Origin of the sequence: Microvirga arvi (assembly GCF_016892765.1) — a bacterium.
Taxonomy (GTDB): Bacteria; Pseudomonadota; Alphaproteobacteria; order Rhizobiales; family Beijerinckiaceae; genus Microvirga; species Microvirga arvi.
In genome coordinates this window covers 1-40,733 of the sequence record NZ_JAFEMD010000046.1, presented here as the reverse complement: position 1 = coordinate 40,733, position 40,733 = coordinate 1, and the positions used below count along the sequence as shown (strand labels likewise).

At 62.5% G+C, this 40,733-nt stretch carries 35 protein-coding genes and 3 pseudogenes; 17 read left to right on the top strand and 21 right to left on the bottom strand.

Annotated elements, in window-relative coordinates; translation table 11 throughout:
- Positions 1-706: pseudogene (locus ILT44_RS22490) on the top strand (molecular chaperone HtpG); the annotation flags it as partial.
- An 88-nt stretch (positions 707-794) separates the two neighbouring features.
- Here ILT44_RS22490 and ILT44_RS22485 read toward each other — a convergent pair.
- From ILT44_RS22485 to ILT44_RS31745, 4 genes and pseudogenes are all read right to left on the bottom strand, one after another.
- Complete coding sequence (locus ILT44_RS22485; RefSeq protein ID WP_204241846.1) at positions 795-1,832, bottom strand: LLM class flavin-dependent oxidoreductase; 1,038 nt, start codon at positions 1,830-1,832, stop codon at positions 795-797.
- Between the two features lie 33 nt (positions 1,833-1,865).
- A complete protein-coding gene (repC, locus tag ILT44_RS31940) occupies positions 1,866-2,882 on the bottom strand; it encodes a replication initiation protein RepC (RefSeq protein ID WP_372441225.1) in 1,017 nt (338 codons plus the stop codon).
- A gap of 33 nt (positions 2,883-2,915) precedes the next feature.
- A pseudogene (locus ILT44_RS22470) lies at positions 2,916-3,883 on the bottom strand (IS5 family transposase).
- A 182-nt stretch (positions 3,884-4,065) separates the two neighbouring features.
- Positions 4,066-4,767, bottom strand: a complete 702-nt coding sequence (locus ILT44_RS31745; protein WP_204241844.1) for a hypothetical protein — start codon at positions 4,765-4,767, stop codon at positions 4,066-4,068.
- 353 nt (positions 4,768-5,120) lie between these two features.
- Here ILT44_RS31745 and ILT44_RS22460 point away from each other — a divergent pair, with 353 nt between their 5' ends.
- From ILT44_RS22460 to ILT44_RS22450, 3 genes are all read left to right on the top strand, one after another.
- On the top strand, positions 5,121-5,543 hold the full coding sequence (locus ILT44_RS22460) for an outer membrane protein (RefSeq protein WP_372441224.1): 423 nt from the start codon (positions 5,121-5,123) through the stop codon (positions 5,541-5,543).
- Between the two features lie 167 nt (positions 5,544-5,710).
- Positions 5,711-5,974, top strand: a complete 264-nt coding sequence (locus tag ILT44_RS22455) for a DUF6894 family protein (RefSeq protein ID WP_204241842.1) — start codon at positions 5,711-5,713, stop codon at positions 5,972-5,974.
- A gap of 48 nt (positions 5,975-6,022) precedes the next feature.
- Entirely contained in the window at positions 6,023-7,195 is a 1,173-nt protein-coding gene (locus ILT44_RS22450; protein WP_372441223.1) for an alpha/beta hydrolase, read from the top strand.
- Positions 7,196-7,596: 401 nt separating this feature from the next.
- Here the strand turns inward: ILT44_RS22450 and ILT44_RS22445 are convergent, their stop codons facing one another.
- From ILT44_RS22445 to ILT44_RS22400, 10 genes are all read right to left on the bottom strand, one after another.
- Complete coding sequence (locus ILT44_RS22445; RefSeq protein WP_204241840.1) at positions 7,597-8,046, bottom strand: hypothetical protein; 450 nt, start codon at positions 8,044-8,046, stop codon at positions 7,597-7,599.
- A 106-nt stretch (positions 8,047-8,152) separates the two neighbouring features.
- Complete coding sequence (locus ILT44_RS22440; protein ID WP_204241839.1) at positions 8,153-8,653, bottom strand: hypothetical protein; 501 nt, start codon at positions 8,651-8,653, stop codon at positions 8,153-8,155.
- Positions 8,654-8,829: 176 nt separating this feature from the next.
- Complete coding sequence (locus tag ILT44_RS22435) at positions 8,830-10,713, bottom strand: adenylate/guanylate cyclase domain-containing protein (RefSeq protein WP_204241838.1); 1,884 nt, start codon at positions 10,711-10,713, stop codon at positions 8,830-8,832.
- Positions 10,714-10,934: 221 nt separating this feature from the next.
- Entirely contained in the window at positions 10,935-11,081 is a 147-nt protein-coding gene (locus tag ILT44_RS22430; RefSeq protein WP_204241837.1) for a hypothetical protein, read from the bottom strand.
- A 133-nt stretch (positions 11,082-11,214) separates the two neighbouring features.
- A complete protein-coding gene (locus ILT44_RS22425; RefSeq protein ID WP_204241836.1) occupies positions 11,215-11,715 on the bottom strand; it encodes a TetR/AcrR family transcriptional regulator C-terminal domain-containing protein in 501 nt (166 codons plus the stop codon).
- Positions 11,697-11,909 (bottom strand): TetR/AcrR family transcriptional regulator, encoded by a 213-nt coding sequence (locus tag ILT44_RS31740; RefSeq protein ID WP_204241835.1) that lies wholly within the window; start codon positions 11,907-11,909, stop codon positions 11,697-11,699. Before ILT44_RS31740 ends, ILT44_RS22425 begins: the two co-directional genes overlap by 19 nt.
- A 139-nt stretch (positions 11,910-12,048) precedes the next feature.
- Positions 12,049-15,156, bottom strand: a complete 3,108-nt coding sequence (locus tag ILT44_RS22415) for an efflux RND transporter permease subunit (protein WP_204241834.1) — start codon at positions 15,154-15,156, stop codon at positions 12,049-12,051.
- Positions 15,153-16,232, bottom strand: a complete 1,080-nt coding sequence (locus tag ILT44_RS22410) for an efflux RND transporter periplasmic adaptor subunit (protein ID WP_204241833.1) — start codon at positions 16,230-16,232, stop codon at positions 15,153-15,155. Before ILT44_RS22410 ends, ILT44_RS22415 begins: the two co-directional genes overlap by 4 nt.
- The gene (locus tag ILT44_RS22405; protein WP_239468450.1) at positions 16,229-17,281 is read right to left on the bottom strand and encodes an efflux RND transporter periplasmic adaptor subunit; all 1,053 of its coding nucleotides are present in this window, start codon (positions 17,279-17,281) and stop codon (positions 16,229-16,231) included. Before ILT44_RS22405 ends, ILT44_RS22410 begins: the two co-directional genes overlap by 4 nt.
- A gap of 258 nt (positions 17,282-17,539) precedes the next feature.
- A complete protein-coding gene (locus ILT44_RS22400; protein ID WP_204241831.1) occupies positions 17,540-19,066 on the bottom strand; it encodes a PAS domain-containing HWE histidine kinase family protein in 1,527 nt (508 codons plus the stop codon).
- A gap of 103 nt (positions 19,067-19,169) precedes the next feature.
- On the opposite strand from ILT44_RS22400, the gene ILT44_RS22395 reads away from it, so the two are divergent.
- A complete protein-coding gene (locus ILT44_RS22395) occupies positions 19,170-20,096 on the top strand; it encodes a LysR substrate-binding domain-containing protein (RefSeq protein ID WP_204241830.1) in 927 nt (308 codons plus the stop codon).
- 174 nt (positions 20,097-20,270) lie between these two features.
- On the opposite strand, the gene ILT44_RS22390 is transcribed toward ILT44_RS22395, so the two are convergent.
- The 5 genes from ILT44_RS22390 to ILT44_RS22370 all read right to left on the bottom strand — a co-directional run bounded on the left by ILT44_RS22390 (position 20,271) and on the right by ILT44_RS22370 (position 24,392).
- On the bottom strand, positions 20,271-21,056 hold the full coding sequence (locus ILT44_RS22390; RefSeq protein ID WP_204241829.1) for a 3-hydroxybutyrate dehydrogenase: 786 nt from the start codon (positions 21,054-21,056) through the stop codon (positions 20,271-20,273).
- Between the two features lie 382 nt (positions 21,057-21,438).
- A complete protein-coding gene (locus ILT44_RS22385; protein ID WP_204241828.1) occupies positions 21,439-21,849 on the bottom strand; it encodes a DNA-binding transcriptional response regulator in 411 nt (136 codons plus the stop codon).
- 249 nt (positions 21,850-22,098) lie between these two features.
- Complete coding sequence (locus ILT44_RS22380; protein WP_204241827.1) at positions 22,099-22,884, bottom strand: acetoacetate decarboxylase; 786 nt, start codon at positions 22,882-22,884, stop codon at positions 22,099-22,101.
- A gap of 141 nt (positions 22,885-23,025) precedes the next feature.
- A complete protein-coding gene (locus tag ILT44_RS22375) occupies positions 23,026-24,198 on the bottom strand; it encodes a patatin-like phospholipase family protein (protein ID WP_204241826.1) in 1,173 nt (390 codons plus the stop codon).
- 17 nt (positions 24,199-24,215) lie between these two features.
- Entirely contained in the window at positions 24,216-24,392 is a 177-nt protein-coding gene (locus ILT44_RS22370) for a hypothetical protein (protein ID WP_204241825.1), read from the bottom strand.
- Between the two features lie 343 nt (positions 24,393-24,735).
- On the opposite strand from ILT44_RS22370, the gene ILT44_RS22365 reads away from it, so the two are divergent.
- Together ILT44_RS22365 and ILT44_RS22360 are read left to right on the top strand one after the other, a co-directional pair.
- Complete coding sequence (locus tag ILT44_RS22365; protein WP_204241824.1) at positions 24,736-25,212, top strand: heme-degrading domain-containing protein; 477 nt, start codon at positions 24,736-24,738, stop codon at positions 25,210-25,212.
- Between the two features lie 103 nt (positions 25,213-25,315).
- On the top strand, positions 25,316-25,672 hold the full coding sequence (locus ILT44_RS22360; protein WP_204241823.1) for a PAS domain S-box protein: 357 nt from the start codon (positions 25,316-25,318) through the stop codon (positions 25,670-25,672).
- Between the two features lie 464 nt (positions 25,673-26,136).
- Here the strand turns inward: ILT44_RS22360 and ILT44_RS22355 are convergent, their stop codons facing one another.
- Positions 26,137-27,039: a LysR family transcriptional regulator gene (locus tag ILT44_RS22355; RefSeq protein WP_239468447.1), complete on the bottom strand. Its 903-nt coding sequence runs from the start codon at positions 27,037-27,039 to the stop codon at positions 26,137-26,139.
- Between the two features lie 98 nt (positions 27,040-27,137).
- On the opposite strand from ILT44_RS22355, the gene ILT44_RS22350 reads away from it, so the two are divergent.
- The 10 genes and pseudogenes from ILT44_RS22350 to ILT44_RS22305 form a co-directional block, all read left to right on the top strand.
- Positions 27,138-28,334 carry a 4-oxalomesaconate tautomerase gene (locus tag ILT44_RS22350; protein ID WP_239468449.1) on the top strand — a complete coding sequence of 399 codons (1,197 nt, stop codon included), beginning with the start codon at positions 27,138-27,140 and terminating at the stop codon, positions 28,332-28,334.
- Complete coding sequence (locus ILT44_RS22345; RefSeq protein ID WP_204241821.1) at positions 28,261-29,253, top strand: Bug family tripartite tricarboxylate transporter substrate binding protein; 993 nt, start codon at positions 28,261-28,263, stop codon at positions 29,251-29,253. The genes ILT44_RS22350 and ILT44_RS22345 overlap by 74 nt, the downstream gene beginning before the upstream one ends.
- Positions 29,254-29,539: 286 nt before the next feature.
- Positions 29,540-30,208, top strand: coding sequence for a tripartite tricarboxylate transporter TctB family protein (locus ILT44_RS22340; RefSeq protein WP_204241820.1), 669 nt, complete (start codon positions 29,540-29,542; stop codon positions 30,206-30,208).
- Entirely contained in the window at positions 30,208-31,713 is a 1,506-nt protein-coding gene (locus tag ILT44_RS22335; protein ID WP_204241819.1) for a tripartite tricarboxylate transporter permease, read from the top strand. Before ILT44_RS22340 ends, ILT44_RS22335 begins: the two co-directional genes overlap by 1 nt.
- Positions 31,714-31,764: 51 nt before the next feature.
- The gene (locus ILT44_RS22330) at positions 31,765-33,051 is read left to right on the top strand and encodes an ATP citrate lyase citrate-binding domain-containing protein (protein ID WP_204241818.1); all 1,287 of its coding nucleotides are present in this window, start codon (positions 31,765-31,767) and stop codon (positions 33,049-33,051) included.
- A 59-nt stretch (positions 33,052-33,110) separates the two neighbouring features.
- Complete coding sequence (locus ILT44_RS22325) at positions 33,111-35,813, top strand: hypothetical protein (protein ID WP_204241817.1); 2,703 nt, start codon at positions 33,111-33,113, stop codon at positions 35,811-35,813.
- 33 nt (positions 35,814-35,846) lie between these two features.
- Positions 35,847-36,500 carry a TerC family protein gene (locus tag ILT44_RS22320; protein ID WP_204241816.1) on the top strand — a complete coding sequence of 218 codons (654 nt, stop codon included), beginning with the start codon at positions 35,847-35,849 and terminating at the stop codon, positions 36,498-36,500.
- Positions 36,501-36,510: 10 nt separating this feature from the next.
- A complete protein-coding gene (locus tag ILT44_RS22315) occupies positions 36,511-36,897 on the top strand; it encodes an acyl-CoA thioesterase (RefSeq protein ID WP_204241815.1) in 387 nt (128 codons plus the stop codon).
- Positions 36,898-37,024: 127 nt separating this feature from the next.
- Positions 37,025-37,888 (top strand): trans-aconitate 2-methyltransferase, encoded by an 864-nt coding sequence (gene tam, locus ILT44_RS22310; protein ID WP_239468448.1) that lies wholly within the window; start codon positions 37,025-37,027, stop codon positions 37,886-37,888.
- Between the two features lie 400 nt (positions 37,889-38,288).
- Positions 38,289-38,750, top strand: a pseudogene (locus tag ILT44_RS22305) (transposase); the annotation flags it as partial.
- A gap of 666 nt (positions 38,751-39,416) precedes the next feature.
- Here the strand turns inward: ILT44_RS22305 and ILT44_RS22300 are convergent.
- The gene (locus ILT44_RS22300) at positions 39,417-40,451 is read right to left on the bottom strand and encodes an IS630 family transposase (RefSeq protein ID WP_204241813.1); all 1,035 of its coding nucleotides are present in this window, start codon (positions 40,449-40,451) and stop codon (positions 39,417-39,419) included.
- Positions 40,452-40,733: the final 282 nt, after the last annotated feature.

Sequence of the window (40,733 nt, the reverse complement as noted above, 5' to 3'; positions counted from 1 at the left end):
ATTGCTGGGACTGGCCCGGTTCAAGACCACCGCCTCCGGTGGCGGGTGGCGCTCGCTCAAGGATTACGTCGGCTCCCAGAAGGAGAACCAGACCGCGATCTACTATGTGACGGGAACGGATCTCGCCCGGCTCGAGGCCTCGCCGCAGCTCGAAGGGTTTCGGGCGCGTGGCATCGAGGTGTTGCTGCTGCCCGATCCGGTCGACAGTTTCTGGGTCACGGTTGGTGTCGATTACGAAGGTAAGTCGCTCAAGTCGGTCACCCAGGGCGCGGCCGACCTGGCGCAGATCCCGCTGACCGAGGCCCAGGAGAACGCGGGCGCGCCGGCACCAGAAGCGGTGACGCGGTTCATCCAATCCGTGAAGGCGACCCTCGGGGAGGCCGTCGCTGATGTGCGCGCCTCCGAGCGGCTCACGGAAAGCGCCGTCTGCCTCGTGGCATCAGAAACAGGCATGGACCGCCAGCTCGAGCGGCTTCTCGCCGGCGCGGGTCAGCTGCCGTCTGCGGCCAAACCCGTCCTCGAAATCAACGCGCGCCACGACGTCGTGGTGGCTCTGGCCAACCTTGGCGAGAGTGAGCAGACACTTCGTGAAGACGCGGCTCATCTCCTGTTGGACGAGGCTCGGATCCTGGACGGTGAACTCCCGGCTGACGCGAAGGCATTCTCACAGCGGCTCGCTAGGGTAATGCGGCGGTGCGTTCCGTAAGAGGCAACGGCAAATGATCTTCGCAGGAGTTTGGTCGCCAACGACTACCTCCTGCCATTCCTCAGAAATTCGTTCATACCGCCTACCATTATGATCGGAGCGCCTTTCGCACTTCCGGCGCGACCCTCGTTCCGAAGATTTCAATCGCCTTCATCAGCTTGATGTGGTCCATCACGCCAATGGCCATCTGGATCAAGAAGCGGTCGAACCGGAAGATCTCATGCGCCGCTAGGATCTTGTCTGTCACCTCCGCAGGGCTTCCGACAAAGAGTGCGCCACGTGGTCCCCGTGCCACGTCGAACTGCGCACGGTTGGTCGGCGGCCAGCCGCGTTCCCGCCCAATCCGGTTCATCACCTCCGCCTGTGGTGCATAGAAGGTGTCCGCAGCATCTTGCGTAGTCGTGGCGACAAAGCCGTGCACGTTGATCGATGTCTTTAGGGCTGCCGAATCGTGGCCTGCGCGCTGGGCCGCCTGCCGGTAGAGGTCGAACAGGGGTGCAAAGCGCGCTGGCTCTCCCCCGATGATGGCGAGCGCCAATGGCAGATTGAGCACCCCGGCACGAGCAAGGGACTGCGGGGTCCCGCCGACCGCGATCCAGATCGGCAGTTTCTCCTGATAGGGCCGCGGATAGACACCACGGTCTGTGATCGGGGGAGTATGTTTCCCGCCCGGCCAGCTGACCTGCTCGCTTTCGTTGAGTTGCATCAGGAGTTGCAGCTTCTCGGCAAAGAGCGTGTCGTAATCATCAAGGTCGTAGCCGAAGAGCGGAAAAGACTCGATGAAGGAGCCGCGGCCGGCCATGATCTCGGCTCTGCCCTGGCTGAGATTGTCGAGGGTGGCGAACTGCTGAAACACACGGATTGGGTCATCGGAGCTGAGCACCGTCACGGCGCTTGTCAGCCGAATGCGTTTTGTCTGGGTCGCTGCGGCTGCCAGCGCCACAGCAGGCGCTGAAACGGCATAGTCGGGCCGGTGATGCTCGCCGAGACCAAACACATCCAGTCCCGCCTGGTCGGCCATGACAATCTCTTCCACCAGGTTGCTGAGGCGCTCCGCCGGGCCAACCCGGCGTCCCGTCACCGGATCGGCGCCCACGTCGCCGAAGGTGTAGAGTCCAAATTCCATAAGAATGGTCCTCCCATAGGGCCTTTGCCCCAGTCATAGTCCCGACGTCACAACCATCAGCTGCCCTTCAAATGGCAACCCCGCAGCGCCCTTCCAATGACCCGTGCGCCAGACACGGGTTACGGTTGGCTGCTGCCGGCTTCCTCGGGACGGTACCTCATGCACCCAAATCTTTTGGCGCGGGCCACAACATACTTCACTTCCCGGCCAGCCGACTTTGTCCCCTTGAGCAAACTTGTGTCTCCGCAAGGCAAGCAGCTCAGTCTGAAGGTCGATTTCGCCGCTCTTAACGAGGCGAATGATAGTCCGGAAGTACCCACAAGGGTTTCGGATGCTGTGTTTACCGCTTGAGACATCGTCGCCACAGAGTTGCAGGACGTAGATCACAGCTGTTGCAGCATGGATGGCTCCGATGGCCTCAACGGCCTCAGTCCAGGCGCTTGGGTGAGCCCCCAAGGCGGCGCGAAGGAAGCGCCCGGCCGAAACAACATCGAGTACATCTCGGATTGGGTGAGCATAATCGGAGATCACGGGGCACGCTTCGACGATCAATGCGGGTAGCGGCAGCTGAGTGGGTAAAGCATCTTGAGCAGCAGGCTCAGGATTACCCCGGCGGCCATTGTGACAAGTCTCACTTAAGGATTCATTCTCTGCCTCAATGTGTCGGCATGTCGTGCCGTCACAGCTTGCCTGATAGAACGCTTCTTCAGCGAGCTGACTCATCTCGTTCCACGCCTCAATGAGCCCGGCCGGGAGGGTCGCCCCGGAGCGTTTCGGGGTACGAGCTTTCAGTGTACTGAGGCGGCTCTCAAGCGCTGCGAGATTAACAGCGGGGTAGTACTGTGCCAGTGCACTCAAAGCCGCTTCAGCGGCACGGCGGCAAACCGTGATCTCGTCAAAGGAACGCTTTAGGAGTTCCTTTCGCTGCTGTTGCTCGGCGGTGGCGGCGGCCCACTCGCCTCGACGTGCATAGAGCGGCGTTAGATCGAAGCCGAACGCATCGATAACAGTCCCCTTCTCATCCCGAACGGCCGTGTTGCACGGATCGATCGAGGCATGGATTTAACCTATCCTTGCCCGATCTCAGGCAACTCGAACAGACTCCAGGCGCCCAAGCTCAAGCATGCGGTTCAGGGCAGAAATGGCGATAGCGACTTCGGTCGCGCGACGCCCATCTGTTCGCGAGCGCAGCGCATCTCCGATCACTCGCTTAAGCCGGCTGATGGCGGTCTCCACCAGAGCCCGACGCGTGTACCCGGATCTCTTCTGCCAGCCCAAGCGTCCATGCTCCGCGATGTTTTGGAGGTGCCGATCGCGCTGGGTCGGAGTGGTCTCCGCATCCTCGCTCAGCAATGCCGTTGATCGGGGTGGAACGATGACTTCGGCAGCAGGATGGCGCTCGATGACAGTGCTATAGATGCCGGACTGGTCATAGGCTCCGTCGCCAGTGAGTGAGGCGAGCGAGCCTGTGATCTGGTCGAGCAAGGGCTCCACCTGCGTACCATCTTCGACATCATAGGGCGTCAGCGCTGATGCGAGGATTTGTCCAGTCTCGGCGTCGATGCCGATGTGCAGCTTTCGCCAGGACCGGCGCCTCCGGGTGCCGTGCCTCTCGATCAGCCACTCGCCGGGTCCGCACAAACGCAGGCCTGTGCTGTCGACCAGCAGGTGAACAGGTCCTCTCGAGCTCGAACAAGGCCTTGGCACCTCCAGAGTTTCGGTCCGCCGGCTGAGGGTTGAGTGATCCGGCACCGCCAGATCCAGACCCAGAAGTTGAAGGATCGAGCCGATCAAGCCCTCGGTCTGACGCAGAGCCAATCGGAACACCGCCCGCAACGTCAACGCCGTTCTGATCGCCAAAGCCGAATAGTGAGCTTGACCGCCCCGGGTGTGCGCGGCTCGGCCCGCCAAGCTGCGATTGCTTCCTCGGTGAACCAGACGGTCAGACTTCCCCGCTGACGCAGGCTGGCGTCGTACTGAGCCCAGTTCGTCACCCGGTACCGCTGCTTGGGAATGCGGTGACGGCGGGCGGCATTGGCCTTGAAGGGCATGACGGGATCTTTGCTCGCAAGCCAAATAGGCCTCTACGCTATCCAGACCCGGTTACCAACTCGCTCATCCATGCAACAACGCGGGCAGGAGGCGGAAGCCAGCAAGCAGGGAGCTGACCTGAACGTGCCAGCATAAAACTATCACAGGTCACCGCAGTGCCGGCCCAAGTGTACAAGCCACCTCAGAACGGTGCTCCCTGGATCCTGCGGAGATAACTTACATTGGGGTAGCCGGCAGCCGTACAGGCTTGAGAACCTTGCAGGCAGGGCGGCCACTGTGACGAGGCAACATAAGGTTCGCTCTCTCCATAGTAGCCGTAGGATTCGCTCTCACCATAGTAGCCGGAGCCATAGGGATAATCATAATAGGAAGGGTAGCTCAGGGCTCCGAGCGCCAAGCCGCTAATCAACCCAGCCGCCACGGCTCCGCCATAGTACGGATAGCGCAAGCCTCGGCCATAGTAGCCACGATAGTAAGGCCGGTAGGCGCCGGCAACGCGGCCGTAATAGGGAGCCCGCCAGCCATATCCACCAAAGCCCGGACGGTAGACTGCTCGAGGGCGATACACGCCACCCCAGCCGGGGCGGGCAATCGCGGCCGTGCGATAGCCTCCGAGGCCAGCGATACCGCCGCGGTAGAACCCACCAGGCCGGGCGGCGATCGCCCCACCGCGAAAGCTACCGCCGCCCCGCGGGATGTACATCCTGGAGCCGCCACCAAAGCCGCCGCCCCGGAAGCCGCCCCCTCCTCCGCCGAAGCCGCCCATGCGGGCCCCGCCACCAAAGCCGCCTCCGCCACGACCGCCCCGCTGGGCCTCGGCGATATCCGGGATTAGAAGAGCGCCTGCCATAAGAGCGCCGAGAGCCAACAGAAACTTGTTCATCGCCATCCTCCGTCTCACTACCCGGCGCACAACACAGCACAGGGCAGGCTGTCATGGGCTACCCCATCGTGAACCCTTTGAGGGAAATGGCTTGATCGTTTGAGACAAGTGCTTGGCATTTGGTGACGGAAGTCCAAGGCCATCTCGAAACTCCCATCTTCGCCCCTATTGGCCCCGATGGTCGCGGCGTCCAAGTCTTCACGTGAATGGGCTTCTATGCCGGTGCGAACGCTGGCTGTGGCTGGCGCAGCGATGACGAAGAGGCAGTTGTCCTGGCGCCCGGCCCCGGTGTGGTTCCCGGTACGCTGATCTTCCCGGAATGCGGCGACAGCGGCTTCACCGGTGGTGCCTAGATCGGCTACAACTACCAGATTGGCTCCTTCGTGCTCGGCCTCGAGACGGACATCCAGTACGCCGACATCGGGGGCGACACCAGCATCCCCGGCCTCGACAGCGACGACAATGATGACAACTGGTTCGGCACCGTGCGCGCCCGCGTAGGTTACGCCTTCGATCGCGCTCTGGTCTACGCCACTGGTGGTCTGGCTTACGGCAAGATCAGCAATGGCTTCAGCAATTCGGATGACACCAGTGTCGGCTGGACCCTCGGTGCTGGTGTCGAGTACGCCTTCACCGACAACCTGACCGCCAAGGTCGAAGGTCTGTACGTCAACCTCGAGCAGGATGACGACGACCTTTCCGTCACTGCGGGCAGTGATGAGACCGAGTTCAGCGTGATCCGCGCCGGCCTTAACTACAAGTTCAGCACCTACTGAATAATTCACTTGCAGCAAGAGCAGCGCCCGTCGCTTCGCCGGGTGTTGCTCTCAGCGTGGATATTCCGGGCCGAACGCTCGTTGTTCGGTGTCATGCCTCAGTCTCGGAACGAAGCGGAATTGCTTCTGTAGGCACAATCCAATCAGCTTGTCGGCGGGACCCATCCATGCGCTGCTACTTCCATCTTGTAAATGACCGGGAACTCTTGGCCGATCCATACGGCATCGAGGTCACAGACCTCGTGATGGCGCATGCCGAGGCTCGAAGGGCGATCGAAGAGCTGCTGCAGGACGATCCAGCGCTGGAGAATGACATAGTCGGCTGGAGCTTGGTCGTCGCGGACGGTGCTGGAAAGTCCCTCCTATCACTTCCCCTCGCCGAAACCGTGCAGTCGAACGTGCCAGACAGATTGCGCTCATTCCTAAGCTAAGAAACGCCCACGCAAGCTGATCATTTGAAACAGCAGATAATGAAACCGATGTTCAAAGCGTCAGGAGCGCCCCCTACGCCGCGTGTCCCGCAGCAAACCCTGCGCCTTGTCGCCATTATTCCCCTTTGCATGGGTGTGATGGGATGCGCGGGCTTGCCCAAAGGGGTCCTGGCGCCGATTCCGGCAACCATTCCAGGTGCCTCGCAAGTCAACCTTCTTGTCGCGACCACACGGGCCCCAGCGTCGGATCCAGCGGTCCTGTTCTCCGGAGAGCGCGGACAGGAGCTACACACGACTGAGATCACAGTCTCAATCCCTCCGGCGGAGAACCGGCAGGTCGGACAGGTGCAATGGCCGAAGCGCCTGCCTCCAGATCCATCGACAGAGTTCGCGACGACAAAGGTCAGGACCCTGTCCGACCTCGGCCGGATCCGTGGATGGTTTAATCAGCATCTTCCACGCAGCCGCCGCGTCCTAATCTTCGTGCATGGGTTCAATAACCGTTATGAAGAAGCGGTGTACCGCTTCGCTCAGGTCGTGCACGACTCCCACGCTGATGTCGCGCCAATCCTGTTCACCTGGCCTTCGCGGGCCAATGTCCTTGATTACGCCTATGACAGGGAAAGCACGAACTACTCTCGGACGCAGCTCGAAGAGGTTCTGCGGCGTGCCGCTCAGGATCCGTCGGTCGGCGACGTCACGATCATGGCCCACTCGATGGGAAGCTGGCTCGTGACCGAGGCCCTGCGTCAGATGGCGATCCGCGACGGTCGTGTCGCGCCGAAGATCAGGAACGTCATTCTAGCGGCGCCGGATCTCGACATCGATGTCTTTCGCCGGCAGTCGCAGGAACTGGGTCTGTCTCGCCCAAAGCTCACGCTTTTCGTATCCCAAGACGATCAGGCCCTTGGCGTATCGCGTCTTATCGGCGGCGATGTCGACCGGCTCGGCCAGATCAATCCGGCGACCGAGCCCTATCGGTCTGAACTGGAGAAGGCCGGGGTGACGGTTCTCGACCTGACCGCGCTCAAGGGCGGCGATCCCCTCAACCATGGCAAGTTCGCGGAAAGCCCTGAGGTAGTCCAATTGCTCGGCGAGCGGCTCGTGGCCGGGCAGACGATATCGCAGAGCAAAACCAGTGTTAGCGGTCAATTGGAGGCCGTGGCGGCGGGAGTGGCGCAGACCGTAGGAGGGGCCGCTAGCCTGTTCAGTCTACGCTGACCGTTTTGTCGCGCTCAGACTTGCAGCGATAGGTTCGGGAAGCGTCATGGTGCCTGATCACGAGCATACCGTCGCTCCCGCGATCCAGAAGGTCTTCGATGTATCAGCGGAAAAAGCCCCGCCGTGGTCCGCGCCACAACGAAATTGAGTTTCTGAGGGAGCCTGCCCGCGGCCCCAGGCCGGTCATTAGGGGTCCTTTGGGCCTTTGTCTCAAGAGAGGCTGGTGCGCGCGAACTCCGAGTGATGGCGTAGGTTCATCCGACCTGAACGGACCTGATCTTTATGCCATCACACGGGAGGGACTGGACGCTCTCAGGCGGGCAACGGAGCGGGTCTAGCCATCGTGCGGATTTGGAGGTCCGCGTCAGCGACAAGTCGCTTCCACTTTTATACTCAATGCTCTAGGGGCGTGTACGCAGTTCCGTGACGGCCGCCGACAGACCCGTTCGGTACTTCTCAAGCAGCAGCGTCATCACGTTGCCTGCTCCTGTTCTCCCGATTCTCACAACCAGGAAATTACTCAGTCTATCCTCCCGTATCTGGCAACGCGTGAAGGCCACCTTTGCAAGGATCTCTGGATCCTGCCGCGAATGGATCCTTTCCCTTACGAACGCGGCGGCGCAAGCCTGCCATTGGTCGTTCAGAGCCCTTGCTTCCGCATAGATGACGAGAGGATCGAACTCGTCGGCAAGGACAGAAGGCGCTGCAACCAGTGAGGCGATCATGGGGCCGACGAGAAACGCAACGCGCCAGACTGTCTTGGGAGAGCGGACGTATGGACTATCGTCCTCGCGATGCCGCCTTATGAATAATTGCATTCCTATAGCCCTACCCGTGCTCATCCCGGCCATTCGGGGATTGAGCAATAATGGATAATAAATTGCCGCGTCGTTGGCATACTCCGTGCTCCCATGCCGCTGACTAGATAGGCGGTGAAAGCAACCCGCAACCTTGAGGCTACTCGCCGCGCTTCACGCGAATCCATTCGTGCTTGAGGATTCCTTGCAGGACTTGGGTGATATCGCGGCTGATGACCTCAATGCGGTCCTCTATGCCGTCCTCCAGCAAAGGAGAGCGAAGCTGATCGATCCCTTTCCTCATCAAGGTATTGAGCTGCTGATGGTCCTGTTCGAGCGGGTTGAGCATGAGCTCGATCTTGGAAACAGTCCGCAACAAGTTCTCCACGCGCCTGGAGAGCTCGGGATCCCGTGCAATGATGAGGCCCGTCGGCTCCTCGAGGGTCTGGCGGAACGCGGCCGCGATCAGAAGCTGCGAGGTGAGACTCGCCACGAGATCGCGCATGGTATCGATCCATTTCTGGCGATTAACCGACAGCACGTTCGCCCTAAACTCGAACCTGGCAATCCGCGTGTTGACGAACGGCCCAGCGATCGACGCGATCATTGCCGTCGAGGCCGCGATGAGGGTGATCCATTGCGGGTTAAGGTCCACGGCCATCTGCCTCTCCAGTGGTAATGGCCTCGACCGGATCCAAGGTGACGGGGCTGGAGGTCATGGGCATTAATCCATCCTGTGCAAAGGTATGGAGAGAGGAATAGACGCGGGTAAATCTCCGGTCCAATATATTGTTTTTTACGTTTTGATTGGAAAAATTTATCAATAGCTGACTTCAGCTATCGCGGCCCAGACATTAAAGCCCGGCCGCAGGGCGAGCCGATCCAGGGCCCAGTCGTCTGCGGGTCCGATCTGGCCAAAGGGATGCTCACGTAAGCCGGTAGATCCCCATTGTTCCATCTCTCCCGCACCTCTCGTCGAGCCCAGAACACGGCCTGTCCGGGCTCACACAAGCCGGTATAGACCCCCTCAGTGATCAACGTGATCACGTCGCTGTCGTCTCGGACGTCCTTCCCGACCTGCTCCAGGCGCTGCGCGATGTTAACCGCATCTCCGACGAGTGTGTAGTTCATCCGGCTGGGAGCCCCGATGTTACCCACGAGAGCAGGGCCTGTGCTGATGCCAATCCTCACCCGGACAGGGGCGAGGCCGCTTCTCAACCGGGCCCTGTTGTCGGCGTGAATCCTGGAGGCTATGGTCCGTGCGGCCCGGCAGGCCCGTTCCACGTGATCGGGCTGCTCCTCCGACGCGCCCCAGAACGCCATGAGGCTGTCGCCGATGTACTTGTCGATCTTACCTCCCTCGGCCTCGACACAGGCCCCTACCAGAGCGAAGTGCGAGTTCAGGAACTGTGCCGTTTCGGAAGGGGACAGCCGGGATGCCATTCGTGTGAAGCCACTCAGATCCGTGAACATGACGGTGACGTCACGCTCATAGGCTTTGGCGAGATCGTCCTGCCCGTGCGCGATAAGGCGGTGAACAAGGCGTTTGGGAAGGTACAGTTCAAACCAGCGCAGCGCCGCAACCATGGCGTTCAGCGCCTGGCCAGCCGTGTCGAGTTCCCGGATCCGGCTGCGTGAGAGAACGGGGGCTTTGTCGAATTCGAGTGTCCGGACGGCTTCCGTCACGCGAACGAAGTCACGGATCGGGCGCGCGACCCGCCGGCCGACCGCAATCGCGCTGAGCACGGAGACGAGCAGGAGCCCAAATCCGGTCAGCACCATAGTCTGCAGTCGCTCCGTCTCCTGCCCGGCGTCTGAACCGGGCAAGGCCGCACCAATGATCCAGGGCTTCTCACCGAACCCTGCGACCCGTCGGTACATGTAAATGAAGTAGTCGTCCGAGAAGGGAACGATATGCCCCTGGTCCGTCGACCTCAGAGGCAGGTTCAGCGGTTGTCGCTCAGCCGACCACATCGCTTGCAGAACCTTGTCGTCGACCTCGGAGAGGAGCGGCAATGGGTGCTCGCGTGCCCCTGTTGGGGATCGATCGGCCAGGGCCGGGTGAGCCAGCACCGCGTCCTGGCCGTGGAGGATGAACGCTCTCTGCACAGGTGAGGAAATCTCGGCGACGTATCGGGACAGCTCGGTGACCTCGATCGCCGGGACGAGGATCCCAATGAGGTCTCCGTCGCGATGCACGGGGACAATGAACGGGATGATTGTCTGCTGAAACGGATGGCTCCAGACGGGTTCCCCCCATCCGGCAGCCTCGCCGGCCCGTACATCCTCGAAGAGCTTGATGATCTCGGGCTGGCCGGACCAGTCCTCGGTGATGAGACTGCCATCCCGTCGCTCCACCCGCACGACCTCCAGGTCGGAGCGAATGAAGCCGATGCCGGTCACCTGCGGTGTTGCTGCAACGGCAGATCTGAGGGCCGTCTCGAGCGCTCTGGCATCCTTGATGTCGAGCTGCCCCCGATCCATCGAGGTCTTCAGATACTCGGCTTGGGCCATGACGAGGCCAAGATGTTGCCGGACGCGCTGCTCGATGGAGGACAGGATCAGGTCGGCCTTATCGGCCAGAAGCTCGCCCGTGTTTCGCCCCGCCCCTCCGAGGCTTACCACGAGAACGGAGCCGACGGCGAGGAGCATCAAGCTCCCGAAACCGACCGCCAGAAGCGTGCTGAGAGAGAAATAGCGTGGGGAGATGCGCCGTCTCATGCGGATCTCGGTGTTCTGACAGGGGGATTGTTGCTCCAACGGAGCTGACCGGGCAAGGGCTTCGAGCGTCATGGTCACGCTACCGAGCTTGGATTGACTTGGCTGGTTGCACGGGTTTCATCAAGGCTGAGATGTCGCGAGACGTATTCCGCCAGGTTGCCAGTACGGCACCACCGGCATACCCAAAAATCCCGTACTTCATCAGGGTATCGAGCTGCTGGTCACGGCAGGTTCTCCACGTGCCTGGAAAGCTCGGGATCCCAGGCGATCATGAGGCCGGACGGCTCCGCCAGGATCTGGCGGAGCGCGGCTGCCGTCATTGCCGACAAGGCCGAAACGAGGGTGATCCATTGCGGGTTAATGTCCATCGTTCTGATCCGGGGTATGAGTTTTCAATCGTTCTGTCAGCTGAGATTTCAGCGTTTGGCTAACGGAACAATGCGACATAGAGCATGCCGCAAGAGATCGACATTGTGAGGATGAGCGGGAACCAACGGGACATCAGGCTTCCCCATCAGAGGGGCTCATGAGATCTGCTCTCCCGCCGTGCGGGACCGCATCTCGCCACCGGATGCCGCACTTGCGGAGACTATCCTCGACCACGGCCGTATACTCGGCTTCCGTCAGGAACGGCTGGTGCGGCACCAGAACACGCTCCATCACATGGGCCAGGCACCGCCTCGCGAACTCCTCCGCCGCGGCATGGCTGTTGCCAATCCGCATCTCCTTGGACGCCGCGTGGACGCCGAGAGAGGCTGCGATCCCTTCCACGGTTGGGCCGAGGCTGTTCCGGAGGAACTCCTCACCAAGCCTAGGAAACCGGCCGAGGGCTCCGATGATCAGGCGCAGAGTGGCGATGGTGACCGGATTGTTCAGGGTTTCGAGAACAGAGATCCCGATCTGGCGCAGGGCGGAGCCCGGGTCGGGTTCGTCCGGATCGATGTTCGGCAGCACCCGCGCGATCCTCTCCGCTTCCGCGGCGATCAGCGATCTGAACAGCACATCCTTGCTGTCGAAGTGGTGATAGATCGATCCTTTGAGACGCCGGACTGATTGACGATCTGGTCGATGCTGGTTCCGGCATAGCCGTTCAGGAGAAAGACCTGACGCGCGCCGTCCAGGATCTGACGCTTCGTGAGCGTGCTCCTGAGATCCTGAGGGCGCTTGTCGCTGTGAGGCGGATTGTCGTTGGGCACGGGGGTTCGATCCTCTTTTGCATGCAGTGGAGGGTGGCGCCAACGGCTTGCAGCCGCCGGGGCTAGCAGGCGTTCGCATGGACCGGGTGCGGGGGACAGGGCCGCGGTCCGAAACGCCTGCCAATCAGGTCAGCGCGGTCTATGCTGGCTCATGAGTTGTCTCTGGTTCATGCACCGCCTCTGTGGCTGGCAGCTCCGCCTTGGGTCCGGAAGGCGCCTTGATGCGGAACCAGGCCACGTACAGCGCCGGCAGGAACAGGAGGGTCAGCACTGTGCCCACGACAATGCCGCCCATCATGGCGAAGGCCATCGGTCCCCAAAACACTTCGAATGCGATCGGGATCAGCGCCAGGCTCGCCGCCGCCGCCGTCAGCATGATCGGTCGCGTCCGGTGCATAGTGGCCTCGACCACGGCCTCCCACGGAGCCCTGCCCTCCCGCCGCAGGTCCTCGATCTGCACGACCAGGATCACCGAGTTGCGGATCAGGATGCCGACCAGCGCCAGCACGCCCAGAATGGCCACGAAGCCCATGGGAGCCCCGCTGGGCAGCATCGCCGCCACCACGCCGATCAGCCCGAGCGGAGCCACCGCCACCACCAGGAACAGCCGCGAGAAGCTCTGCAACTGAATCATCAGGATCGTCGCCATGATGAACAGCATGAGCGGAACCACCGCCGTGATCGGCCCCTGGGACTTGGCGCTCTCCTCCACCGGGCCGGCCACCGCCACCCCGTAGCCAGCCGGGAGCGCTCGGGCGAACTCCTGCACCTTGGGTTCGAGCTGCTGGGCGATCGTCGCCGGCTGGGTGGCATCGACGATGCTGCCCCGGATCGTGATCGTCGGCACCCGGCTGCGGCGCCAGATCACTGGCTGCTCGAGCTCATAGTGGAAGGTCGCGACCGCCGCCAGCGGCACGGACTGGCCATCCTTGCCCGGCAATTGCAGGTTTTGGAGCGTCTCGATGGATCCTCGCTCGGCGGCGCGCGCCCGGCCCACCACGTCGACCAGATAGATCGAATCGCGGATCTGGGTGATGCTCGTGCCGCCGACGACGCCGTTGAGGGCGCCGGCGATGTCCTGTGAGGTCACGCCGAGCTGGCGGGCTTTGTCCTGGAGCACGTCGACCTTCACCACCCGGGCAGGCTCGTTCCAGTTGAAGCCGATGTTGGTGACCCGGGGGTGCTCGCCGATGACAGCCGCGAGTTGCTGCGCCAAGTCTCGCACTTTCTGGACGTCCGGCCCGCTGAGCCGGTACTGCACCGGCCGTCCGGCCGGAGGACCCAGCGCCAGCAGGTCGACGTACACATCCAGGCCGGCAAACTCCTGCCGGGCCAGGGCCTTGATTTTGGCCCGGAGGCGCTCGCGGGCCTCGATGCTCTTGGTCACGATGACCATCTGGCCGTAGTTGGGGTTCGACGGCTGCGGGTCGAAGGAGAGAATGAACCGCACGGCGCCCTGCCCGACATAGGACGACCAGTGATCGATGTCAGGATCGCCTGCGAGCTTGGCTTCGAAGCGGTCCATCTGCGCCTTCGTGTCGGTAATCGCGGCGTTCTGCGGCAGCGTGAAATCGACGAGGAGCTCGGTGCGGTCCGAGGACGGAAAGAACTGCTGCTCGACGAACTTCATGCCATAGAGCGAGAGGGCGAACATCGCCACCGTCACGCCGATGGTCAGCCAGCGCCAGCGCATGGCGCCGACGAGGATGCGTGAGAACGCCGTCATAAGGCGGCTCGGCTTGTCGTGGTGCTTCTTCATCGTTTTCGGCAGCAGCGTCACACCGAGAAGGGGCGCGAACACTACCGCGACGATCCACGACAGCAACAGCGAGGCTGCAATCACCACGAACAGCGTGAAGGTGTACTCGCCCGCGTTGCTGCTGTTGAGCCCGACCGGGATGAAGCTCGCAACGGTGACGAGCGTGCCGGTGAGCATCGGAAACGCGGTGGCGGTGTAGACGGCGGTGGCCGCCTTCTTCAGCGTATCGCCGGCCTCCAGCCGCGCCACCATCATCTCGACGGCGATCATCGCATCGTCAACCAGAAGACCGAGCGCGATGATGAGAGCGCCAAGCGAAATGCGCTGCAGCGAAATGCCGGTATATTGCATGACCACGAAGGTCATGGCCAGGACGAGCGGGATCGCCAGCGCGACCACCAATCCGGCCCGCATACCCAGGCTCAGGAAGCTGACCACCAGCACGATTGCGACGGCCTCGAACAGAGCCTTGGTGAAGCCGCCGACCGCCTCCTCGACCACGACGGGCTGATCGGCCACGAGGTGCACCCCGACGCCAACGGGCAGTTCGCCGATGACCTTGTCCATCTGCTCGTGCAGCACCTCGCCGAACGCGAGCAGGTTCGCGCCGGTCTTCATGCCGATGGCAAGGCCAATGGCAGGCTGGCCCTTGAACCGGAACAGCGCCTGCGGCGGGTCGACGTAGCCGCGGCTGATGGTGGCGACGTCGCTGAGGCGGAAGAAGCGGTCGTTGATGCGCAGGTTAAGGCCGCGCAGGCTCTCCTCCGACGTGAACTGTCCCGTCACCCGGACGCTGATGCGCTCAGGACCGGCCTGGATGACGCCGGAGGGGGTGATCGCATTCTGGGCCTGGAGCGTCTGGATGACGTCCTGCTGGCTGATGCCGAGGGCGGCCATCTCGCGCGTCGAGAACTCCAGGAAGATCACCTCGTCCTGGGCGCCGATCAGGTTGACTTTGCCGATGTTCGGCACCGTCAGAACCTTGGCCCGCACGTCCTCGACATAGTCGCGCAACTGCCGCTGCGTCAGCCCGTCCGCGGTGAACGCGTAGACGTTGCCGTACACGTCGCCGAAGTCGTCGTTGAAGACAGGACCCAGGACGCCTTGGGGCAGCTCCCGTTTGACGTCGTTGATCATGTTCCGGACTCTCACCCAGACACCCGGCACGTCGCGGGCCTTGGTCGTGTCCTTCAGGTTGACATAGATGACGGTCTGGCCCGGCGTGGTCTGGCTGCGGGTGTAATCGAGCGAGTTGAGCTCCTCGAGCTTCTTCTCGATCCGGTCGGTAACCTGAAGAGAGGTATCCTCGACCGTGGCGCCGGGCCACTGGGCGGCGATCACCATCGTCTTGATGGTGAACGAAGGATCTTCCTCACGCCCCAAGTTGGTGTAGGCGAAGATGCCGGCAATGGCGGAAATGATCATGAAGTACCAGACGAGGGAGCGGTGCTCGAGCGCCCAGTCGGACAGGTTGAACCGGCTGTTCATGGGGAGGCCTCATCGGCGATCTTGACTGTTTGGTTGGGGGTCAGACTGTTCACGCCGGCGGTGACCACGCGCGTACCGCGGGTGAGCCCGTTCAGAACCCGGACGGAGGATCCGTCCCGGGCGACAATCGTCACATCCCGGGTCGACACCATCTTGGTGGTCGGATCGACGACCCAGACCATCGTCCTGCCGTCCCGCTCCAACAGGGCCGAGACGGGCAACTCGATCCCCGGCACCGCCTGCGTCGTGACCGTAGCGGTAATCGTCGTTCCGAGACGGAAGCTCTCGGGTGGGTTGTCGAGCGTGATCCTCACCCGCCGGGTACGGGTGGCGGGATCCGCCTGCGGAGCGATCTCCCGCACCGACCCGGCAGCCTGAACCGAGGGATCCAGCTGCAGAGCGACATCGAAGCGGGCCTCCGGCCTGAGATCCCGCCCGATGCTCTCGGGCAGGTCGACCACCGCCTCGCGGATGTCCGGGCGAGCCACCGAGACGACCATCTGTCCCGGCTGGACCACTTGCCCGAGTTCCGCCGCGGTAGCGGTGACCACACCGGCGAAGTCGGCGCGAAGCTCGGTGTATCCGAGTTGCTCCTCGGCCTTGTCGAGGTTCGCCCTGGCGCTTGTGACGCTGGCCTCTGCGGACTCGCGGGCTTGCTTGGCGGCATCATACTGCGCCTGGGTGGTGATGTTCTGCTGGAGCAGCGTGCGCTGGCGGGTCTCGGTCGCGGCGGCATTCTCGAGGTGGGCGGTCGCGCTGGCCAAGTCGGCCTGTGCCGATCGCACCGCCAATTGGTAGGCGAGCGGGTCGAGCGTGGCCAGGCTCTGCCCCTTCCTGACGATGTCGCTCACATTGACGTCACGGCTGACAATGCGCCCGAGCACCCGAAAGCCGAGGTCGGACTTGTACCGGGGCTCGACAGTTCCGGCAAAACCCACAGTCCGTGCCGTCTGTGGGGCGACAACAACGGCGAGAACGGGTCGGGTTGCCGGCGTCTCGGCATGGTGCTCTTCCTGGCAGGCGGCGAGCAGGCTGACCATACTCAGGGCAGCCAGGGATGTCAGGGTAGAATTCATAGGGCCGCTCCTTCGGGGAATGCAACGACCTGGTTGGGCCGCAGGAACTGCGCCCCCGCGGTGACGACGATCTCACCGGGCTGGAGCCCCTCACGCACGGCGACCTTTCCGGTCTCATAGCCTTCAACGATGATCGGCCTGAGCGACACCGTCTTGGTCCGGGAATCGACGGTCCACACGGCCGGTTGGCCATTTGCGCTGGACAGAGCGCCCCATGGCACCACCACGAGCTTGCGGGGCTGGAACTGGCCCTCGCCGACGACGGCGGCCCCGAGGGTCATCGCTGCCGGCGGATGCTCGATGGCAACCTTGGCCCTGACCGTCCCGGTGGCCCTGTCCACGGTCGGGGAGATCTCACGCACGGTACCCGTGGCCATCACGGCTGGATCGGACACCAGCGTCAGCGCGATGGCGGGATTGGCGAGCTCGCGGGTGAAGATCGACTCGTAGACGTTGAACACCGCATCGCGTGGTCCGTCCTGGGCAATCGAGAAGACGGTCTGCGCCGCCTGCACGACCTGCCCGGTCTCGGCCTTGCGGGCCGTAACGACGCCGGAAGCGCCGGCCCGCAGTACCGTGTCGGAGAGTTGGTCGCGGGCGGTGCCGAACTGGGCCCGTGCGGTGTCGAGGGCGGCCTGCGCCGTACGAAACGCTTCCTGAGCCTGATCGTGCTCCCGCTTTGTTGTGTAGCCCTGGGCGAGCAGCGCCTTCTGGCGTTCGTAGGTGGAGGTCGCCTCGCGGAGAACGGCCCCGGCGGATCGGACGGCGGCCTCGGCGGCGGTTACCGTGGCCTGTTGCTGCTGCGGGTCGCGTCGGGCCAGCACCTGGTCGGCCTTCACGTGGTCGCCGACATTGACCAGGCGCTCGGTGATGCGGCCCCCGACCCGAAAGGACAGATCGCTCTCGACCTGCGCACGGACTTCGCCGGTCAGCCGCACCGTTGGTGAATAGTCGGTCAGCCTGGCCGTCTCGACATGAACCACAATCGGAGAATTCTCCGGTCGGCTGGTCTGTTGCTGGCAGCCGGCAAGGCCTGTCACGGCAAACATTGCCAAGCAACAGACTGGTTTATGCCATTGACGACTGCATGCCATGGCGTGCTCTTTCCCTGATGTCCTCGGGAACCATTGCCCATGAAGGATGGGATAGGCTTGTTACATGGTCTGGTCCAATATATTGTTTTTGGTATTTCGATTGGAAAAATATATTAATGGACTTGAGTTAGCTCGGCTATTCGCGCGCCCACTGGATCGGTCGTCCCAAGGCGACAACGCCAGGGGGTGTGCCTCATCCTGTGCGGGCAGTTATCACCGCGCCACAGCCACTAAGACCGCCTCAACCCGCACGCGCAATCCTTCCGGTGCGAAGGCCACCTCAACCTCACCGCCGAGCTGACGGCTGAGCACTCGCTCCAGCAGCGTTGTTCCGAAGCCCTTGCGGTCTGGCACAGCCACGGGAGGCCCGCCTTGCTCCAACCATTCGAACCGGATCTTGCTCTCCTCGACGTCCGGGGCAGGCAAGCTCCATGTGACATGAACGTGTCCCAGCGGACTGGAGAGTGCTCCATACTTCGCCGCGTTTGTCGTCAGCTCATGCACTGCCATACCGACAGCCAGAGCCAGGTGGGGAGGCACGTCCAGGTCCGGTCCGTTCAGGATGACGCGTGTGCCGGTCTGATCGTCATAAGGCTCAAGCTCACTGTGCAGGATATCCCGTAGCTGCACGCCCGTCATCTCGTTTTCGAACAGGAGCGTGTGGGTCTTTGCGAGGGACATGATCCTCTCCGTCAAGGAATCCCGAAACGTCTGAACCGCGGGCGCGTTGCGGGCCGTGGAGTTCACCAAGGCCTGCATCGTGCTCAGAGTGTTCTTCACCCGGTGATGGAGCTCGCGCATGAGAAGGGCCTGCTGCTCCTCCAGACGCTTCTTCTCGCTCATGTCGGAGAACATGCCCAATGCGCCCGAGACTTGCCCCAACTCATCACGCAGGGCACTCGTAGCGGCCAGGACGGGAATGGCGGCACCGTCTTTACGCCGAAAACGGATCTCGAACTGCTCGAACTCGCCTGCAAGATTGCGACCGACCCGCTCGCGGTGGATCGGCTCGTCCTCAGGGAAGGTGAACTCCAGCGCCGGGCGCCCGATCATCGCGTCCGGGGTACAGCCCAGCATGGCCGCCATGCGGGCATTCACGAACTGCGTCCGAGCATCCGCGCCGATCAGCCAGATCCCCTCGTTGGCGGTCTCAACAATGGTGCGGAAACGCGCCTCGCTGACACGCAGGGCCTCTTCGGTGAGCTTGCGGTCATGGATGTCGGTGGTTGTCCCAGACCAAGCCGTAATGGTTCCCTCAGGATTCCGAACCGGAATGGCCCGGGTCAGGAACCAGCGGTACTCACCGTCATTGCGACAGATGCGGGTCTCAATTTCGAAGTCGCGTCCGCTCTGCCGCGCGGCGCTCCACGCCTCCATGCAGCGCGCCTGATCATCGGGATGGAGCACCAACTCGGGCCAGCAGCGGGCATTCTGTTCGGGCGTGATGCCGCAGAAGCGGTACCACTGATCGTTGACGAAGGTCATCGTGCCGTCGGGAGCCGCGGTCCAGACGATGGATGGGATCATGTCGGCAAGGGTACGGAAACGAGCCTCGCTTTTCTCAAGGAAGTCACCCTGCCCCGGGAGCAGATCGACTGGGTCGCTGCGAGAGAGCAGGATCCCCTTGTCACCATCGATATGAGCGAGCTTTGAGGTGTCGATGTCGCTCTTTCCGGTCAAGCTTTCTTTTGCCGGTAGTTTGCCGGGCTTGTTGTCGACGGTGAGTGGGCGGGAGATCATGGGGATCAATCTATCCTGTGCGAAGGCAGGGATAGGGATTAGTTGCCCGTATGGCCCAGATCTAATATATTGTTTTTGCCTCTACGATTAGAGAAACATATCAATGGATCTGCGTCAGCTCCGGTACTTCGTCGCGACCGCCGAGGAACTGCATTTTGGCCGGGCTGCGGAGCGGGTTCACATCGCGCAGCCGGCCCTGAGCATCCAGATCAAGGCCTTGGAGGACACGCTGGGTGTCCAGCTCCTCAGCCGGACCAACCGGGTGGTGACCCTGACAGAGGCAGGCCGCCTGTTCCTCAAGGAGGCCCGCCGCACCCTTGAACAGGCGCAGCATGCCGCCGTCGTGGCCCGCCGGGCCGGGCGCGGCGAGATTGGTCGCATCGAAATCGGCTACTCCGCAGACACCTCTTACTCCGGGGTACTGTCAGGAGTCCTGCGGCAGTACAAGCGACGGGTTCCCGACGTCGAACTCGGGCTCCACGAACTCCATCCGAGCACGCAGATCGCACAGCTCCTGGAAGGTCGTATCCATATTGGGTTCATAGCCAGCTTTGTTGACAGCCCTACCGGGAAGCTGCCGCCAGAACTGGATGCGATCCGCTTGGCAGAATGGCCGCTGAGGGTGGCTCTTCCAGCTGACCATCCCCTTGCGAAGCGGAGCCGGATTCCGCGAGAGGCGCTCGCGGATGAACCGTTCATTGTCTACGTCGGATCGGACATTGAACAGGACCGCTCGTTGATCCAGATGGTGGTCGGGTTCATGCCGCATGTCGCCTATGAAGTGCGCAGCGGGTTTTCTCTCGTGAGCCTTGTCGGCGCCGGATTGGGAGTGGCCATCGTTCCCTCGTCGGTCAGCTCGGTCAGCATCGGCGAGCACGTCGTCTACAGGTCCATCTCTGGCAACACAATACAGGTCGGGACCGACGTTGTGTTCCGCCGGGACGCTGACGATCCAGCCGTGATCAACTTCCTGGAGATCGTCCGGCCGGATCGGCATGATGCCAAAGGAAAGCGACACGGGGGCACGTGATCCATCCGGAAAACCAAAGATACGTCAAGGTTCGCCGGCGGAGCGTTCCCATTCAGGCCTGGATCATGGCTCCTCAGTGTTGCGGGTTGTGGCCTCAGGCAGGAAATTCTGTTCAATCTGCCTGCAGCCCTGCGAGGCAGCGGGACACCCCATTCGGTTTCCTAGCTCGACGCGTCACTCCGCCGTCCAGCCGCCATCCATGGACAGATTAGTGCCCGTTATCTGGCTCGCTGCGTCAGAGCACAGGAAGGCGGCGAGCGCCGCCACCTGATCGACCGTCACGAACTGCTTCGTCGGCTGTGCCTTGAGCAGGACATCATTGATGACCTGCTCCTTGGTCAGCCCACGTGCCTTCATGGTGTCGGGGATCTGCTTCTCGACAAGCGGCGTCCAGACATAGCCGGGGCTGATGCAGTTGACGGTGATGCCGTCGGTTGCCACTTCCAGCGCCACTGTCTTCGTCAGCCCGACGATGCCGTGCTTGGCCGCCACGTAGGCCGACTTGAACGGCGAGGCTACAAGGGAATGGGCCGAGGCCGTGTTGATGATGCGGCCCCATTTGCGCGCCTTCATGTCCGGCACCGCGGCGCGGATCGCATGGAAGGCGGACGAGAGATTGATGGCGATGATCTGGTCCCATTTCTCGACCGGGAAATCCTCCACCGGCGAGACGAACTGGATGCCGGCATTGTTGACGAGAATGTCCACGGCCCCAAACACCTCCTGCGCCTGGTGCATCATGCCAGCAACCTGGTCGGGCTTAGACATATCGGCGGGCGAGTAGACTACCTTGATCCCAAACTCGGCCTCGAGGCCCGCCCGTTCCTTCTCGATGTCGTGTGGCTCGCCGAAGCCGTTGATCAATACATTTGCGCCCTCCTTGGCGAGCGCCCGGGCAATGGCCAACCCGATCCCGCTGGTCGAGCCGGTGACAACGGCGGATTTGGAGCAATACGTCATTGAAGCCTCCTTGTTGCTGTATTCAATCGTTCAGTCTTAAGCACTCGTCTTGGGTAGGAGTCTCCCTACGATCCTCAACCCATCGAGTGTGGCACCTTGTACGAACCGGCGCTCGACCAATGCTCGTATGCGTTCACTCCGCATGTCTCGCAGGCCCTGATTACGGAGCGACATTTCAGCTTCGGCATCATGCCAAGCCCTTTCAGGGCGTTGTCAGTGGAAGAGCAACACCCACCCAACCAATGCGAGCGGGGCAACAGCCCCCAGGACAAAAGACACTGCGTTGCCTGTCATGCCATGCCTCCTGAATGCGTTGGCCACCTTTGTGAGCCATCACGTCAATGCAATCTCGGTCTTGGACCGGCGCTAGCGACACGGCTTCTCAGGCCGCCCGGCTTGCCTCGGCCGCGTCCGGTGTGAAAGTCGCCGCCTCCGCCGCCGCAAGGGCCTGATGAATGGCGTTGAATACCGCAACCACGGTCGGCTGTTTCAAGACAAGATCGCCGCGTGGCGACATTCGCTGCTCCGCGCCAGCCAGGATCACGGCCCTGTTCTCATGCACCTCATGGTACTGGTCAGCGAGAATCCAGCCGTCGACCAGGCCGGGCAGCACGGCACGTGTGTAGAGCCAGCCGATGGGGTGGCTCCAGTCGCGCAAGGCCAGAAAGGCCCTCTCGCCCGTATCCGCCGTAATGACTTCATGGGCTTGGACGCGCAGCCACTGCGCGAGTGTCTCCCGCATGACCGGGTTGTCGTCGGCAATGAGGATCCGTTGTTGTTTGATTGTGCTCATAGTGCTCTCCTGAGTACGCCGAGGGCTTTTTGGCCCATCAGCGCACCCTCTTCGCCTTCCGTCTCGGTTCCGGGGTGCATGCTTGCCATTCCGCATCGCATGCGAGCCAAGGGTGATGATGGCTGCACTGGGGATCGGCCTGCCCTGGTCCACGATGCCGCTTATCGCCTCCGGCCATGGTTCTGCTTCTTTTCGTCTTGGACTGATCAAGAAGTGGGCGCAGCCTGTGGCAGGCACACTGGGGATGCTTCATTCCGCAGGTTCGTAGCGTCTCTGCCTCCAGTGAGACGGCTCGGATGGCGCCAGATAGTCATGCGCGACCTTGCCAAGCCCGAGCGTCAGGTCGGCCACGATGTGGGTTGCCGAGACCACCTCCAGGATCGGCAGTTCCGCGACCGGCGCCAAGGCATGCGACCACAGGTTCAGGGATGCCGGACCGGTCCAGGCCTCTTTCAAGTCGATGTCCTCCAGGTCATACTCGACGAGCTCGCAGATGCGTGTGGTGCCGTCGACATGCGGGATGATCTTGAGCAGGAAGTTGGGCTCGCGAAGCGAGGCCATGACGCTTCCGAGATCGGCAGCCTGGTGCTTGTAGCCCATCGTAGCGGTCGCGACGTGAACCGGTCCGTAGTCGAGCGTGCCGACCAGGGCATCGACCTCAGTGCGCAGGGTGGGATTCGCAAGCTTTTTGGGAAAACCCCACAGCTCACGCCCCCCGGCAATGGGCGAATGGTCGTTGAGAAACATGCAATGGGTGTAGCTACCTTTGCGGCCGCGGAACGAGACGGGAATGACCTGTCCGCTCTCGGTGTAATCGCCGAAGCCGTTCGAGTCCGGCATGCGGATGAACTCGAACTTCACCAGCGGCTCGTCGATCTGGAGCGGTTCCGGGACGAGTTGCCGGAGCTTCTTTGGGTCGGTCCGGTAGGTGATGATCAGATACTCCCGATTGCGAAAGCGATAGGGTCCGATCGGGTAGGCCGGACTGGTCATGGGCATGGCGAATGCCCTGGTCCGAACAATGTCTTCGTGCATAGTTAAACTCTTTTGTTGTCGATTGAGCGGGTCACGAGCGCGGCAAGCCGACTCGCAGACCACATAGGGTGGTGCGGAGCTCAGTTGCTCCTGAGACTTTCAGCGCAGGATGTTCCCTGCGCCTGATAGTTTCGTTGTGCGCTACTCCCGCCCGTCCTTAACGAGATCGAATGTGCGGACCCCCTCCTGACTCTCGGGGCGTTGTAACACCTCGGGATGGCGTAGCGTGCGCACCGCATCGTGATAACCAGCGCGCCAGTGCTCCTCCATCGATAACCGGGAAAACTCGTAGTCCTTTGAGTGGCCTTCGTAGTGTTTCGACCGGTAAATCAGCTGGATGATGTTGTACGCTTTGCGGTCCGCCTCCGGGCTGAGTAGCTTCACCTCCTCGCTCGTTCGCAGATCGTCCGGCAGATTAGACAGGAGGCTTGCGAGTGCATTGCGCAGATGCTGCACGCGCTCGAACTGGTCCGTGCTGGCCCGCGTCCGGCTGGAATACTGGATTTCCTTGTGCCGCGTCGCGACCTCGGCCAAGTTGCGAGGCAGTTCGCCGTGGGCGCTCCACAGATCGACCTGGAATGCAAGCGTATCCTGCCGGCGGCCCGCATCGACCACCCAGTCGAGCGGTGTATTCGAGATGAGCCCACCGTCCCAATAGTATTCGCCATCGATCTCCACCGCTGGGAAGCCGGGCGGCAGCGATCCACTCGCCATCACATGCTCAGGCCGGATCGTGTGCGTCGTGTTATCGAAGTAGACGAAATTGCCGGTGCGCACGTTCACAGCGCCGACGCTGAAGCGCATCACGCCCGCATTGATCCGGTCGAAGTCGACAACCCGTTCCAACGTGCTTTTCAGGTGTTTGGTCTCGTAGAAGCTCGTCGCCTCGAGGGCACCGTCCGGGTGCAGCCAGGGAGCTGGCAGCCGGGGAGTGAAAAAGCTCGCGGCCCCACTGAAGAGAGCGCACGTCGCGCTCACCTGGTTGAAGAGGGCGCGCGCGAGGTCACCTTTGGAGGTGATGGTATGGAGGGTACTGGACCAGTCGAGCAGCGGGTTGGCAGAGATCTCCTGCCAGAATGTGCGCAGCTTGGCCACACGCTCGGTCGGCTCGTTTCCTGCGATGATTGCAGAGTTGATGGCACCAATCGAGACGCCGGCAACCCAGTCGGGATTGATATCGGCCTCCGCAAGAGCTTCGTAGACGCCGGCCTGATAGGCCCCGAGCGCACCGCCACCCTGCAACACCAATGCGATACATTCGAACGGGAGGTGTCGTTTGGCGGCAGTTAGATGCGATTGAATTTGAATGTTCATGGCAGTGTTCCTTCGCCTCAATGGCTTGTGGCCGCCGCCACCGCGCGGACCCGCGGCGCAGTCCGCAACCGGTTGACAATGTGAGTGATCGTGCGGACCAACCGGACCTCAAGCTCTCCGTTTGGTGTGGCCTCGCTGCGATCGCCCATCGGCAGAAAGCTGGCCAGCATCAGGTGGTTAGGTTGCAGCAGCATTCTGGTCTCCGCATCCATGTGGACTGCCGCCAGTGGATACATTGCGGAATTGTCGTGGGTCCAATATATTGTTTTAGCTTTCACGATTGGGTAAACATATCAATAAGCATGCATTGGCCCCGGACTTCATCAATTCGACCATGGCAGCGACTCTCCGCGGTCCCGACTCTGGTCTCCTCCGCGTTCCTGGCGAACAATGATGCCTACGCGTACTTTTTAAGGCTGGACCAACTTGTCATGCCCAGATCTACGTTGACCAATGTCAACGATTTCCGCGCCATCCTGATCAGGTGATCGAATTCGGGTGCGGGTACGATCCGCATCAGCCGCTTGGAGACCTATGATGAACAACAGCGTTAGTCTTGATGCGCTCCTGGCAGAGGAACAGGAGTTGCAGTTTCCGTCTTTCAGCGCCGACGTTGCATGGACACTGGGCAGCCACATCTATCAGCGTGCGAAGGCCGGCTCCCTTCCGATCGCGATCGAGATTTCCAGGAATGGTCAGCAATTGTTCTTCGCAGCATTGCCTGGGGCAACACCAGACAATGCGGAGTGGATTCGCCGGAAGCGAGCGGTCGTACAACGCTTCCACCACAGCTCCCTCTTCATGTCCGTCGAAGCAGAGGTAAAGGGGCGTCCGTTCTTGCAGCGTTACGGGCTTTCCGAGCAGGACTATGCGGCAGCCGGAGGTGGCTTCCCAATATTCGTCAAGGACACAGGATGTGTTGGCGCGGTCGTCGTGAGCGGTCTTCCTCAACTTGAGGACCATCGCCTGGTCACGGAGTCGATACGAACCATCATCGCACAGTCGACAATGTAGTGTCCCAGAGGATGAAGGATTGTTCGATGAAGCCCGACAAGTTGGACTGACGCATGTGCCCTGTCTCGCGGCATAGCCAGCTTCGAAGCACGAGGGCTTATGTATGGATCGGAACCGATTGGTTGCAGATGCGATCCTAGCCGCCGCCGCTGACGCTGTGGTTGCGACGGACCGCGATGGGATCATCCGGGTGTGGAACCCGGGTGCCGAGCGGATCTTCGGCCATCGCGCCGACGGGGCACTCGATCAGTCGCTCGATCTCATCGTTCCCGAGCGTCTGCGTGCCCGCCCCTGGAAAGGATTCTGCCAGGTCATGGCGACAGGCGAAAGCTATTACGGCGAGGGCGACCTCCTGTCGGTACCGGGTCTGCGGCGGGATGGACAGCGGATCTCGCTAGAATTCACCACCGTGTCGCTCAGGGACAAGTGCAGAGTATTGCCGTCGTCATGGGCGACGTGACCAGCTGGTTTGAGGAAGTCAGGGGCCTCAAGCAGAAGCTGGCAGAGGCCGTCGCGCGCGCCAGCGGCTGGTGAAGGATTAAACTACTGGGGCTACGAGCATGAGCTGGCCGGATTAAAATCACGGAAGGTCAGGAACGGGTCAGGAAGTACGGTTCGCCGGCCCTCCAGAGCGTCCGGTGTTCCTAGCTCAAGCGGACCTTTGGTCTACTTCGGCCTCGTGCCATAAGCGGCCCTTCCGGATCGTAGAAAGATGATGGACTCCCTACGATCCAGAGTTGGCCCTACACGTTTGGGAGGACCCGCACAGCGAGGAACCATCGTAGACATGAGTCACGTCACGCCGACACGTGCCTGATCAGTGGCCAACCCTGTTGGAATGTTCTGCTTGGCGGAAATATGCGCGATCCTCACAGACCATCCGACTGCAATGGGCCGAAAGAGCCATACGATTTGTCCCCTGCTCTAGGTCGCCTCCTTCCACGTGCCAAGGAGCATCTCAAGAAAGCGCTCCGCCGCGGGCGCCAGGCGACCGCCGCGCCTACGCACCACGCCGATCGTGCGTGACACTTCCGGGTTCCCGATCGGTCGCGTGACGATGATAGGATGATCGACCTGTGGTGTTGCGAGCTTCGGCAAGACAGAGATGCCGAGCCCAGCCTCCACGAGACCCAGGGAGGTCGACAGGTGCGTCACCTCATAGGACCAACTTAGGCTCACCCCGGCTCGCACGAGCGCGGCATCCAGCATGATGCGGTTGCCACTGGTCCGGCTCACGGCCACAAGCGGCTGGCCCTCGAGATCCGACCACGCGACAGCGTCCCGTTGGGCCAGTGGGTGGTCCCGCCGGCATGCGAGGACGAAAGGGTCCTCGATCAACGGCTCGAACGACAGCTCCGGATCCGATGCCCCAAGAAGATTGATGCCGAACTCGACCTCGCCCCGCGCCACGCTCTCGAGACCGTCGTTCGCGGACAGGTCAAGGATCCTGAAGCGGATATTGGGGTACTGCTCGTTGAACCGTGCGATGACGGATGGCAGGAAGTAGAAGGCCGCTGTCGGCACGCAGGCCAGCGAGATCAAGCCTCTCCGTTGTCTGCCGACATCCCGCATCGCGAACAGCGACGAGTCGAACTCGTCGAGCATGCGCCGCACGAGCGGCAGGAACTCCCGGCCGACTGTCGTCAGCGCCACGCGGCGGGTAGTGCGCTCCAGCAGCGCCGCTCCGACCGCGGCCTCCAGTCTCTGGATGCGACGGCTGAGCGCCGGCTGCGACAGGTTCAACGCCTCGGCTGCGCGATGAAACCCCTCGAGGTCCACGACCGCAACAAAGGCACGCAGGTCGAGCGATTCGAAATTGATGCTCATATCGGATTAATAGCACCGATCTTTGCATTTCAAAGTAGTTTCAAGATTTGAGATGGTCCGTGGGCAATACAAACGATGGATTTGCCGCCGTGCACACCATGCTCACCACCTCGAACAAGAACTCCTTGCGGGTCCCGTGCGTGCTCATGCGAGGCGGGACTTCGCGAGGCCCCTTCTTCCTTGAGGATGATCTTCCCAGTGACGTGAAAGAGCTTGAGCGTTTCCTGATCGCGGCCATGGGTTCCCCTCACGTGCTCCAGGTGAACGGCATCGGCGGCGGCAACCCGATGACCAGCAAGGTCGCGATCGTCGGTCCATCGTCTCAGCCCGACGCTGACGTCGATTACCTCTTTGCCCAGGTTGCGACCGACCGGGCCTTCGTGGATTTCAGCCCGAACTGCGGCAACATGCTGTCCGCCGTGGGCCCCTTTGCCATCGAGGCGGGACTTGTTCCGGCCGAGATCGGCGAGACCACCGTCCGGATCTTCAACCGCAACACCTCGACCACAATCGAGGCCGTAGTCCAAACCCCGGCCGGCATCGTGGAATACGAGGGCGAGACCGCGATCGATGGCGTGCCCGGCACGGCAGCCCCGGTCAAGCTGACCTTCCTTGATGCACTCGGCTCCAAGACCGGCGCGTTCCTGCCCACCGGCCACGTTCGCGAATTCATCGAGAACACGCCGGTCACGCTCGTCGACTACGCCATGCCGATGGTGCTGCTTCGGGCCTCCGACCTCGGCCTCTCCGGTGATGAAACGCCCGATGAACTCGAAGCCAACCTGGACCTCCTGGATCGCCTTGAGGCCGTCCGGCTGGAGTCGGGACACCGTATGGGCCTCGGCGACGTGTCGGGCAGCGTCGTTCCGAAGCTCGCGATCCTGTCCGGTGCACGCCACGGCGGGACGATCACCTCACGCTACTTCATGAACGCGCAACGCTGCCACAAGGGCCACGCCGTCACGGGCGCCCTGTGCATCGCGGCCGCCTGCCGCCTGCCCGGCAGCGTCGCGCACGACCTCGCCACTCCCAGCCTCACGTCATTGGTGAACCTCGAGCACCCAAGCGGTCGAACTGAGATCGACCTGAGCTTCAACGCTTCAGGCCATGTCTCGCGGGCAAGTCTTGTCCGCACCGCCCGCAGAATCTTCGAGGGCAACGTCATCGTCCCGGCAAGCGCTGTCGCTGCGCCTCTGGAAGGGATACAACACGGAGGAGACCATGCCCAAGACCATCACACGCCGACTGCTCTGTTGCGCACTTCTGGCCTCGACGACGACTGCGGCACCCTTTAGCGGCGCGATCGCGCAGGACAGCTTTCCGACCCGGCCGATGAAGCTCGTGGTCCCGTATGCCGCCGGCGGCGGAACTGACGCGATCGCCCGCCTCGTGGCGCAAGGCGTCGGCGAGAAGCTCGGACAGAGCCTCATTGTGGAGAACAACGGCTCCGCCGGGGGCAACGTTGCGACCCAGCAGGCGGCGAAGGCCGAGCCCGACGGCTACACCGTCCTAATGGCCAACCAGGGACCAATGGTGGTCAACCCCCACCTGTTCAAGAACGTCAAGATCGATCCCCTGACCGCCTTCGATCCCCTCACACTCATCACGGCGGCGCCGCTGGTCGTGGTGGTGCCTAAGAACTCGCCGCACAAGTTGCTCAAGGAACTGATCGACCATGCCCAGAAGAACCCGGGCAAGCTGACCTACGGTTCGGCGGGCAACGGTTCGGCAAGCCATCTAGCTACCGTCCTGCTCGCGCAGGAGGCGAAATTCCAGGCCACCCACGTACCGTACCGCGGCGCCGGGCCGGCCGTGAACGACCTCCTCGGCGGCCGCATGGATTTCATGGTGACCACCGTGCCGTCCATCCTTGGCCTTATCCAGAGTGGAGACGTTCAGGTTCTTGCGGTCACGTCCAAGACAAGGGCTAAGAAGTTCCCGGAGGTGCCCTCCGTGGCGCAAAGCGGATGGCCGGCCTACGAGGCCACCGCCTGGTACGGGTTCGTCGTTCCGAAGGGCACGCCGAAGGACATTGCCGACAAGATCCGGAAGGCAACGGTCGAGACCATCACGACCGGGGTCGTGCGGGAGCGGCTTGAGGCTGAGGCTGCGGAACCGATCGGCAACAGCCCTGAGGAGTTCACCGCGATGATGAAGGCGGAATCCGCGCGCTGGGCCGAGATCGTCAAAAAGGCATCGATCTCCGTCGACTGACCGACGGCCTGAGAACAACTCCGCCCAGCGCTTTTGACCGAAGCCGCTGGGCGGGGATCGCGAGCAAGAACGGAAGACCGGGATCGGCTCACTGACGGTCTCCCGAGGCGGTTCGACAATCCGACCGCCCGCGAAACGATCGGATCGAAAGCCGACAGGCACGGAGAGTACCCCTTAGGCCGCCGTCAGGCTCCGTGTGGGTTGCCGTACACAAGACCTGCGCATGCAGGCGCTCAAATAAACTGACGGACATTAGCGCATCACGTGATGCGCCAGGGAGGAAAACATGTCTGAAGCTATCCCAGGAGGCCTGGATCCAGCGCATACAGGACCCATTCGTTCGCCGCAGAGTCTTGTTGCCGGATTGACGCTCGTTGCACTCGCGGCCTTGGCACTCTGGCTGACGCGCGATCTCGACCAAGGCACATTGCGGGCGATGGGCCCCGCACTATTGCCGGATTGGCTCGCGGTCGGGGTTGGTCTTTGCGGCCTTGTGCTTGTTGGGTCGAGCTTCGCTTCGGATGGCCAGGGCCTCGATCGCTGGAGTCTGCGTGGACCCACCCTCGTGCTCCTGGCGATCGTCGCGTTTGCCGTCACCATCCGGCCTTTCTCCGTTGGCGCGGTCTCAACCCCAGGGCTTGGACTGGCCATCGCCGGGCCGATGGCGATCATCATCGGGGGCTATGCGACCTCCGAGGCGCGACTGCGCGACCTCCTGATCCTCGCGCTCCTGCTGACGCCGTTCTGCATGGTGCTGTTCGGCGACCTGCTCAACCTGCCGATTCCGATCTTTCCGCAAGCGTTCGCCGATCTCTTCCCGGCGTCCTGGTCGCAGAAGCAGATCCTGCGCCTCACGGCAGCCGTCTTGGCCGGGGGCGGAGCGTTCGTGTTCGTTCTTTCCCCTCGCCATCACGCCAAGTCGGTTGATGTCGCCGATCACTCAGGGAGGATCTGATGGGTGATTTCTTCTCCAACCTCGGACTCGGCTTCGGTGTCGCGCTCTCGCTCCAGAATCTCGGCCTTGCCTTCCTGGGCTGCCTCGTGGGGACGCTGATCGGCGTGCTCCCGGGCGTCGGACCCATCGCCACCATCGCCATGCTGCTGCCAATCACCTTCGGGCTCGATCCCACCGGCGCGCTCATCATGCTCGCCGGCATCTACTATGGCGCCCAGTACGGCGGCTCGACCACGGCGATCTTGGTCAACATCCCGGGCGAGGCCACCTCCGTGGTGACCGCTCTCGACGGCCACCAGATGGCCCGCCAGGGCCGCGCCGGCGTGGCGCTCGGCATCGCGGCGATCGGTTCGTTCTTCGCCGGCACGGTGGCGACCCTCGTGATCGCGGCGCTCGGCAAGCCCCTCACCGGCTTGGCGCTCCTGTTCGGCCCGACCGAGTATTTCTCGCTCATGGTCATGGGCTTGGTTTTCGCGGTGGTGCTCGCCCACGGCTCGATCCTCAAGGCGGTGGCGATGATCCTGGTGGGCGTGTTGCTCTCCACTGTCGGCACCGATCTTGAGACCGGCGAGGAGCGCATGACCTTCGGCCTGCCGTTCCTGTCCGACGGCATCGACTTCGCGGTGCTCGCCATGGGTATTTTCGGCATTGCCGAAATCCTGCGCAACCTCGACCATACCGAGACACGCGACGTGGTGCGCCAGGCCATCGGCCGGCTTCTGCCGAACAAGGACGATTTCCGGCAGGCTTATAAGCCCGTCATCCGCGGCACCCTGATCGGGTCGATCCTCGGCATCCTGCCCGGCAATGGCGCGGTGCTCGGGCCGTTTGCGGCCTACACGCTCGAGAAGAAGATTGCCAAGGATCCGCGCCGCTTCGGCCGGGGCGCCATCGAGGGCGTGGCCGGCCCTGAGAGTGCCAACAATGCCGGCGCGCAGACCTCCTTCATCCCGTTGCTGACGCTGGGCATTCCGCCGAATGCGGTGATGGCCCTGATGGTCGGTGCCATGACCATCCACGGCATCATCCCAGGCCCGCAGGTGATGACCAAGAACCCGACCCTGTTCTGGGGTATGATTGCCTCCATGTGGGTGGGCAACCTGATGCTGCTGGTGATCAACCTGCCGCTGGTGGGTCTCTGGGTCCGCCTGCTGAAGGTGCCATATCGCATGCTGTTCCCGGCGATCCTGATGTTCTGCTGCATCGGCATCTACTCGATCAACTCTCTGCCGACCGACGTGATGTTCATCGCCTTCTTCGGCCTGGTCGGCTACGCGCTGATCAAGCTGGGGTTCGAGCCAGCGCCGCTCCTGCTCGGTTTCGTGCTTGGCAGGCTGATGGAGGAGAACTTCAGGCGCGCGCTGATCATCTCGCGGGGCGAGCTCACGACGTTCATTGATCACCCGGTGAGTGCCGGCCTGCTCATCGTGGCCGCAGTCGTCCTCCTGATCGCCTTGCAGCCGTCAATCCGCAAAGGGCGGGACGAGGTCTTCGTCGAGGACTGAGATCACGGCCACTTGGTAACTGCGTCAACACCGTAATTATGGAGGTTCACCATGCAGATCACGGGTATGCTTCATGGAGCCAAGTTGCTTCAGTTCGCCGGTTTCCCGACGTCGGAGATACTCGGACCCGACGCCAGCGAGGAGGAGATCCGGGCGCTCATCGACCGCCATGGCAGCGTGTTCATCAAGCCGGTGTTCAAGGGCGGCGTCGGCAAGAAGGGCAAGGCCGGCCTCCTCGGTCGGGCCTCCGACCTGAAGACGGCACTGAAGGAGAAGGAGCGACTCTACTTCGTCGAGCATCGGGTCGGCCCGACCGCGGCCAAGGCCAATGGCGTGACGTTCGAGGGCGCAGTGCCGGCCGAGCACGAGGTCTACTTCTCGATCGCCGACTCGACCCGCTTCAGGGCCCCGACCATGACCCTGACGCACCATGGTGGCATGGACATCGAGGAGGTCGACAAGAGCCTCGTGGCCCAGATACCTTTCGATGCGCTGACCGGCCTCAAGGCCTTCGTGGTCGCCAATGCCCTGTCGGAGCTGAATGCGCCCAAGCAGATCATCTCACCCCTCGTCCAGCAGTTGCCCAAGCTGTGGGAGCTCTACCACAACTTCGGCATGACCACCCTTGAGCTCAACCCGATCCGCATGCGGCCGGACCGGAACGGGCGCCTGACCCCGGTGGCGTGTGACTTCAAGTGCGGCTTCGACCGTGACGACCCACGCTGGGAGCGGCTCAACCTGCCCAACCACCTGTTCGCCGTCGACTATTCGGACTTCGAGCTGGAGATCAATCAGCTTCGCACCTACCAGGGCCAGAGTGACGTCTACGTCATCAACCCGCAGGGCACCATCCTGGCGCCCACCTTCGGTGGCGGCGCCAACTCCCTCGTCACCCAGATGCTGGGCGACGACGCGATCATCTCGTCTGACTTCGGGGGCAACCCTCCGTACGAGAAGATGAAGAAGGTGGCTCAGATCTGCTTCAAGCATTGGCTCAAGCAGTCGAACGTCCTGTTCATCATCGGCGGCAAGTCGAACAACACCGACATCTTCGAGACCTTCCGGGCGATGGCCGATGCCCTGCGGGAGCACTTCGGCAAGCATGGACCCTCGCCGCTCTACGTCGTGGCCGGCCGCGGCGGCCCCAACCTGGTGCGCGGCATGGGTGCCCTGCGCGACACCGTCGAGGCTCTCGGCCTGCCGTATCGCCTCTTCGGCTTCGACTCCGACATGAGCGAGGTCGTCACCTACGCCCGCGCGGTGGACGCCTGGATGAAGGCCGGCGGCCGCGATGAGGTCGCGGCAAGGCTCGGCATTCCAGTGGCGGCAGCCGCCTGAGCCGGACCATCCCAGGGAGAAGTTCAGCAGAGGCTGATTGAAGGATCGGAGGAACCACAATGTTCAAGCAGGGCGTCGGCAACTTCAAATACTACGTGGGCATCAGCTCGCTCGACCGGATCGCGACGCGGGATGATCGGGTGTGCGTGCTCAACATCCTGGGCGGCGAGTCGAGCGACGTCACTCCGGTCGGGCACGCCTACTCTGGCGGCAACGTGGTGTTCGGCACCTCGCCAGGCCGCAGTGGCCAGGTCCTGGAAACGCCGGTTGGCAATGTCCCGGTCTACAACAATGTCCGAGAGGGTCTCGAGGCGGGGCACCGCTTCAACTGCGGTGTGATCTACCTGCCGCCTTCCGGCGCCCGGGATGGTGTCGCCGAGCTGATCCGGGTCAATCCCGAGCTCAAGAAGATCTTCATCGTCACCGAGAAACTGTCGGTGCACGACTCGCGCGAGATCCGCGCCCTGGGCCAGCAGAACGGAATCGACATCTTCGGCGGCAACAGCTTGGGCGTTGCAGACTCCTGGAACCAGGTCCGTATCGGCGGGGCTCTCGGCGGAGACAGTCCGGCCGAGGCCCTGCGCAAGGGATCGATCGCGATCTTCTCGAACTCCGGCAACTTCACCACCACGATCGCCACCTACCTCCGCATGGCCGGCTGGGGCACGACCACGCTGATCTCGAGCGGCAAGGACGTGTACATCCATTACGCCGCCCCCGAGTTCGCCTTCGCGCTCGCCAATGACGCCCGCACCAAGGCGGCCGTCCTCTATGCCGAGCCGGGCGGCTACTACGAGCTCGATGCCACCTTCACCAAACCCGTGGTCGCCTGCGTGGTCGGGCGCTGGAAGTCGAAGCTCACCCGTGCGGTCGGTCATGCCGGCGCCATGGCGGGCGGCCATGACGACGCCGAGGCCAAGGAACAATGGTTCATGGCCAAGTTCGGTGTCGACGACATCTTCACGCCGGAAAACCCGGTCTTCTCGCCCCGGGGTGCGGTGGTGACGAACATCGCCCATATCCCGCAGGCCCTCACCGCCGTGATGCAGGCCAATGCGGCCCGTCCCGACTTCGAGCCCGAAGGCAGCCTTGCGCTCAAGCCCTGGTTCGGCTCGAGCCAGGGCATCGTGCTTCCGCCCGAACTCGACCTGCCGGTTGTCGATGCCGCCAACCCATACGACAGGCAGATAGAGCATCTGAACCGGCAAATCGGGGCGGTGTTTCCGCGCCAGGCCATGAAGGATGCGTCGGGTGCCTCGCAAATGGATGCCAAAACCCAGATCACATCCCTGCATGGCACATCCATGCTGGATGCGGCGCAGTTCCCGGTGGAGTCGAACATCTGTCTGTCGCTGCTGCGGGGACCGGGCAGCGAGAACGACCGGCGGCTGATCAATGCCGCCGTCGGGGCGGAGATCAACCTGTTCGGTACGCCGGCCCTGGCGGCTGCCCAGGCGGCGCGCGAGGGAGGCAATGCGCCCAACACGGTTCTTGCTGCGGCGTGCAGCATCCTGGGTCCACGGTATGCGCAGCAGGCAGGCCAGGCCGTGCGGGCACTTGTGGAAGGCTTTACCGCCGCTGGGCTACGGAACGCCGTTGATGAGGAGTTCGACCTGGGCCTGGTGCAGTTCGATAGCACCGCAAGCCTGTTCGTGTCCGATCAGCCTGACGCGAGGGCGGAAGCCCTGTTGCACGGATTGCAGACCCGGGGCGTGAAGTCGGTGTTCGTGCGCTACCTGCGTACTCTCAATGGCCACCCGACCGCCGATGCCGTCCTGGCCGCGGCGGCGGCGACACTGGCGTGGGAGCCCCTGATGCGCAAGCGCATCTCATTGCTGACGGTGGAGACCTTGCCCTGGTGGCTTCGTCTCTTTGGGGTACTGATCGGCGCGTCGGCCGATGCCGGCCAGCACCAAGAGGATTCATTCTGTGGCATCCCCAAGGAGGAGATCGTCGGCTCGCGGTCCCTGACCGAGATCGCGTTCACAGCCCTGGTCGGCACCGAGCCCGCTCCAGCCAGCCTGTTTGCCTTCCAGACCCTGGTCGGCCTGCTGCTCTCGAACGGGCCGGGCACGATCTCGGCCCAGGGCGCCAAGGGGGCGGTCTCGGCCGACGGGCCCGAGACGCCCGAGCGGGTGCAGCTCAACAAGGCGCTGGTCGGCTTCCTGACCCATTCCGGGTACGCCCACGGCGGCAACGGCTACGAGGGCATCGCCTTCCTGATCGAGCAGTTCCAGGACGCCGATCTGGCCGATCCTGGGGATCCGGATCATGGCATCGACCTCTCGGCCCTCGCCCGCCGATATGCGGCCGAGTACGCGACCTATAAGGCGGACAAGAAGACAACCGGCAGCCTGGACATCCGAAAGATCCCCGGCGTGAACCACCCGGTGTTCAAGGACAAACCCGTGAACCATGACCCGCGTGAGGTCTTCGTGCGCGAGTTGTTCGGGCGCCGCGAGGAGTACAACGTCTTCCATGAGTACTACCAGGAACTCGTCAGGGCGCTGTACGAGTCCGGGGTGTCTCGCAACGTCTACTGCGTAAACATTGATGCCGTGATCGCGGCCCTGCTCCTCAAGATGCTGTGGCAGCCCTACCGCGACGGTGGACTAACCAAGGAGGCTCTCGAGACGAGCGCGTTCACAATCTTCCTTTATGCCCGGATGCTCGGATGCGCGTCCGAGATCGACGACCACCTCAACCGGGGTCGCAACATGGATACGCGGACGGCAGCGTCCAAGTGCCAGTACGTATCCTGACGAGAGCTGAGCGGATGACAGGGAGGCCCCGGAATGAGTGAGCTTCTGGCCACCGAGGCCCTGTCGGCCTTCCTCCAGGTGATCATGATCGACCTGGTGCTGGCCGGCGACAACGCCGTCGTGATCGGTCTCGCGGCGGCGGGCCTGCCGAAGGAGCAGCGCAACAAGGCGATCCTGATCGGCATCATCGCCGCCACGGTGTTGCGCATCGTGTTCGCGCTTCTCACCACCCAGCTTCTCCAGATCGTCGGCCTGCTGCTCGCCGGCGGCATTCTCTTGCTGTGGGTGTGCTGGAAGATGTGGCGCGAGCTGCGCGCGGGCCACGCCGAGAAAGATCTTGAGGCCGAGGAGGCGCTGGAGGATCGCGACCTCGACCAGGACGGGCTGATCGCCGAACATGCCCCGCGCAAGACCTTCGCCCAGGCGGCCTGGCAGATCGTCGTCGCTGACGTGTCGATGTCGCTCGACAACGTGCTCGCCGTGGCGGGCGCCGCGCAGGACCACCCGGTCATCCTTGTCTTCGGCCTAGGACTTTCGATCGCCCTGATGGGGATTGCCGCCAGCTTCATCGCCCGCCTGCTTCAGAGGCATCACTGGATCGCCTATGTCGGTCTGGCCGTCATCCTCTACGTGGCCGTCGAGATGATCTACCACGGGGCTTTGGAAGTCTGGCCAGTATTGTCGTGAGGGAGCAACCATGGAAACCGGTAAGATGGATCTGCGTGAGGCGGTTATCCGCACGATCGCAATGCCGTCGAATACCAACCCGGCGGGCGACATTTTCGGCGGCTGGCTGATGGCGCAGATGGACTTGGCCGCCGGCAACGCCGCCGCCCGCCGTGCCCGCGGGCGCTGCGTGACCGTTGCGGTCGATGGCATGGCCTTTCACAGCCCTGTCCACGTCGGGGACGAGGTGTCGGTCTATGCCGAGCTGATCTCGACAGGGCGGACATCCATGAAGTTCCGGGTCGAGGCTTGGCGTCGCTCTCGCGACGGAGACGAGCAGATCAAGGTAACCGAAGCGGTCTTCACGTTCGTGGCCATCGACAGCGGGTCACGGCCCCGTCCATTGCCGACCGGATGAATCCGAGGTGAAGCAATTACACCACGCCGTGGGCGCACGTCAGTCGTCCTGAGGAGGCCCTCGGTCCCTGATTGCTTCGGTGATCGAGGCAGCGAAAAGGAGCGGCACAGTGAACGAGGACATCCCGTTGTCTGAATGGGACGCCGATCAATACCTGAAGTTCGAAGCTGAGCGCACGCGCCCATCGGCTGATCTCATGGCGCGTGTGCCGTTGACCGAGGCACGACGATGCATCGACATCGGATGCGGGCCGGGAAACAGCACCGAGCTCGTCCTCGGTCGCTTCCCGGAAGCCATTGTCACCGGCCTCGACAACTCTCCCGGTATGCTGTCCAAGGCGCGGGAACGGTTGGGAGGACTGACCTTCGAGGAAACCGACCTGACAACATGGTGGCCGGACGAGCGCTTCAACCTGATCTTTGCGAGCGGTGTTCTGCAATGCCTGCCGGACCGACCGCGGATCTTGACCCGCCTTGTCTCGTTTCTTCATGATGGCGGTTGCCTTGCCGTTCAGGTTCCCAACACCGTCGACGAGCCATCCCATCGGTTGATGGAACAGGTGGCAAGCGATGGCCCCTGGGCAGGGAAGTTGTCGGCTGCATCCGTTGGCAAGGAGAGCTTCGGAACGATCGACGAGTACTACGCCTGCCTGCAACAGACGGGCTGTACATTCGATCTTTGGGAAACCACTTACCTTCATCCTCTCGCCGGCCCCGGTGCCATCGTCGAGTGGTTCGAGGGGTCGGAGCTGCGGCGTTACCTGAAACTCCTCACTGACGAGGAAAGACCGGAGTTCTTGAGCCGGTACCAAGCAGCGCTCACGAAAGCATATCCGGCTCAGAATGAAGGAAAGGTCCTGTTGCGCATGCCCCGGGTATTCTTCGTTGTTCAACGCAGCCGAACGAGGAAGTCGATCGCTCCATGGTCCTCGGATCCAGGAACCGGCCGCCGGACGGGACGTGTGGTCGAAATGGAGCCAACGACGGTCTAGGGGCCGGTGCCAGCCAGCTTGCTCCCTGACACGAGCGTCAGGGCGACTGCTGCCGCTTGAGGCCAGGCGCAACAGCCCCGTTCGCAAATCGAAATCACCAAACCATTCCGGTCGGCGGGAATTGTCTCGCCAGGGATGCGGACACGAACCTGCTGGATGGGCGGTGGCGCCCGGTGAGCGCGATGAATGTTCGATCCACTCCACAGATCGGAAGAAACATGTATGGCACGGTGACAAGCTTCAATTCGGATTTTGTCGATCGCCTGTGGCTCCTGAGTGAGCATCTGACTGGGGATCGGGTGTCTGAGTAACCCGTTCGAAATGTGATGGTCCGCTCAGGGTCCAGCCTGTGTGGAAACGCATTGATCTGCTAAGCTAATCGTGATCGGCGGAGGTCGCGATGAAGCGTTTCGTTGAGGGTGAGGACCGTCGGCAGGCAACCCTGCTTCCTGACTGCCTGGATGACTATGTGACCGAAGATAATCCCGTTCGGATTGTTGAGGCATTCATCGACGAGTTGGACCTCGCGGCCCTGGGCTTTGCCGGCATCGTGCCGGAGGTGACGGGCCGCCCAGCGTATCATCCAGCCACCCTGCTCAAAATCTACATCTACGGCTATCTCAACCGCATTCAGTCAAGCCGAAGGCTGGAACGCGAGACCCAGCGCAACCTCGAGCTGATCTGGCTGACTGGCCGGCTGATGCCCGACTTCAAGACCATCGCCGACTTCCGCCGCGACAATGGCCCGGCCATCCGCGCGGCGTGTGCGCAGTTTGTCGTGCTGTGCCGCCAGCTCAACCTGTTCACCCGTGCGGTGGTGGCCATCGACGGCTCCAAGTTCAAGGCCGTCAACAATCGGGACTAGCGCGATCAGCTATCGCCTGGAGGTACGGAGGTCGCACCGCATATTCGGTGATGTTTGGTTCGGTTTCCGCGGTGTAATGTTCAAATGGATTGCTGAGCAAACCTAGACGCTGAACTAAAGTCATTAGAATCGCTGCCCCTTCGTGGTCGTAGTCCATACCTCATGTGGAGCACGATTTGAATCGAGAGTGCAGTGAGCCCCAGAGGCGGGCAGTGGTCATGCTGGCCTGCCGCAGGAGGGCGGTGGTCCTCCGGTAGCCGTACCAGCCATACTAACGAGCCAAGTCACTGATGGCAGCCGTCAACTGCCCCTCGTCATCTGGCATCTTGGGAACACGGCGTTGGTTGGAACGGAGCGGGCTGATGGCATGCGGGCTTGGCGCTGCGATACGCCCACAGCCCGGCAGACCCGATCGACCGCGTCTCGGCGGCAGGCAGGGCTTATTACTTTCTCCGCATGACGTCTTGGAGGATGACCTTATCGAGTATCAGGTCCGAGATGGCCTTGCGCAGGTAAGCGTTCTTCGTCTCCAGCTCGTTGAGCCGTTTTATCCGATCCACTCGCAAGCCACCGTACTCGTTGCACCAATGGTGATAACACTGCTCGCGGATGCCGCCGGCCATACACCGCCAGCCTTATTGATCCGGCTTGGGTGATCTTGAACTACGCGGCATAACGGAAAGATGGATGCCCGAAGTAGCTGCGGATCCGGTCGGGCAACTTGGCGAGCCGGCGCATGTGGCTGATGATGGCGCGCTTGAGTTCGGGCTTGCTGCGGGCCGGCGGCTTGCGCGTCACGGCGTGCTTCAGGTCGGCGTTCAGGCCCTCGTCCGGGTTCAACTCAGGGCTATAAGATGGCAGGTAGAAGACCTCGATCTGCTCCGTGCGCTCGGCCAACCAGTCCTGCACCGCCCGGGCCCGATGGACCGGCAGGTTGTCCCAGATCAGAAACACCTTGCCGCTGGCATCCTGGATGAGCCGCCCGAGAAAGCGGATCAGGCCCGGGGCCTTGATGGCGCCATTGAGCACCATCCAGCGCAGCTCGCCCTTGTTGGTCACAGCCGAGATCAGGCCCAGCCCCGCGCGCTTGTGACAGGGGCGCACGACAGGCGTCCGGCCGCGTGGGGCGAAGCTGCGGCCGCGCACATCATCGGAGCGCAAGCCGGTCTCGTCACCCCAGAAGACCGTGCCCTTCTCCCTTCTGGCTTGCGCTGCAATGGCCGGGTAGTCCTGCCGCAGCCAGTGCCGCACCGCCTTCGGCGACTGCTCATAGGCCCGTCGGAGCGGCTTCTGGGCCGTGAAGCCCCAGCGCGCCAGATAGGTGCCGATGGTGCGCACCGCCAGCCGGATCCCACAATGCCGCTCGATCAGCATCCGCACCGCCGCCCGGCTCCACAGGGCGAAGGGAAGACCGAGGTCGTCGGGCGGGTGCCGGCTCATCAGAGCGCGGATCTGCGCTTCCTGCTCGGCCTCGAGAAACCGTCCCGTGCCGGGGGCCGGGCCCCGCGGCCCACTGGCCAATCCGGCCAGGCCCTGCTCGGCGAAGCGGCGGCAGATATCGAAGACGCCTGTCCGGGTCAGGCCCACCTGCGCGGCAATGGCATCATAAGTCAGACCGCTCTCCCGCAAGCCGATCACCTGCCGGCGACGCTCCTCTTGCGCGGCTGCTGGCAGCTTGCGCATGTCGACATGTTTCATCCCGCCAAACTGGATCCTTCCGCCGCAGATTTCAAGAGTACCCAAGCCGGATCAATAATAGACGGCCTTAATCGAGAAGCTCCCGTTCTCTCATCTCCACTCAGCCCATGTCACACTCCCATGCACTGTTGTTCAGAGGAGTGTGACATTCCTAATTTCCTACGGCGGGACATTTTAACTTTGCGCCACACAGCGAATGACCGGTAACAGGCATTATGGAACTGCGAGCAGACCTCTCACGGACTAGACCTGCCGCGCAGCCTTGAGCGTGTATTCCAGGAT

Bases quoted from the DNA above. Each gene is read 5' to 3' on its own strand.
- ILT44_RS22455 (WP_204241842.1), top strand. From the start codon at position 5,711: ATGCGCTGCTACTTCCATCTTGTAAATGACCGGGAACTCTTGGCCGAT.
- ILT44_RS22365 (WP_204241824.1), top strand. From the start codon at position 24,736: ATGAACAACAGCGTTAGTCTTGATGCGCTCCTGGCAGAGGAACAGGAG.
- ILT44_RS22355 (WP_239468447.1), bottom strand. From the start codon at position 27,039: ATGAGCATCAATTTCGAATCGCTCGACCTGCGTGCCTTTGTTGCGGTC.
- ILT44_RS22350 (WP_239468449.1), top strand. From the start codon at position 27,138: ATGCTCACCACCTCGAACAAGAACTCCTTGCGGGTCCCGTGCGTGCTC.
- ILT44_RS22375 (WP_204241826.1), bottom strand. From the start codon at position 24,198: ATGAACATTCAAATTCAATCGCATCTAACTGCCGCCAAACGACACCTC.
- ILT44_RS22410 (WP_204241833.1), bottom strand. From the start codon at position 16,232: ATGAATTCTACCCTGACATCCCTGGCTGCCCTGAGTATGGTCAGCCTG.
- ILT44_RS22445 (WP_204241840.1), bottom strand. From the start codon at position 8,046: ATGGCCGGGATGAGCACGGGTAGGGCTATAGGAATGCAATTATTCATA.
- ILT44_RS22385 (WP_204241828.1), bottom strand. From the start codon at position 21,849: ATGAGCACAATCAAACAACAACGGATCCTCATTGCCGACGACAACCCG.
- ILT44_RS22430 (WP_204241837.1), bottom strand. From the start codon at position 11,081: ATGGACATTAACCCGCAATGGATCACCCTCGTTTCGGCCTTGTCGGCA.
- ILT44_RS22380 (WP_204241827.1), bottom strand. From the start codon at position 22,884: ATGCACGAAGACATTGTTCGGACCAGGGCATTCGCCATGCCCATGACC.
- ILT44_RS22300 (WP_204241813.1), bottom strand. From the start codon at position 40,451: ATGAAACATGTCGACATGCGCAAGCTGCCAGCAGCCGCGCAAGAGGAG.
- ILT44_RS22370 (WP_204241825.1), bottom strand. From the start codon at position 24,392: ATGCTGCTGCAACCTAACCACCTGATGCTGGCCAGCTTTCTGCCGATG.
- ILT44_RS22360 (WP_204241823.1), top strand. From the start codon at position 25,316: ATGGATCGGAACCGATTGGTTGCAGATGCGATCCTAGCCGCCGCCGCT.
- ILT44_RS22400 (WP_204241831.1), bottom strand. From the start codon at position 19,066: ATGATCTCCCGCCCACTCACCGTCGACAACAAGCCCGGCAAACTACCG.
- ILT44_RS22340 (WP_204241820.1), top strand. From the start codon at position 29,540: ATGTCTGAAGCTATCCCAGGAGGCCTGGATCCAGCGCATACAGGACCC.
- ILT44_RS22395 (WP_204241830.1), top strand. From the start codon at position 19,170: ATGGATCTGCGTCAGCTCCGGTACTTCGTCGCGACCGCCGAGGAACTG.
- ILT44_RS31745 (WP_204241844.1), bottom strand. From the start codon at position 4,767: ATGAACAAGTTTCTGTTGGCTCTCGGCGCTCTTATGGCAGGCGCTCTT.
- ILT44_RS22450 (WP_372441223.1), top strand. From the start codon at position 6,023: ATGTTCAAAGCGTCAGGAGCGCCCCCTACGCCGCGTGTCCCGCAGCAA.
- ILT44_RS22330 (WP_204241818.1), top strand. From the start codon at position 31,765: ATGCAGATCACGGGTATGCTTCATGGAGCCAAGTTGCTTCAGTTCGCC.
- ILT44_RS22345 (WP_204241821.1), top strand. From the start codon at position 28,261: ATGCCCAAGACCATCACACGCCGACTGCTCTGTTGCGCACTTCTGGCC.
- ILT44_RS22405 (WP_239468450.1), bottom strand. From the start codon at position 17,281: ATGTTTGCCGTGACAGGCCTTGCCGGCTGCCAGCAACAGACCAGCCGA.
- ILT44_RS22435 (WP_204241838.1), bottom strand. From the start codon at position 10,713: ATGAGACGGCGCATCTCCCCACGCTATTTCTCTCTCAGCACGCTTCTG.
- ILT44_RS22390 (WP_204241829.1), bottom strand. From the start codon at position 21,056: ATGACGTATTGCTCCAAATCCGCCGTTGTCACCGGCTCGACCAGCGGG.
- ILT44_RS22335 (WP_204241819.1), top strand. From the start codon at position 30,208: ATGGGTGATTTCTTCTCCAACCTCGGACTCGGCTTCGGTGTCGCGCTC.
- ILT44_RS22415 (WP_204241834.1), bottom strand. From the start codon at position 15,156: ATGAACAGCCGGTTCAACCTGTCCGACTGGGCGCTCGAGCACCGCTCC.
- ILT44_RS22325 (WP_204241817.1), top strand. From the start codon at position 33,111: ATGTTCAAGCAGGGCGTCGGCAACTTCAAATACTACGTGGGCATCAGC.
- ILT44_RS22440 (WP_204241839.1), bottom strand. From the start codon at position 8,653: ATGGCCGTGGACCTTAACCCGCAATGGATCACCCTCATCGCGGCCTCG.
- ILT44_RS22485 (WP_204241846.1), bottom strand. From the start codon at position 1,832: ATGGAATTTGGACTCTACACCTTCGGCGACGTGGGCGCCGATCCGGTG.
- ILT44_RS22315 (WP_204241815.1), top strand. From the start codon at position 36,511: ATGGAAACCGGTAAGATGGATCTGCGTGAGGCGGTTATCCGCACGATC.
- ILT44_RS22320 (WP_204241816.1), top strand. From the start codon at position 35,847: ATGAGTGAGCTTCTGGCCACCGAGGCCCTGTCGGCCTTCCTCCAGGTG.